The sequence below is a fragment of the Diplocloster hominis genome, assembly GCF_032380655.1.
Lineage (GTDB): Bacteria > Bacillota > Clostridia > Lachnospirales > Lachnospiraceae > Diplocloster > Diplocloster hominis.
Map to the genome: position 1 here is coordinate 1 of NZ_JAWDIY010000024.1, position 57,671 is coordinate 57,671.

The following is a 57,671-nucleotide window of genomic DNA, read 5'->3' on the forward strand; positions in this document are numbered from 1 at the left end:
GATGAATTTGAAGAAGGATTTTATATTGACCTCTTCTAACCACCGTCTGTTTACTTTGCTCGCATTTTGCGGGCTTTTTTAATCAATAGTTAGCTATTTGGCGAACTTTCTTATTATATAAAAAGAGCGTCCCATTTCTGAGACGCCCATCTGCCGGTAATGTGTTTTATTTGTTAGTCTGTCCGTATTGCCGATACGCTCGGTGTTTTGTGATATAGTCCATTTGCTCGCCACTAATTTAACTATCTTTCAGCATTACAACATCACTAAAGTTAAATGTCAGCTTTTTAGTTAAAGCATTGAGTTCAAAACTCGCTCGGCGGTTTTGCGGAGCTGTACAGCGTTCTGCGTTTTGAGGGTATGGACGATGTGTGCGGCCGCTCCTCAGACACTGCGCGTGACAAAGTCGTCTCGGTCTGGAGAAAAGGCGCTGCCGCGCGCGGGGGTGTGTAGTCAAGAATGCTGACGGGAGTCAATTCCTTGGCCAGCGGGTGGTCAGCATAATCAAATTTTTTCAGTTTCAGGACATTGTGTCCTCGGATGACCACCAGCAGTTCCTCGTTGGGGATGCGCAGCACCTCGTCCGGAGTCAGCAGCCGTCTGCGCCCCTGGCCCTCTGTCTGACGGTATTGGGGGATGACCTGCGCTACGGCAATGGTCTTGCGCACGGTCATGGTGGAGTTGATCTCCACCGACATATCACCGCTCCGCGCGGAGAAGTACTCGGCGCTGACCTCATCGGTACAGCCCAGCATGAGCTGCACGTCCAGGTTACCGACGATCTCCGCCCAGAGATTGTTGGGATACCGGTTCTGGAGCTGACCGAGGCTCTGCACGGCCAGCATCACATAGATCGCACGGCTGCGGATAACGCTGAGCGTACGGGCAAAATCCGAACCGTCCGCTGCGCCGCCGAGCTTGCCCACATTGTTGAACTCATCGAAGATGAGGTTGACCGGGACTTTGCAGCGCAGCTCCGGCGTGCTGTCGGCATAGCGCACCAACTTGATGAATAGAAACGAAAAGAACAGCGAGGACAGAAACGCCATCGTTGCGTCCTGGTCGCTGAGTATGACGAAGTAGGCGCATTTGCGCTTGCCCGGCGCCGTGAGATCGATATCGCTGCGGCTGATGATGTCCCGCACGGCCTCGTTCTGTAAGACCTGTAACCGGGTGCCGAGTCCAAGGACGATGCCGGAACGCACCGTGTCGCTGGCCTGCGAGAAAAGATTGAACGGCGCACGGGCGGGGTGATCCAGCGGCAGCTTTTCAAAAAGCGCCGTCAGCTGCCGTTCGCTGTTTTGGGTCAGGAGCTGGTAGGCGGCCGCCAGGTTCTTCGTCTCCGGGCTGCGGCTCCTGTCCAGATCGATATAGAGCACCAGCGCTTTGAGCAAATTGGCCTCGCCGTTGTCCCAGAAATGGTCGCCCTTGCCCTCACTGGTGTTGGAGATGATGACATTGGTCAACACCTGCGCCAGCAGAGTATCGCCGTTCAGGTCTGACATGCAGTTCCATGAGTCGCCGTGCCGGGGGTCTACCAGGTTGAATACTTTTACCTCATACCCGTTCTTGCGGAACAACTCGGCGGTATCGTTATAGAGCTCCGCCTTCGGATCCGTAATGACTGCCGACTCTCCGCGCTTGAGTATGGTGAACAGTGCCGGACGGATCACGCCACGGGATTTCCGGGTACCTGATGCACCGAATACGGCGATGTGGCGGTTCAGTCTGGTGTCTTTAGGTAAGCAGACGACGCTGCCGTTTTTTTCGCCCAGGATGATGCCATCGGCCTGCGACGGAGGCTTGATCTCCAGAATCTCTTTCAGTTCCTTGTCCTTCATCCATGAAGCGGTGCCGTAGGTTCCGTACTTGCTGCGGGTAAATCCGCGCTCATCGTAGTCCTTGGAGCTGAATTTATCGTGGAAACGCACATAGGCCGTGATACCGACCCCGGTCAGCAGCAGTATACCGATGCTTTTTAGCCCCGGGATGCTGAAGGCGCTGCCCAGACACACGATCGGATTCCAGTCTACGGCGCCGATGGTCGTTTGCCCTGTAAGACCGCCGGAATTCATCCAAAGCTCGTAGTTTATCAGCAATTGGCCAAGCACTCCGCCCAGGTAAAGCAGGGTGATAAGTCCCGGTATGGAGACGGCGATGATGGCTGCTGCTCGCTTTTTATCCAGAATGCATTCCTCCTTTATAGTCCCAGTTCTGCTTCTACTGTGGCAGCGTCGATGGTTTTGAGTGTGATATACGGGCCAAGGTACTCTCTTAGAAAGGGCGCTTGATCATCGAAGCAGAGTACCTCGAAGCTCCCTGCACCGGTCTGCATTGCCTCACGAAAACGGATCAGGCGTGCGATGTCGCCGTCAAGATGCGAGAAAACACAGGTGCCGCCGATACTGGCGTCGTATTCCATGAATCCCCGGTTATATGACCGGACGTCTGGGTCGAACAGCAGCTCAAGCAGTTTTTCTTTCCAGTCTGGGACGGTGAGCAATCTGAGCTGCCGGATACCGCCGGCATTCATGGGCACAAAATAGATGTGTCGATAGATTCCATCAAACCGAAGTTCCAGTCGCCGGTTTTTATCCGACTCCAGCAGTGTGGTCAGCGCCGTATCATAGGACTCGCCCAGCAGGATTGCGGAGTCGATGCTCTGAACCCCGGCATTCATGCGGGCAAGCTCTGTCAGGCTGTGGAGTGCTTTGAACTCTCCCATGCCGTTCCATTTCATCGCGGCGTTCCGCGTGTTGTAAACGGCGTAACAGCTGCCGGAATAGAAGATTGCGCCGACGATGCGTGTGAACATGGTTTTGTTCTGTTCCGCAGGGGTGATCCTCTTGAAGTCCCGCGCCAGGTAGAAGGCAGGCGCGTCCGGTGTTATCCGAAGGATGGCACGGTTTTGCAAGGCGGGGAGCAGATAGGCCTTTGTCTCGACACCGGCTATCAGGTGCATCCCAATCGTCTCGGCAACCCGAAGGTTACGGTCCCGATGCGCCATACCGCCGGGAAATCTATGATTGTAAAACGCGGCCATATAATAGCCGTATGCGTCCGGATGTATCCATTCCAGTATGGGGAGAGCGCCCTTACAGAAACGAATCGCTTTGGCATTCCCGATACCGGTCATCTGCAGCAGCTTTACCCTCATCCGCTCATCGGTATCCGGGTTACGAAGCTCCTGTGTTGTGGAAAGTTTACCCACCAGCGCTCTGAGAGTACGCTCGTTTCCCAGCACGCCAAGCGAACGGACAGGGTATTCGCCGGCGAGCCCAAGCACTGTGATAAGCCGATGCACATGACTTCCCGGCCGAACGGTAATCATTGTTTCAAGCCCCGGAATGCAGGAACTTTCCGACAACATGACTGCTCTCTTTGTCGGAAACCGTCTGCGCAAAAAGCCTGAAAAATATCGGTTTCATCGGTGTTTTCCGGCTGTAAAAAGATATGTCATTTGGGAGGCAGGTTTTTGCCCTGTTTTTACACATGTTTTTGACGCTGCTCCGGCACATTTTCATGGAGCATCACCCCCTCATCCGGGATCAGGGGCTCAAGTACCAGCCACTGTGGAAAATCCCGTGCCGGGACCACATACACCTCCGTACGCTCCTGCGTGGAGGCCGCGCTGCAGTAGAAATGATCGCAGCACGGCGGCGCGTCATCCGTAAGCACATACATGGCGACGGTATCGGAGACCATATTGATCTCAATATTGTCATGATCCCGGTACCGACGCTCCGGCCTGCCTTTTTCATATACATGGCGGAATATCATGATGCTTTCGGGGTATCGAACCGGTGCTTTGCCCTGAAAGAAGTTCCTGAGCGCCGGGTACAGGATGCCCCGAATATAGGAGGCGGAGCCCCTCTCCTTTTTGGGGAGCAGCAGAGGCAGCCGGATGCAGAACCACCCTTCGATGGTAAAGCCCGCTTCTATTGGAACCGACTCTGCTGCAACCGCATCCACATCCCGCAGTGCCCGCGGATTTCCCGTGTAGGCGGGAAGCGCTCTGGTCAGCAGCGTCAATTTTTCGCTTTCCTCAGCCAGCTTCAGCGCCATGGCATACGCCAGCTCCATGCTTTTCCCTCCGGTCAGACAGCGGAGATTTTTTATGGTCATGCCGAGCCGTCGATCCTGCGTCTCTATTTTATCCAGCAGATGAATGAACGAGCTTATCGAGTCCATCGGTTGCAGCCTCCTCTGTGTAAAATGTAATGTCCGGTTCTTCCTGCCCGGCAAAGTTGACGGTTGCAAACAGGCAGGGCGCCTTGGGGCGCATCATCTGGGATGCCATGGCGATATTGGGCAGGACAAAGATATATTTCATCTCGTCATCCTGCGGCTGCAGCAGCTTGCTAAGGTGCTGCTCACCGTCATACAGCACGACGATCTCATAGCCGGTGTTTTCCTTCAGAAAAAAGATTTGGGACGGGTAGACCGCAGGATAATGCGCCATGGGATCCACATAGTCGATAAACCGCAGCAGCACCCATACGGCAAGGATCGTCCGCTGATCCGGCTTGCATAGTCCATCCAAAGCCAGATAGTAGCCACCGGCCACATCCGAGATTTGATGCTCCCTTTTCAGATTGCGAAGAATCTTCTCCGCCGTCTCCGGGGTTTTGTCCCGCAGCAGTCGGATCACCTGTGTTTTGGTCAGTGCGCCGTACTGCGACAGCCATTTGATCACATGGCGCTCATCATCAAGCAGCATGTTGTTCACCTCCTTCTGCGTGTGCGTATTCTTTGCAAAATGCGTATTCTACGCTGAATGCGTTTTCTCCCTCTGCCGTTCTTTGAGGATTGCCTCCAGCTCGGCGCGATCCGTGGTGATCATTTCCTTTTCCAGCTTGGAGGCCTTCACCACCACAGGCACTTTGTTGTTGTTGGAGCTGATGAGCGCCTCGCCGCGCTCGAAGCGGGTGATGGCGCGGATCTCCGTGCGGGTGAGCTTCAGCGTTTCCTGTACATACCGGGCCTCGTCCGGCTCCAGGTTCAGAATGATCTTGTTCTTGGAGTTGTTGATGATCGCCCTGCCGTACTTGCCGTCCTCCAGACCGAAGAAATCCGACAGGTCCTGCGTTGCGGAAATGGCCGCTCCGCCGAAGCCGCGGATAACCTTGAATATCTCAAGACAAAACTCTGCGGCCATGCGGTTGGAGCTGGCGCCGATCAGCTGCCAGATCTCGTCGATAAAGATGGCTTTGCGTTTGGTGCGGTCAGACTTTATCTGATCCCACACATAATCCAGTGCGATGAACATACCCACCGGAAGCAGCTTGCCCTTCAGCTCCGACAGGTCAAGGACGATGTACTTATTAGAGAGGTCTACATTGGTCTGTCTGTTGAAGCTTTGGGCGCTGCCGGTGACAAAACGGCTGATGATGGCCGCCAGCCGCTGGGTCATGGGATTCTCCTGCAAGTGCTTATGCAGGTCGCCCAGGATGGGCATCTGCTTCATTTTGGGCGGAGCGGAGGACATGTCCGTATAGATGGAGTCGTTATCATGGGTGATGCCGAAATCCGCATAGGTTCGGATCAACGCTTCATCCAGCATCTGCTCCTCCTCGTTGCTCATATCGGGGATCAGCAGGCCGAAGAAGGTCATGAGCTGCTGAATTTTTCGAGCCAGCATGGAGCCCATCTCCACATAATCGATCTCGTCAATCAGCTCCATCTCCGGCGACATGGTATGCCGTATCTCCATTACATTGATGCAGTGGGGGGAACCCGGTGCGATCTTGATAAACTCGCCGCCGATCTTATTGCAGGCTCTACGGAATTCGTGTCCCTTGATGGGCGCCAGAATGTAGCACTGAATGCCGCGCATCCGCATCCGAAGCGCCAGCAGCTGCATGGTAAAGGTCTTGCCTGCGCCCGATGTGCCCAGCAGGTTCAGGTTGGCATTTTTATTGATCTTTGTGTTGAACAGATCCACGATGCACAGGGAGTTGTTGTATCGGTTGATACCCAGCAGCACGCCGTTGTCGTCCGACAGCTCAAAGCTGGTGAAGATATAGCTGGATGCGGCGCCGCTGGTCAGCACATTGCGCTGCGCCTTTTTCTCCAGCTTGGGCGAGATTTTCAGGAACGGCATCACCGACTGCAGTGCGGCCTCCTGCTGAAAGCTGCACTCGCTGGTGTACATATCCATGGATTTGAGCATATCCACCATCTGCTGCTTGCGCCAAAGCAATTCCTCGTAGGTTTTGGCCGATACGGTGATGAAAACGCTCATGTAAAAGAGGTCCTCGTTGTAGTTGGCGATTCCATTCTTGATAAAATAGCCCGCCTGTATGGAATTGGTCAGCTCCTCATAATCGGTGCTGGTATCCTGCATGCTCTTGAGCTTGGTGCGGTTGAGCCTGATCCGCTGGGCGACCTTATCTATGGTGCGGCTGCGGTTCTCCCGGCGGAGGTGGACGTCGATGTCCACTCCTTCTCCGGCGTTGATGAGCGAGGACATCCAGCCGGCCCGGACGCGGCTTGGATACCCGCCTGCCTTGATGTAGAGGAAGGAATAGTACAGCCCGTCCATAACGACATAGTTATAATGGCTCAGGTCGATGCCGCGGGGCGCCAGAAAGTTGGCCATGCGGATAGGCGGCACCGGGTCCATGCCGATGATTTTCTTCTTTGCCGCCATGGTGTCCACCACGATGCGATCTACACGGGAGGAAAACGGCTCGTCCGTGCAGGAGCGCCGGTTGTAAAACATGTATAGGATTTCGGCAGTCGCTTCATCCGGGTCTTTGGACTGCACGATGCTGTTGCCGCATTGCATGAAATACGCCCGCGCTGTCTGCTCGGCGGTCTGGAGCATGCCGTAGATCTTTGCATAGTCGTCGCTTTCGTTGCGGCCTACCGCCTCGTACTGGAAAATCAGAAAGAAGCGCCTCGTCAGCGCTTCCCGATTTCCCACATCCTTGATGAGCCCGATATAATCTTCGCCAAGTTCCTTACATTGCGGATTCTCCTCGTGTTCCAATTCCTCGCAGATCATGGATATGTGCTTATCCGAGTCCGCGCGGCGCGTAATGGACTTGAACTGCAGCCGCATGGGGGATATCTTCAGCCAGCTGGCAAAGCTGGAGATGATGTTGAACTGCTCCTCATCGGATCGCAGCGTGAAGTTGATCGGCTCGATCTCAAGGATTTTTATGTAGCGGTTGTCCGTCGTTTCAATGATCCCGTTTTTCAGGTCGCGGATGGGCAAATAATCCTGTACAAACTCAAGCTTTTCTTTTCTGCGGTTTCTTTTTCCTTTTGCTTTGGCCATAGCGGTATCCGATCCTCCTGAAGTGTAATTTCCTGCGGTGTGTCCAGAAATGGATGATATGGCCGATGTACTGAAACAGCGACCCGCCATCCACGCCCATTGCAGACACCACCGCCAGCGGCAGCAGCGTGACCGTCATGACCACGATGCGGATGGTGCCGGGCATGGGGATCAGAATCAGCTCCGGATAGCCCAAAGCCAGCACCAGAATCACCGTTTCGATTGCGTTCCGGGTATCGATCATCCCTCCCAGCAGTTTGCCGCTGTCCGTATAGTTTGCGGGGATTGCGTACACGTTGTTGTATTCTCTTTCGTCCAAGTTTTTCACCTGCCTAATCTGTAAATTGTTGCGGTTGTGGTATACCGTCCCATCCGCAGCGCCTGCTGATGGTCCGGCACATAGATATCCACGCGATGGATATTGTTCTCTATGCCCGAGCCGCCCCGATCTTCCACGGTGTACATGGTACCGTTTATCATGATTTGCGTGCCGAAGGGATAATGGCTGGACATAGCGACCATACCGACCGCTGCCTGTTTGCCGCTGGCGGTAAGCCCCTGCGCATTGCTGCCGCAGCACTTTGCACAGGCGCAGTAATGCGTCACCTCTACCTCCAGCGTATAAAGCGCCTCACCGGTCGGGGCGTTTACCACCGGCGCATCGTAATCCACGATGCTGAGGCGGCGATAGGAAAGCCTTCCTTCATAGCTTGGCGTATTCAGGATAACGCCGATGCCGCCGGAGGAATGCACCCACATACGAGTCCCTTCCGCATCATATCCGGCAAAAACAAGCACATGGCCCCAGCCATCGTCATCCGCAAGGAATCCCAGATCACCCGGCAGCAGCTCCGCTGCGGAGATGCCGTAGGTATTCGGGTACTGTCCGTTGCAGCCGGCGCCGATCTCAACGCCTACTGCCGTATTGAATACCCATGTGGTGAATCCGCTGCAATCAAGACCAAAGGGCCGAATCGTGCCGGTCGTCGGAGAACCGGCTGACGTCACCAGCCGCGGCGTGTTCCAAGCATCGTTCCAACCGGGCGCCGACTTGCCGCCCCAGAAATATGGGACCTTGCCCACCAGCGACAATGCCGTTGTGAGGATATGCTTCCGCATGGGGCTGCAGTTCTGCGCGTTGACAAAGGCGATCAGCTCCGCATCGGTCAAGGGAACCATCTGCCCATTGCCTAATGTCCCATACAGCGTCATTTTCAAGGCGTTGGCCATCTTCTGAATGGCCTCGCCATAGGTTATTTTGAATTGGTCATAGGTGGCGGAGGGATCGATCCCGAAGGCTCGGATGATGACGCTGTTATCAAAGGGCTGTATGGTGCATTCCACATACTTTACGACCTCCGTTTCCGGAGTGAGCGTCTCGTTGCCGCCCTGCTCATAATAGATTTCGCTTCGTGTGCCGGTGATTCTGCCTCCGCTGTATATGGGAACGGAAACTGCCACAGGCGTATAGGCTGCCACATTGACCGGCTCCGATGTTGTTATCGTTTCGTCCGGCTCATAGTAGGTGCGACGGGCTGTGGTATAACGGTACTGCGGAACGCCATTGATGGTTCCCGTCTGTGTCTTGGATGTGACGACCGTCACGGTAACGGGTCTGTATGTAGCATAGGTAAAGGGGACGATTTGCTCCGATTCCTTCTCCACGAAAGATACCGGAAACATACTGTCGGCAACGCTGCGAAGCTTTGCCAGCATATCCTCCTTGCCGGTATTGCGTTGTTGAAGCGATGCGGAGTAGGCCGCAAGGATATAGCTTACATCGTACCCGGCGGAACCCTGTGCATAATTGATAAGTGCATCCATTGACAGATCGTAGTCGTATCCGCCGTCCTCAATGATCTGCTCGACTTTTGCGAGGGCTGCGTCATACCCTTCCTCCACAACTGCGGAAATATCTGTGGCAAGGTCGTTATAGGATTCCAGCAGCGTTGTGGGGTTTTCCATGTCCACCATCGACCCATCCAGCCCAAACACGCTGTTTGTGACAACGCTGGGCAGTGAAACGATCAGGACGATAATGACAAGGAAAAACAGGCAGATGCAGACAAGTATCTTAAACAGCGTGTGACGCATGGCCCATGCCGCCGATAAAATCGCACCCCACGGTCCGCCCGCAGCGGTTCCTGCGGCTATCTCGGCAACCGCCTTGCCGCCCTCCACACCTGCCTGCACCGTCGCGGCTGCTGCATTGGCGCCGGCTTCAGCGCCTTTCACGGCGGCTTGCTTTGCCGTCTCTTTTCCTGCTTCCTTTGCGGCTTTGGCCATCTGCTTGGCAGCTTCGCCGTAATTATCGCTGCCGTCGCCTATCTGCCGTTTATCCGGCTCACCCATTTTCTTTTACACCTCCCCGGTGAGTATCCGAAGCCGCGCGTGGCGGCTGGTTTCTTCATTCGCAGGCAGGCAAAACAGCCGGAGGGATGTCATCCGCTCCGGCTGTTGCCCGCTGCATTTATTTCCTGCGCTTCGGCGCCTTTATGCCGCTGTCCGGACGCTTTTCCGGCTCCTTAAAGCGGCTGGGCATGTTCTTGTATCGAACCGACTCCACGGACACCGTGCGGACGTTTTCACCGTCGTAGACGGGCTTTCCGTCCTCGAACACCGGCTTGCGTTCCACGGCGGGGTCTCCATGGATGGCGATCCACTGCTGCCCTCTGACGTCCTCATACACCTGATAATCCCCGCGCGGTGCGGCGAATCTGGCGGTGTCGTAAAAAGCCGTCCCGGAGCCATCGGCATGGCGGACCTCGAAGTGCCCGTCCTCCCGATGCGTGCCGTCCACATGTGCCACCTGCTGCTCAAAGCCGGGCATAAAGTTGCGGAAGGCCGCCTGGTTATATGCGTCTGCGGCCTCTCCCTGTTCAAAGGCAGGCGCTTCCGCGTGCTGCTGCATAGCGTACCAGTCTACGCCGTTTGCCGCCTGCATGACAGTGTGCGGTGCGTCGGGCTCATTGTAATACGCGCTGTTGTACCACAGGCTGTTTCCGCTCTCGCTGCCGGCTTCCATGATGCCGTCGCCCGTGTTGCGAAGGACTGTACCTTCAGCAGCGCCGGGGAAGGCTGCCGCAACCTGTTCGGATTCGGCGGGGCTGCCGGTAAACCCGGGCGCATCGTAGAAGGCGTTTCGGCCCTCGCCGCTGGCCATCTGATACCAGGTGCTGCCGTCAGAGGCAGTTACAACGGAGTGCGGAGCGGCGGGTTTTTCAAACTGCGCCGTATTGAACATCTCCACACTGCTGACCTTGCCGTCTGTGCCGGTCGCCGTCGTGCTGATGTGTCCGCCGCTGATCTGGGTTCCCTTGAGTGTATGGCCCGCAAGCTGAGGCATGTAGTTGCCAAGGCTGCGGTCGGCGATATCGCCGGCAATAGTGCCGGCTGCTTCTGCGGGACGCGCTGCTACGGAGGAGATGGATTCTCCCGTAAGCATCGCACCGTTTCTGGCAGCTACACCGCCGAAAATGCGCCCGACAAAGCCGACGCCGCCGCCCATGCCCATGCGCGTGCCGCCATCAACGACGGCGTCACGGACATAGCTGTTCCCCTTGAATCTGCTGGCAAAGCCGGATGCAAAGCCGCTGGCCGCGGCGCCGGTTCCGGTTGCAGTCGAACCGCCCCTGCCGAACACGCTGCCTGCGCTCTTTGCGCTGTGTCCCACGCCGCTGATCACCCTTGCAGCCATCAGCAGTTCCATGCCCATGCTGGAACCGGTCTGCGCCACATTAAGCCCCATGGCGGCCATATAGCTGTCGAATTTCTGTGCGGTCTTTAGGAATGCCAGGGCGCAGAACAGCCATAGAAAGATAGATCCCTGCCCTGTACTCAGCGCGCCGCCATTTCCGATATACTGGCCTACCGAGGAGTTAAATCCCCGGATAAACCACACGTTCATGACCAGCAGGAGAAGCTGCGAGCCTACCATCCTGCACCAGCTTTTAAAGACCTGATTGGTCGCCTTGGAGCCGCCCATGCAGAATGCCAGCGGGGAGGTATAGCACAGCACACCGACCACGATATACCGTTCGACCGCCTCCAGCAGCAGCTTGAAGTAATTCCATCCGAGCGCGATCAGCAGGATCAGAACCAGTATGGGCCCGACAACCGTCACGGTTGAAACGATTGTCAGCAGTCCGTTGCTCAGCACCTGCTCCACACCGGCAAAGGTGAATTCCTCCGCCGTCATGCTTACATCCATCAGTGCCGTATACGGCGCTCTGGCAATGTCGAGCGCCAGCATGAAAATTGGTTTTGCGTATCCGATCAGCAGCGCGAAAATCGCGCTACGCACAACTAATTGCCATGGGTTTTCGGCTTCGGTAATGGGTCCTCCGAACGCACGGAACAGCTGCCAGACCACAATGAGAAAAAGGACTGCCCAGGCTGTGTACTGCATGACGTCAAAGGCCTTGGTGATGAAGGGGAAATACTCCTCCATTGTCACCATGTCTGTTCCCAACGCATTGAGAAAGAGGCCTGAAACCGCGTCCATGATCTGCGAGGCAATACTGGAGATCCATGTCACGATCCCTTCAAAAATCCAGTCTAAGATAGTCGTTCACCTCCTGTCTGATCCCGAACTGTTGTACATCACCCAGTATACTGCCCGCCGGCGATCAACGGCTGCAGGTATGCTACGATAAAGCCGAGTGTGTTAAGAATAATCCAGGTCACAACGACTCGTTTGAGCCAGCTGGTAGCCTCGTCCACCGCACGCTGGTTCCGGCTGACCATCCGCACCAACAACGCAATGGCCGCCACGGTTACGGCGACAATGGTACTGATCCCGACCAGCTGTCCGTAGATATCCCGCATGATCGTGGAAAAGCGATCCCAGATCGTTTCAGCCATTACGGGCTGGACGGAGAGGATCATTGCCGACGCGGCGCCCACTAACGACCAGTAGGTATTTCTGAGCCGATGCTTACCTGATACAAGTTGCTTTGACATGCTTTTACCTCCTGTTTTTCAATTCGGCACATAAAAAGGCACCGCTCTCTGAGGCTGAACTGCCTCGCAGAAACGGTGCCTTTATGATGTGCTCCTACTATCGGACGCTAACAGTATAGCATGTTTGCATTTACATGTCATCGGCGCGAACCGTGCCATTTTCTCCGCCTTTTTCTGTGCCATCGATTCTGCCGCACTCAAGATTGCTCACCAGTTCTCCAGAATACTCAGAACCTCCAGCCAGGAATCCACCTCGCCGGCAGGGGCAGACCATAGACGCAGGGCGATGATATTGATTGCCTGCGTGCGGAGCCGGTAATAGTGCCGGGCAGAGATGTCCAGACGGTACAGAAGCTCCTCGTGCATCAGCTTGTCCGGCCCGAGAAAGGTCATGTAGATGATGTCGTACATCTTGTTCCCGTTGACCGGTTTGGATTTCAATATGCTGACCGCATCGTTGAGCCGGTCAACCAGCAGGCGGGAGCGGCGTACACTCTCCATCCGGCCTTCCAGCTTTCGATTGTTCATCCCAAGTTCCAGGTCGATCCGATCCAGCAGCGTATCCAGATCCTTCAGCGGGCGATCCAGCTCCTCTGCTACGCTGGACGGGAAGCATTCCAGCGTCCAGAGAATGGTTCGGTAGTGCTGCAGCAGGAGAAGCGTGTTATGATACATGCTTTTCTTTTTCTCCTTTTTGGCTTGGCGGACTCTGTCATCATCGATAGACGAATCTCCCAGAATGCCGCGCTTTGTTAGAAGCTCAATAAATGCGGCAGATTGCTGCGACAGCTTGGTTTCCTGCTGTTCATAAAGCGCCTTTCCGGCACTGCTTTCGATTTTGCTCATGTCGATTCTCCTTTTCGGTTTCGTGAGTGCAAGAAAAAATCCGCGTAAGCACATGGCCCGCGGATGTGGTTCGCATCTATGCGGCGTAGTCTACTACTTACACCTCTGCAGTCATAGATACAGTTCTGACAATTCCAACACAGAGAAATATACGCGCGTATTATAGGGGACAAAAGTGCAACGCGATTTTTTGATACCTGTTCGGCATAATCAGTGGTTCTCATGATAATGATCCTGCGGCTATACCAAAGGATCATCTTGTTCAGGCGTGCATTGTCCGAGCCTCCAATATGCGCATTTCCGGCGCAAATACGCATTTTCTCAATAATGCGTTCAATTTCTGCGCCGGTGGGCAGCGAAGCCTCTGTATCCAGCGGATACAGTCTATTGAAAATGAGGCAGCCGTAGGATCCCGGCAGACGGTGCAGAGCGAAGGCATCCCCATTCTTCTGAAAAAATCTCCACACCTTTGTCTTTTCCCAGCCCCAGCGTCGTCCCAAGGCTTCCAATGTCAAAGCGGCGCCAAGTCTCCCGAATTGAACGGCAGGCGCCAGATAAGAAAACGCATTGCCGGTCTCCTGCCAAACCGTGTGGCACCAGAGGTCCAGCCATGCATCTGATTCGCCGAATGTATAATGCCGATCCGCAAGGCGCTGCGTGATGTTGCGGGGGAGGCAGAGAAAGCCATAGCCGTCTGTTGCGTAGACTGCTCCACTCATGCATTCGGCGCCGGAGCATTTTACAACCCAATCGGTGACGACATATTCCAGTTTCTTTGTTTTCTCGTCAAGCGTGTAACGGATATACCCGAACCGGCTGAGTGTATTCATGATTTCCAGAGCCTCCGTGCGGCTTTTGACGCCCAGAATGCTCTTTAAGCCGACCACGCCACCGGACCACATTCCCGGCATTACATCGTTTGTGTATCCGCAGTATTTAGCCTGACCCTTGCGAAATGCCGCCCGCGAGGCCAGCTTCGCCCAATAACCCATGATTCCCTTGCCGACCGGCAAATGAGTCCTGGGCAGCTTAACCCATTGGTATCTGAACAGGCATTTCGGCATGACGGGTTCCTCCTTTCTGCGACTGGATATAAAAACAAGGCAGCCCCTTTAATCAAGAGACTGCCCTTGCAGTATGTGGTTACTATATTCTTACTTGAAGTCCGGGTAACGATTCCTTCTGCACACCTACGAGATACCAGTCGTTTCCGTACTCAATGCGAGTGGGTATCCATTCGTCATTTATCAAGACCTCCATTGTAGTTCCGCAGTGCAGGCCGCCATAGATTTCCTTGTTCTCAAAATGGATATCCATACGTTCTGTTTGCCCCTCAAAGTATAATACTCCCTGTTGCATGGTACTTCCTCCCGTGTTATAAAAGTATCGGAAAATAAAATGAGCCAGACGGATCAGCTACATCCATCTGGCTCTGTGGCAGGCTGAAATCATGCGGGATAATAGCCGCTTCAAGTACCTCCTTCCCAGCATATTTTGTCGGATTCAGTCCTGATACTCACCGATTGCGGTTTTCTCTGACTATCCCAATTATACAGCGAACTTCCTTTTTAAACTCAATGGCCGGCGCCGCTACGGAATTAGCGAACCCGGTAATGGGTACCAGCGCGCCTGCTCCGCCGAATTTGGCGATTGTCGGATAGATGTTCAAGCCGGTCAGGATGATGCTGACCAAAATCAGAATCAGTGAGGTCCAGGCTCCGCTGATCTCTTTCTCAAGCCCCCGTCCCTCACAGAAATTCAGAATAAACTGGCCGATCACACAGATAATCCCGCCGACGATAAATGCTTTCAGCATGTTTAACGGAAGACTGTGGGTCGGTGTTACCTGCTTTACGTATTCGCCGTACTGTTGTTGTTTCTTTTCGTCCATAAATGCATTCTCCTTTTTACAAATGTAGCTGTATTACTTACTGTATTTTCCTTATTCGCCGCATGGAATATCCGGCTACCATCCCTGAAAAAAGTACAGAATGGCCCCCAGAGACCTTCCGACCGCCATACTGATAATCATGGCGGTCAGGCCTTCCCTCAATTTGATTCTCCGCTCAAAGATGGGGATCGTGTTCACGATCTCCGCCAATGCCATGGCCCAGGCGCCCACAAACATTCCGCCAAAGAGGCCGTACAATCCGAGGCCGATTTTCCCCAGATGTACCGGCAGCTGATAGATGTACATCAGATTACCCAAAGCGCCGCCTACCAGCACACAGTCTTCATACCAGAGGATCCGATGCGCAGTGTGTGTTCTGCCGGCAAACCGGGGAATGATTCCCAATCCTACGATAAACGCAAAGATACCGCCGGCAACTGTAAATCCGCTGCTCAATCCGATTATGGCCATCAGAATCTGTCTAATTAACATCCACGTTCTTTCCCTTCCTACTGCTGTCCTCGATGACTGTCGTATTGACATCATCCTCGTACAGCCTCATTTCCACTTCGATGGGAGTCGGGTCTACGGACAGTTTCCTGCCCCCGAAATGATTAAAGAAAATGACCACTCCCACTGTCAGGCCGATGGAGTAAGACAGCTCCAGTATTGTGTAACCATTGGAAGTTTCACCTGTCATCAGCATATAAATCTGGCTGAACAGTTTCGTCAGCTGTACGTCATTGTTAAACGACATAATGGAAAAAGCCGCTCCGAAAAAGGTCGTCAGGCAGACCAGAAGCGTCTTCAGGAAATCCATGACTTTGTGTTGGTGCGGTTCCTTTTCATATGCGACCACAAAATCCGTTTCGCCTACATTATTGATTTCCAGCTGGGGATAAATGGAATGGATCTGCTCGATTACCTTCAGCACGGAAACTGCATTCCGGCTGTAGCGTTTGGCATCTGAAAGGGTCAGGATCTTCATGGCCTTCAGCCGGTTCACTACATCTTTATTACTGCACTCCAGCTTTGCCACGTCCCCTAAGCGAACCTCTGTGGTATGCACTTCCGTGTTCCGCTCTATTTTTAAATACAAGGTATCCTTCAAAGACATAGGTTCCGACACCCTTCTGTTATATTTTCAACAAATGTCCCTTCCGTAATAATGCTCTCTTTCTGGACTACATAGGAATAATAGAAGATTCCCACCACGATTGCGATTAATACAAGAGAAAGAAGAAATACTCTGAATTTCGTCCGGTTTATCATTTTATCCACTTCCTTTTCCATTCATTTGTTTTTTTCGATATTCTAAATGTAGTATGGCAGGATTTTATAAAAATATGTAATGTGTTAAAAAATCAAAAATAAGCCTGGCCACATGCTAATGCTGTGGCCAGGCTTATTCGAATGGTCTCCTATTACGGATGAAAGTTCTTATTCATGAAACGGTTTATATTTTTTATACATGACAGCAAATAAAATCAGTCCCAGTATTGGGAATACAGCAGTGGAACCGAATGCCATACGGTATCCGAAATGCTCTGTCAAAAATGCCGGTATCATGCTTCCAACGATCGCGCACAAGTCGGTGAAAAGGTAGAGCGTCGCAACCGCGGCCCCGGCTTCATCCTCCCTCACCGCTTTCATGGACGCGGACTGCAGCGCCGGAAGAGAACCGTTCTGTGCCAGAGTATAGAGTACGGAGGCAATGGCGATAGGCGCCACTGTCGCAGCCCCGCCCAGTATAAAACTAGCGCCAGCACAGCATAGCAAGCAGAAAGGCAGAACAGCTTTGAGTCCCTTCCTGTCATAGAAGAAACCGACCAAAAGGGTGGCCACCACCTGAAATGCACTATTGATGGAGAACCAGATCTCCGCACCTTTCAACCCTATGGAATCTGCGTAAAGTATTAGGATCAGGTTGACCGTATTCATCAGGATGGTCAGGAAAAATTTCATTACGCAGATGGGAATAATCGATAAGGCGACATATTTGCGAAGCTGGAATTTTTTCTTTGGCTCTTGATCTTGAACGATCTGTACCTTCTCCTCCTTTGCCTCTTTCCTGCTCCATTTAACGAAATACAGCGGAACAGCCGCCAAGGCCGCCAGTCCTCCGGCAAAGAACAGTGAGTAAGAGCCGCCGAATGTCTCATAAATATGCAAAGATACCTGGGGAACGAAAGCTACAACAAGGCCGGGAACCGCATTCAGGAGGCTCAGCCCTAAACCAGTAGTCTTTTTATTAAGAATAACGCCTCCCATCGCAGGAGTTGACGTGGTAATAAAACAAAAACCGATCCGTTCCAGAATTCTGGCCGCAAAGAACCAATATACGCCATGAGATAAGCCGATCAGTATAAACGCCGCCGCTTCGAACAGGTTTATAAATACCAGCCACGTTCTTTTATTTAACTTATCAAATCCTCTTCCGCTAAGTGGTCGGGCCAGAATCATGACTACTGTGGCCGCCGACGTGATCGTCGCCAGCATTGTCACCGATGCGCCCACATCATTCCCAAATTTGGATATGACAGTTCCCAATGCCAGGGTACCGGCGCTTCGCAGGCAGGCGTGTACCAGAACCAGAATAAAATTCATATTACATAATAGCTTCAGTGTTTCTATTGTACCCAGCTTTTTTTCCGCCTGTTTTTCACTCATACCGTCCCCCCTTCCTGCCCGTCTGTACCACCATTAGCCAGGCTTTCAAACTTATCGTAGTTAAGTTCCGTGACCAGTGTTACATTGGCCATGGCTTTATCGTTCAGGAGCAGATGTCCCTCTCCCTGGTTGAAATCCAGACACACATCCGCCCTCTCCTTTTGGGATCTTTTGATGACGTCCGGTTCCAAAAGATAAGCTGCGGTAAGAACACTGTAGCTTTGATACTGCCGGCACAATTCCAGTGGAAACATTGTAACAGGAACACCGGCGTTCAGTAAGATCTGCATGGCCTCCGGGTCACACCACATATTATATTCCGCATACGGAGTCACATCCCCCTCGTTTAATGCGCCGGCCCGTAACACAACTTCACAGATATGTCCGGCGATTTCAGGACGGATGCGGATGGCGCAGGCCAGGTTCGTGACCGGCCCCCAGGCCGCGACAGTGACCGGTTCCCTGCTTTGCAGGAGATTTTGAATCAGATAGGTAACCGCATGTATATCCGCTGTTTTTCCTGAGACAGTATCCAACTGTTCGTCAGGCCTGAGATCCATAGTCCCGGCATCGGCACAGGCCGCCTTTTCCGCCCCCAGATACCGTCCATATGACAGTGTTTTGGCCAGAGGTTCCCGGCATCCTTCATAGACCGTCACCTGTGGTTTCATTGTCCCACATACTGATAGCGCCCTGATTACCGCTTCGGATACCGGATTCTGGTATCCGGCCTCTGTTAAAACCGCACGAATACGGATCCCTTCTTTGCCCAATAATCTCAGTGCCTTATCATCATCCAGGCGCATGGCTGCATCAATTACCAGATTTTTTTGTTTTAACATGGTTGATATTCACCTACTTCCTCCGGTTTTACCGCTGCAAAATATTCATACATCATTTCAAACAATTTCTCATCATCTCCGCCAAAGGCAAAGTAACAGTTCTTTTCCTCCGTATAATATCTCTGGTCAATAATTGTCTGTCCGTTTGCAGGACCATCTGACAGGCTCACATCACACCTGCTTTTTCGGACATCCTTCAATACGCTTTTATCGATCACCGCGCATACCGCCAGTACGTCACATAAACATGAGATATCAGGTATCCTGCCCGGATGGACCTGGTTCTTCACTAACATCCTGTGCTCTACCAGATCCGCGGCAAATTTGGCCACAGGATTCTTCAGATTGCGGAAAGCCTCGAGATGCCGTCTGTTGACGGCGGCCTCCTCGATGGCATCCATTGGCACTAACAGTACCTCCGCCCCGCAGTTAATCACTTTTTCCGCCGCTTCCGGGTCATGCCATACATTGGCCTCCGCAGCACTGGATATATTTGTCTCGCGGCAGCCTCCGCCCATATAGACAATCTGCTCGATATTCTCTGCGATAGACGGATCCAGCGTCAGCGCAATTCCCAGATTCGTGGCCGGTCCTGTTGGAATAATCGTTATTTTTTCCTTCGCGTGTTTTAAATACTCCAGATAAAAAGTAACCGCATCCATTTGCTGTGGTTTTGACACTGCGGGCGCGATCGGAAGCTCATCGGGATGGTACCCGGTTTTTTTACCGTCGATATAGGCAAATCTTTTATGTACCGGCCTATCCCGGCTCGGGAAAAGACCTTTCACCATGTAATCTGCGCATCCCTGGTATACAGGAATATCGCGTTTGAGAAAATCCACCACCCGAAGGGTATTTTCGGTGGTCTGCCCAATATCTTTGTTGCCGAGGATCGTACAGATCGCCACCACGTCCAGTTTCTCCGATAGCACTGCCGTCATTATGGCCAGAGCATCATCCGATCCTGTATCTACGTCCAGGATCACCTTCTTTTTTTCTTGTTCCATCTAAAAACCTCCTTATTTATATATATTTTTTTCCGCGCTTTTCTTTTTAACAAAAGCTTAAACGCGGAAACCGCGGTCATACTTACTATAGTAAACAGATAGGGAATCATCAGAACGAATTCTGCCGTCAAACCCAACATCTGAAGAATATTCGCTAAGGAATCCGCTCCTGCGAACACCATCGCAACCACGGCCGCCATTACCGGCGAGGCTTCTGTAATGTTCATAGCCGCCATTCCGATAAATCCGCGTCCAGCGATCATATCTCTCGAAAACCAAGAGACATAGCCAAGCGACATATATGCCCCGGCAAAAGAAGCCATCATCCCCGATAGAAGAAAGGAAACCGCTTTTATTCTTTTCACATTAATCCCCACTGATTCGGCAGCGCCCGGTTTCTGCCCTACCGCCTTTATGCGTAATCCAAGCCTTGTTTTCTGCAGCAGGAACCAGACAAATAATACGCTCAAAAACGCAAAGTAGGTCAATATGTGATGTCCTGACAGCACCTCTCCCAGAAATGGGATGCGCTCCAGTACCGGGATGTGAACAGACGGCAGATCGATACTTCTCAGCTGCGTTGCCGTCGTGGACTTATTTCCAAAAAATTCATACAGCATAAATACAGTGCCGCCGGAGGAAAGCATATTGACGGAAATGCAAGTCAGATAAAGATCCGTCTGCAAGGACAGGACCGCATAGCTCACAAGGCCTCCCATGAGGGTCCCCCCAGCCAATGCTCCCAGCAATCCCAGAAATGCATTTCCGGTAAAACCGCTGGCCACCACTCCGGTAAACGCTGACATGAGCATCATGCTCTCCAGGGCCAGATTCAGAAATCCCGCTTTTTTGGAAATTACCGCAGCCATAGCCGCATAAATTAGCGGAGTCGATAACCGCAACACGGAAAATAAAAACATTTCCAGTCCATTCATCTGCCCTCACCCCCGCCCGGTAATTTTCCAGCCAGAGTTAATTTGGCCTGGCACAGCTTACTTTTATTTCTGGCTCTGTCCATAAAATGCTTTGCTGCTACTAAAAGAATGAGCATTGCCTGAATTATGATTGCAAATTCATAAGAGACATCCGAGGTGCGGCCCACAATATCCGCACCTGTGCGGAAATAGGCCAAAAATAGTGCAGCCAGCGGAACATACACCGGATTTTTACCGGCCAGAACCGCAATCAAAATACCGTCAAATCCATATTGGGTAAATTCTTCCCACTGGAATCTTTCGTACATTCCCAGGACTTCAACCGTCCCGCCCATCCCCGCCACCATACCGCCCAGTACCTGGGCTGCCAATGGCAGCATAAAGACGTTCATTCCGCAGTAGCGGGCGAATGCCGGTGATTTTCCGATCATACGGATCCGGTATCCGGCGGAGGTTTTTAAAAGAAACCAGGCGCCGGCCGCCAACACTGCGGCTGCAATCAGCAAGCCGGTGTGAATCCGGGTCTGAGGGATCAGATTTTGGAGCAGCGCTTTATGCGGTATTTCATAGGAAGCGTTATAAGACAGGGAGTGATCCTTCATCTTCATGCGCAGTATATAGCGAACCCCATAAAGGAGTATGTAATTTATCATAATTGATACGACTACTTCATTAATCTGAAATTTTTCCCGCAAAAATGCCGGAACAAATGCAATCAAACCTCCCAGAGCAGTTCCTCCACCGATCACCAGCACCAAAGAGCCTATATGCCCTACCGGAAGACGCTCAATGCCGAATGCGATCAGAACCCCGAAGCAACCGGATGCCAGGAATATCCCTTCCGCGCTCATATTAAAGCGGTCTACCGTATACATAAAGCACATGCCAAGACCCGCGAATACATACGGGATAGCCAGCTCAATGATATTTGCCATCCGTGTAAAGTTCTGAAACGGTCCTAAAAAGAAGCTGGCAACAGCACGGCCCGGCGTTTTGCTGATAAAGATCAGGATCACAAAGGCAGCGGCAAAAGCGATCAATATCGCCATAGCGGTCCGAAATAGTTCAAACAGAATATCCTGATATTTAAACTTCATAGTATCCCCCCGCCTACATCCTGATTATCAGGCATTTCATCATTACATTGTGTCATCTTCTCTTCACATTCAAATATCTCTTTTTCCGACATTTGCCTGATACCGAGCATATATTCACCCAGCAGCGTTTCACTTACCGGCTTACTTCCATCCAGGCATGCACAGATCCGTCCTTTATGCATGACCAGAATCCGGTCGCTCAGTTCCATAATCTCACTCAAGTCCGAGGACACTAACAGTATGGTGTACTGTTCCCGCCGGGCCAGATCATTTAAAGCCTCCCGGATAAACTGTGCCGCATGAACGTCCACTCCTCTTGTCGGCTGATCCGCCAGCATTATCCGACTTCCTGCCTGTGAGCATTCCCTGGCTATAATGACCTTCTGTATATTTCCTCCTGAAAGCATCCACAGCGGTTGTTCCGCATCCACACACTGTATCTGGTATCTGCTGATCAAATTCTGTACATATTGGTCTATCTTCTTTTTTTTCATCAGGAACCCGACGGCCGGCCCTTTTAAGAATGCCGTATTTGCCATAAGATTTTCTTTCACAGAAGAATAGACCGACGCGCCTTCGTTCATCCTGTCCTCAGGGATATGAGCGATTCCCATACGGCGAAGCTCAAGCACGTTTTTTCCTGTAACATCCCGGCCATGCATATGTATACTGCCCTCATATGCGGTATCCATACCGCTTAATAATTCTAGGATCTCGTGCTGACCATTCCCTTCGATTCCGGTAATTCCCACGATCTCTCCCTGACGGGCCCGCAGACTTATGTTCTGAAGCAGGGTCCTGCCCTTCTGACGGTATGTTAAGCCGCGGACCTCCAGCGTCAATGGGCCTGGTTTGCTTTTGCAATAATCTATTTTTTTAAAAGGTTCTCCGCCAATCATCCATTCAGATATTTTCCGTTCGCTCAGATTACCGATCCGATCCGCAGCCACTACTTCGCCATGTCTCATAATCGTGGCACGGTCGCAGATTTCCATAACCTCCTTAAGCTTGTGTGTAATGAATATAATCGCATAGCCCTGCTCTTTCAGGCCCCGCAGCTGGCAAAACAGCTCCTTGGTTTCCTGTGGAGTTAATACTGCGGTGGGTTCATCGAATATCAGTATCTTCACCCCTCGGATTAGCGCCTTTAGTATTTCTACCTTCTGCTGACTCGCTATGTTTAAGCTGCCGGTCTTTTCGTGAATATCTACCTTCAGCCCGTAACGGTTCATCGCACCGGCAACAAGCTGTTCCCCTCTTTTCATGTCCAGAATTCCATGCTTCATCGGTTCCATGCCCAACAGTATGTTTTGGCATACACTCAGTCCGGATGCCAGTTCAAAATTCTGCTGAATCATTCCAATTCCATAGCGCAGCGCATCATGCGGACTTTTCATCATCACCTGCCTGCCGTTTATATAGATCTCCCCTTCCTGACAGGTCTCAAGTCCAAAAAGCACTTTCATCAACGTTGTCTTACCAGCTCCGTTTTCGCCCAGCAGTGCATGGATCTCCCCCGCGTACACGCTGAAATCTACCTTTCGGTTTGCGGTAAAACCATTTTCATAGATTTTCACGATTTGCTTCATCGCGAGAACTTCTTCCATTCATAGCCCTCCCGCCTTATTCATTAGCCGCGTCCTGTTTATACTGCTGATATTCTTCCTCGGTCATTTGAAAATAAGTTTTTACTATAATTTCATTTTTCATTACCCGTTCCGCAAATTCGTCAATCTGCTTTCTGTTGGCTTCGTCCACCAGATTCATATAATGCTCATTTTCCGCTATACCGACACCGTTCTCCTTCAGGCCATATGCTTTCAAACTTCCCCAGGCAATATCCCCATCCCGGATCGAGCCAAACGTACCAATCACGGCGTCTTTTACATTCTTCAACATGGAGGTTATTATTACATCCGCAAGTTCCGGCTGATTATCCTTCAGCATCTCATACTGGTCTGTATCGACACCGATCGCATAGATTCCCTTTTCGGCCGCCGCCGAATAGACGCCGATGCCGCAGCCGGCCGCGATCTGAAATATGCAGTCCACCCCGGACTCGATCTGCATGAGCGACAGTTCTTTCGCCTTTGCCGTATCATTGAGACTGCCCACGACCGATATCGTGACGGTTGCATCTTCCCGGAAGGTTTTTACACCGTCGATAAATCCCACTGTAAAATCATTTTTTACGGGATATTCCTGACTGTTCACCAGACCGATCCGGCCCGTGCGGGACACCGCGGCAGCAACACAGCCGGCCAGAAACGCCCCTTCATTTTGTTTAAAGGTTATGCAATACAGATTCTCAAGCTCAACGTTTTCCAGCGGATTCACATCTACCATGATAAACCGGATACGAGGATTTCTTTCAGCACATTTCAATACATTTTCATAAAAGCCCGTATTACTGGTACTTACGATATAGTTCGTACCCATTGCAGCTATATCGTTAAAAAAGGATTCATATTTTGTCTGATCGGTTCCGCATTCAACTACGGAAGTGTCATATCCATATAATTCCCCCGCCTCCTGTACACCGGCCCATGTGTTGTCGGAAATCGACATATCACCCAGATTATTGGTGATAAATACAATTTTTTCTTTCTGACTTGTATCTGTGCTGCCGGCGCATCCAGTGAATGTCCATAACGTTAACATTATTGTACCCAACATCAAAGGCACTGCTCTCTTCGTCCTTTTTCGCATAACTGTCCCCCATTCTTATCTGCATGTTCCTTCTTTTTTGGTAAATTTTTTACTTTTATTTGATAAAATTTTTATCATTTTTTCCATTATTGCACAGGATTTATTTTTTGTCAATAACTTGTATTTTAAAATTTTCCCAACTTTTTCTTTCTCTCCCATTCACTTGAAGCGGATTACAGCAACCACATTAAGCTTATATGATTCCATGTTTTCACGATATATGAATCCATTTTGTGCGGCAGACACATTACGCTTATTCTTGACAAAGATAAAAAAAAATATTAAACTGTCTCTAGTGATTAAATTTTTATCATTTTACCGTTATGGCAAAATTATTCCATTCCATTATTTGATAAAGTGATAAAAACAAAAATTATTAAATGAGGTGTTCATTATGGGAGTTTCCTTAAAAGATATAGCAGAACGCGCTGACATGTCCATATCTGCGGTATCACTGGTTTTAGGCAACAGGCCAAACCGCATTTCAAAAGAAAAGCAAGAATTAATCAGAAAAATTGCTGAGGAACTGAATTATACCCCTCCACGCTCCGGCGGGCTGATGCCAAGACAAACCGACAAAACAATTGGCGTCATTCTGCCGGACTTAAAGGATCTGTTTTATGGCTCGATCGCTATGGCCATCACCAATATCTGCCGAACAAACGATTATAACATTATGATCAGCAGCACGGATGACTCCAAGGAATTTGATCTTTCCGACATCAAAGTTTTCCGTTCCCGCGGAGTGGATGGTCTTATCTTTTGTCCTTCTTCCAATTTAATCCCCTCAGACTATGAGGAATATTCAGCGGCTCTTCATACTTTGGCAAAGCCCGTGGTTTTTGTTGACCGCTATATACCCAATATCGGTTTCAGCGCCGTCACCATCAATCAAAGCCGCGGCGCTTACTATGCGATCAAACATTTACTGGAACTGGGCCATAGAAATATCGGTGTGATCGGCGGTTCAACACAGAGTTTTTCTGAGCGTTACTGCGGTATCGTAGCCGCCTGTGCAGAATACCTTCTCGATATGTCGCAGATCAATTTTTTCCCCTGTGACCTGACCCCGGTAGGCGCTTATGACATAGCCGAGACAGTCTTGTCTAAAGGATGTACCGCCGTCTTTTGCTATAACGACCTGATGGCTTACGGCCTCTACAAAAAGTATCATGAGCTGGGTATCCGCATCCCAAAGGATATTTCCATTATCGGATTTAACGACCTGTATTATTCCAGATGCTTTGAAGTCCCGCTGACAAGCGTCAATGTTCAGGGAGACCGGCTGGGATTTTCAGCATCCGAAAGAATTTTTTCCGAATTAGAGAATCCGAATCAGGATAAGCAAGTAATTCTACTGGAACCGGAAATCAGCCTGCGCAAGAGTACCAAGGCGCTTTCCGGACAGGTTTAAAAATAATCCTAACTGATTTGGGACATGTCCGATTTAATATGGACATGTCCCAAACTGAAATGGACATGTCCCAAATCAGTTTGGACATGTCCCCTTTTGACTTTTTTAAAGCTTGTCCCGCAGCTTTTGCAGGATCTTCTTCTCCAGCCGGGATACCTGGACCTGGGAGATTCCGATCTTCTCCGCCACCTGGGTCTGGGTCTTGTCCTCATAGTAGCGCATGAGGATGATTTCCCGTTCCTTTTCCGTCAGGGAATCCAGTAACTGTTCCAGCACCAGCTGATTCAATACCGCATCGTTCTGGCTGGTCTCCTCCTCCAGCTTATCGATCAGATAGATGTCACTGCCGTCCCCCTGATAGATGGTTTTGTAGAGGGACTCCACCTCCACGCCGGAATCCAGCGCCATGACGATTTCTTCCTGGCTGGCGCCGATCTCCGCGGAGATCTCTTCCAGGGTCGGCTCCCGGCCGATCTTATGGTTGAGCATTTCCCGGCATCTTCGCGCTTTGTTGGCAGTTTCCTTTAAGGATCTGCTCACTTTGATCATTCCGTCGTCTCTTAAGAATCTTTTGATTTCTCCGGTAATCATCGGAACCGCATAGGTTGAAAACTTTACATCGTAACTGATATCGAATTTGTCGATCGCCTTGATCAGCCCGATACTGCCGATCTGGAACAGGTCCTCCATCTCATGGCCCCGTCCCTGGAATCTGCGGACAATACTCCACACCAATCCAATGTTTTCTTCCACAAGCCTATCTCTCGCTTCTTTATCCCCTTCGTGTGATTTGACAATTAAAGCGATCGTATGCTCCATGAATTCATCCCTTTACTCTTCCTCATATTCGCTGTCCTTGCGTCCGATTTTCTTTTTCATGGAAACCTTGGTTCCCTTTCCCACTTCGGACTCTACCTTCAGTTCATCCATAAAAGCCTCCATAAATGAAAATCCCATGCCGGAACGCTCCTGCTCCGGAGCGGTGGTAAATAACGGCTCCATGGCTTTTTCCACATCCGGGATACCTCTGCCCTGATCGATGACCTCCAGATAGAGTTCGTCCTCACAGGTCGTACAGTTTATGGTGATTTTATGTATCTCATTGCCGTATCCATGGATGATCGCATTGGTAACGGCTTCCGATACCGCTGTCTTTACATCCGCCACCTCCTCCAGAGTGGGATTCAGCTGGGTTAAAAACGCCGCGACCGCGACCCTGGCGAATCCTTCGTTTGACGACCTGCTGTCGAATTCTAATTTCATTTCATTACTCTCCTTCATGGTGCTCCCCCTTTATAATGTTTTGGTTTCCTGTGGAAAGTCGTCATAGATATCGATAATCTTGTGTATGCCGGACAAGGTAAGAATCCGCCGGATTCTGGGGCTCACCGATACGGCCAGAACCTTTCCTCCGGTAAAATTCAGATTCTTGTAGCGTCCCATAATGACGCCGATCCCGGAGCTGTCCATAAAGTTCGTGTTGGAAAAATCAAATACGATACTCCTGATATTACGCTTTTCCATCATATTATCCGCACCCTTTCGAATCTCTTCCGCATTATGATGATCCAGTTCTGTCGGAACATGGATAATCAGGCTGGTATTATCCAGTTGAAACAATGGTGACATCTGTATTCCCTCCTGTCTTAAATTGCCGCTTTCGGTATCAACCGTCCTTCAAACCTTGAAAAAATGCACAAAAAGAGCGTGGCAACCCACGCCCTTTCTCATTCCTGTGTATTATCCGGCGGCTCCTCCCCTGTGTCCTGTGGAGGCTGCTGATCCGTGTTATCATTCGTCTGATTGTCTCCCGCCGCATTCCCGGCTGCGTTTTCGCCGCCGGCATTCGCCCCTTCCACCGGCGGCGTGCTCATATAACTTGCGGACTGCCGCGCCTTATTGGTGTTCGGGTACTTGTCATATACCTGCTGGTAGAACTTATCCGCATTGGCCTGATCCCCGGAACGGTCATAAGACCGCGCCAGATAGAACAAAGCATCCCCGTTGTGGACATCCGCGTTCAATTCAACGGCCTGCCCCAGATCCTGAATAGCCGCAGCGAAATCACCTTTTTTGTATGCGCTATAGCCGGTGGTATACAGCTCCTCGGCCGCCTTGGTGTTCACATCTGTCTGGATGGCGTCGTAGAGTGTTTTGGCATCCCCGGACAGCGAGGCGGCATCTACTTTCTGAAGCGCATCCGCTGCCGTCACGGTATCTTGTGCGCTGTACGCTGCATACGCGGCCAGCAGCTGTTCATAGCTGGTCACTTTTACATCCTGAGCCTGCGCCTGCTGCTTCGCCTCTTCTTCATTGGACTTTGCCGTGGCCAGATCGGTTTCCAGCTGTTTGATGTTGGCATTCTTGGTGGACAGCTGTTCGTTAAATTCGATCTCCGACTGATTGCTGTTGCCCTTCTCCGCCTGCATGCGGGCCGGAAGAACCAGGAACCACATAAGCGCCGCCCCCACCAGCAATCCGATTATGATATTAATCACCGTCGACATGCCGGAATTATCCTTGAACGTCTTCGGCTGTATAATCGTCTCATTTCCACTGCGGTAGGCTACCGAATCCTCATTCTTCGGCTCCTCCGGTTTTGGGTTCACCCCTTTGAATGCGTTCAGCTCTTTGACCAGATGTAACGTCAATGTATTGGCACGGTCTATTTTACCGGCTCTTCGCAGCATCCCCTCCGCTTTGCCGTAATCTTCATTCTTCATGTAACACAGAGCCAGCAGCTGATATGCTTTGACCAGCTTTGGATTCATGGACAGCACTTTTTTCAGCTGGATAACCGCCAGGTCGTCACTGCTCTGCTCACAGTACAAAAGCGCCTGGTTGAACTTCTTAATGGTGGTGTTCATGGTTTCCAGACGTCCCTGATTCTCCTGCAGATCGTTCAGAAAATAATCCGCCGGATTCTTCTTGGACTGAATATTCTTGCTGATGACCCACTGGCTTAAGGCCGCCACAGCCTCACCCATCTCATAGTAGATCAACCCCAGCAGATTCCTGGCCTGAACATGATTTTTATTATATTTTAACGCCAGATTCAGACTGGTCACAGCACCGGACAGATCCCGCACCTTCGCCTTTTCCAGTCCGTCGTTGTATAACGCATTGGACAATCGTATTATCTTTTTATATACTGATACATCAGCCCCGCAGTTCGTGCAGTAATCCACATCGGACAGGGTGCTGCCGCAATATAAGCATCTCATACTGTTTCACCTACTCTTCCGCGCTGCGTGCATGTCATATTTCCACATATTGAAAAGTCGCCGTTCAAATGTCTGAAAATCATTCTGCACTATCGTTCTTTACTTCTCGATTCCTTAAGCATTTCCTTCAAGATATCGGTCATATCCGTCAAATCCTGATTGCGGATCGCCTCTTCCGCTTCCTCAACCTCCAGACTCGGATGAAATTTCTTCAATTCTTCTTCAAAGTTCAGCATCGTACCGCCTCCTTATCACGTCTTTCAATTCACCAATCAGATACAAGGACCCGGCGCAAAACAGCATGCCATCGCCTTTTCGCACTATAGCTTCCTGAAACGCCCGCTCCGTATCCGGCACAGCCGTCACCTTCTTTGATGTCCGTTCCTCAAAGATACGTTTTAACTCATCGGATGGCACACCACGGCCGCTGTTAAGCTGGGTTATCACATAACTATCAAATAAATCTGCTTCAATAATGGTCTGGATCATTTGCGGATATTGCTTTTCTTTTACCGCAGAAAACAACAGAACTTTTGGCCCGCGCTCCTGGAATACCCTTACGGTTTCTGCAAATCCGCAGATACCTTCCACGTTATGTGCACCGTCCAGATACACATCCGGAAGGACCTCCTCCATACGCCCCGGCCATCTCATATTGGAAATTCCCTGCTGCATGGCTTCCCGGCTGATCTCATGCCCGGAATCTAACACTTCCAGAGCCTGTAATGCCAAAACTGCATTTCGGACCTGATAGGCCGCCGCATTATGCACGGTCATTCCAATACATCCATAATAACGACTGCAATAAGAAAAATCAACGGTTTTGTCAGTATTTAATAATTTTGTTATATTTTCATCATGTACCGGCCGGGTCGGCGCTCCCATCTTCACGGCCTGCCGTTCCACCACGCGGGTCACCGCATCCTTCGACGCGTCATAGACCACGGGAACTCCTGCTTTGATGATTCCGGCCTTTTCCGCCGCGATCTCTTCAATCGTGCTGCCCAGCCACTCCATATGGTCCAGGCTGATGGAGGTGATCACCGTCACTACCGGGTCTTTGATGGCATTGGTTGCGTCCAGTCTGCCGCCCAGCCCGGTCTCCAGCACCCCATACTCCACATGGTTCTCTTCAAACATTACCATAGCCATGGCAAATAAATACTCAAAAAAAGTCGGATGCGGCATTCCCTCCCGCTGCATAGCCGACACCGCCCGGCCCACTCTCTCAAACGCGTGAACCAGCTGTTCATTTTCCACATTCTTACCGTTTATCTGGAACCGCTCATTTACACATTCCAGATGGGGGGACGTAAACATTCCCACGGAATATCCTGCCGTGCGCAATACAGAATTAAGATAGGCGCAGACTGATCCCTTTCCATTCGTCCCCGCCACATGTATCACCTTCATCTGATCCCCGGGATTGCCCAGATTCTGAAGGAGTTTCCTCGTATGGTTTAAGTCATTTTTCTTCGTAAATTTCGGTATATCTAAAAGATAAGACACTGTCTCTTCATATGTCACTGATACTCATCCACCTTTTTTATCCACACCCATTATACCTGAATCTCCTTTTATTTCCAACCTAAAGTTTTTAACATCTTTAGACAATTCTCGCAGGATGGCGTTTTTCATTTCATAGGAACACCTTTCTATGAGATAAATAAAGTCCGGCGCTTAAACAAAGGCGCCGGACTTTTGGATGTATTCCCGGAGGATTGGAAACTTATCTACTGTAATGTGGAGCGTACCGAATCGATAAAAGCGGATGGGTCTATGAAGAGGTTACCGGCCGCATTTTCGTATGCGGTCTCCCTCATGAGTGTTATCATCCGGGTTCCTGTAAGCAAAGGATTGATCTGCCATCCCAGTGCTAATATTCCTGTTCCATAGGGGATAGCCCAGCTGTGGCCTCCTATCGCATCATAGCTATAAGAATATTCCCCCTCTTGATAGGCTTCCGCGGTGGTACGGTAACCTACAGGTGTCCCCAGTGCCTGGGGCGGACTCTCCTGGAAATCACCATCGGGTGTCCCGATTTTGCTTAGCGTAATGTCATCTCTATGTTCCGGGTCAAAAAAGCTGGGCCAAAAAACGCAAGTATCAGAATCTTTCCTGCAATCCAGTACTAAAATACCCGCGTCCTGTGCCCGCTTTACCGCCTCATCATAATCACCATGGTTATCGAAGTTATCCGAATTTGTAAGATCGGCAGATATGCTGACGGCACGTATTTTATCGGAATCCGGTAATTCTTTGTTTTGCCCGATCAGCCAGTCCAGTGCCTGGGCTGTCATGGACGGGGCTGTTCTGTCCCAAAATTTTAACGCCACATAGTATAGTTTGACACCGGGAGCGGTTCCAATGGTATTTCCAGCCAGTAAACTTGCTACTGCAGGTCCATGCATGGAGCCTTTGCTGTCGTTTTCGGTTAATCCCACCGTATGATATTTCACAATCTTACCGGTGTATTCGGGATGGTCTGGTAGTAAAGGCTGGTCGATAATTGCTACCGTCACGTTTTTACCTGTAATCCCCTGTGCGTGGAGCTTCGATACATTGAGTCCGGGAGCTTTTCCGTTTTCCAGAATATTTGCCGCCAGCTCTTCGCTTCCCTCGAAGTTTGTGTTTTGATTAAACCAGTAAGTATTGATATCTTTTGTATTATATTCTCCTGGTTTTAAAGTTATGGTTTCTCCGATACCGCGCACATCAGCATATGGTTCCAGTAATTTACTGTCATCCGCCGTTTTCCCCTGCGATGTTATGTCAGGGGTATTTGTATCTTTCTCTATATCCTTCTGGTTGTCATCGGTGTTACATGAGCATAATAATAATGAGAATAAAAAAATGAACGGTAATGCCAATACTTTTTTCATTTTTGCCCTTCTTTCTGTTCTGGATCGTATTTCTGAAAAGGAGGAGAACGATACGCCGCTCTCCTCCCTGCTCCAGAATTATATTTCAACTAACGGACCTGCGGAAATTCCACAGTAACCACGAACAGGTCTGCGATGGTCTCCACCGTCATCCTGCCCCCGCAGGCCTCCGTAAAGCTCTTCGCGATCGACAGGCCCAGTCCGCTGCCGCCGTCCGTCCGGCTTGAGTCGCCCCTTGTAAAACGTTCCGTAAAATTTACGTCGGCAGGGATCTCCGAAGCGGACGTATTTTTCACACTTGCCACCGCAACCGAACCGTCTGTTTTCAGATTGACGTATATGCGGGAACCGTCCAGGGAATACAGCAGGGCATTCTGCAGCAGGTTCTGGAATACCCGGTACAGCCGCTGCCCATCCGCCATGATCATGATCTCTTCTTCCGGGATATCGGTCTTTATCTGGACCTTACTGCCCGCGATCCGTTCGGACATGTCGGCCAGGGTCTGGCGGAGCAGTTTGCCCAGATCCAGTTCCTCGATCTCGACCGGCAGCTGCCCGGAGGCTGCTTTGCTCACTTCAAAGACATCCTGCACCATTTCTTTTAATTTCTGAGATTTGCTGTCCAGGATCTGTACATAATCTCTGATGTAATCCGGCAGCCCTTCTTCCTGTTTCAAAAGCTCCACATAGCTGATGATAGAGGTCAGCGGGGTTTTGATGTCGTGGGATACATTGGACACCAGTTCGACTTTCATGCGTTCGCTCTTGATCTGTTCTTTTACCGCAGTATCCATACCTTTGCGGATATCATTCAGATCCTGCACAGCCCCGGCTAAGTCGCTGTCCGGATGAACCTGCAGTTCCCTGGTGATCGCTCCGTCACGCACAGTCTTGATCTGATCGATGAGCGTTCCCGTATCCTGCATCAGTTTTTCATTTTTCTTCATGTAATTTATCTGCATACAGATCATCAGGACCGCGCCCAAAACCACCAGAATCATCAGAATCAGAAGCGGTACGATCTCATATCCGCCGGCCAGGCAAAAGATCAACAGGCTGGCAGCCGATAGTAAAATAAGCACGGCCGCTGCTACGATCAACGGGATACACCGGTGCACAACCCGCCTCTGAAACGGAAGTTTTAAGTCCGCTGCATGGAACGCGCCCACAATATGTCCTGTGATACTCTGTTTCCATACCTTTTGATTGTATCTGTTATCATTTACAAACAGATAGATCATCCAGAACAGCCCGACAAGCCCGGCTGGCCACGCAAACATTTCCTGGAATAATTCCCGAAACATGCCTGTATAGAATTCTCCATACCGGATTCTCATGAAGATCTCACTCCACCAATAGCCTGAACGAAACAGTACGAACCCCAGGGCCAAAAGCAGCAGGATCAGCTTACCCTCATACCAGATTTTTCCTGTTATTTTGGCTATCCGCTGATCCGCCCGCTTCTTATCTTTGCGCAGGATAAGATAGACAGCGATAAGGATGACTCCCACCGCCAGTGAGGCAGCTAATGCGATGTACCGGCCCTTTTCCTGCCGCTGGTTATATTCGATCCAGTACAGCCGGTTGTAGAGCTGCCTGGAGGAGTCTTTTGCATATTCCCCTTTGATATAGAGCTTTGGCGACTTGGCCGCTGCTATGGTAACAGTAGCTTTCTGGGATTCCTCATCCACGGTAAAGTTCTTATATCCGGGCACATACCAGTCACTGTCCTCCCGGTAGTAGCCATCCTTGTACACATCGATATCTTTGCCGTCTTTTCGCATCTTCACCGTATTGCCGTCAAAGTACATCAGGAAATTGTAGTCTTTGGGCGCGGCCATACCGGCGCCGTCCAGTTCCATGCCCTCGGCATTCGTGTAGACGGTTCCGTCGTTATAGGTAATCCGATACAAGATATTTTTGTCATCTTTGATCGCATTATGATACTGATCGGCTCTCTTCTTGTTCTCCTCTTTGGAGCTGTAATCACCGTCTCCATATGCACCGTACTCGTAGCCATCGTAGTAATCACTGCTGTAATCTCCGACCGCTTCGGTAACTTCATTCGGATATTCCTCACCCAGGTTCCAGCTCCAATCACCGGTTCCGCTCTCGACCGCATATGCCCTCGCGACGTCCTCATAATAAGTGTCAACGCCGGAGTAATAGTTATACTCACGATAACCGTTTCCCCAGAGAGGCCCGCCGGTGGCCATGGCCAGAAATTTCTCCAGGTAATCCGCCATCTGCCAGCGGAACTCCCCTGTATTCTGATAATCTTCCTCAAAGGCTTCCGTGATCTGCGCCTTCCATGAGGATCTGGAGGATAATAAATAGACCGAATCTATGATACCCGACAGCAACAGGGTGATCCCCAGAAAAAATGCGGTAAAACTAATGATGCTTTTCCATTTTGTAGCCAATTCCCCACACCACCTTTATATATTCTGGTTCTTTCGGATTGAGTTCGATTTTTTCCCGGATGCGTCGGATATGGACCATAACCGTATTTTCCGGTGCGAAGGCCTCTTCTTCCCACACTCTCCGGTAGATCTCTTCAGCCGGAAATACTCTGCCCAGATTCCGCATCAGCAGATCGACGATCTTCGTCTCCGTGGCCGTCAGCTTGACCGGCTCCTGATCCGCATATAATACCCGCTCATCGGTCCGGTAGCTGAGCCTTCCATTGAAGATCTCACTGGATGCCGCTGAGGCATTGATATCTCCAAGGCTTGTATACCTCCTCAGATGACTGCGTACCCGCGCCATCAGTTCCTGCGGATCATACGGTTTGGTCACATAATCATCGGCCCCCATGGAAAGGCCCAGAACTTTATCCGTATTCTCACTCTTGGCGCTTAAGACGATGATCGGCAGATTCTTTCTTTCCCGTATCTTCATCACTGCGGACAGGCCGTCTAACCTCGGCATCATCACATCGATCAATATCAGCTGTACCGGATATTCCGCGATCTTCTGTAATGCTTCCAGGCCGTCATAGGCTTTCTGAACCGTGTAGCCTTCCTTTTCCAGCAGGATCGATATGGCTTTTACTATCTCTTTGTCGTCGTCTACGACCAGTACACATCCGTTCATCTGATCTCCTCCTTAAGAACAATCCTATCATAATATGGATATCTTACAAACACGCAGGTATATTTCTTACGAAAATCTTACAATCAATTCTTCTCTTAGTTATCAAATTGTTATTCGGTTACAGCGATGTTTTCCGGTTACGGCAAAGTTTTCCGGGCACTGCTGTTTTTTATTATAACATGGCGCTGTTGAAAAAGCATTCAGGAAAGTCTGCCCTCCCATCATTATCATCATTGAGATTCGCAGCCAAAGATTATATGCGGTACAAATGAAACAACTTGACAGATTCTGTATTAAAATTTAGAGTATAAGGAACAAGAAGATTCCGCTTAGGCGGATAAGACGCACTCCACAAATCAAAAATAGTTGAGGTATCGTTTTGAATATAGAAATTAAAGACATACGAAAAAAAGATTATAAAAAAGCCATTCAATTTGCTGTTAAGGGAATGCACTTTGACTGGTATTTGAACAACAAATTTCTGCTTAATGCTTACGGCCGATATTTTTGGTATCTTGAAATCAATCGTGCAACACAAATTTTGGCGGCATATGCGGACGGTGAATTTGTGGGTGTTTTATTGGCAGAAATGAAAGGCGAAGAAAAGAAACAGCAGAGCTTACTGCAAAAAATCTACGTCAAATTTGTTGATGTGATACTAAAGTCTTTCTTTAAGGGCGGCGCAGGTCTCTATGAAGAGACCACAAAAGAACAGTTAGCACACTATTTGAAATCTAATACGCCTGATGGTGAAATTATATTTCTCGCCGCAGACCCCGATTGCAAAATAAAGGGCATCGGTACAGCTTTGCTTAATGCCCTGGAAAAAAAAGAAAAAGGAAAAACACTTTTTCTTTATACTGATGATGCATGTACATATCAGTTTTATGAGCATAGAGGATTTAAAAGAATGGAAGAAAAAGAAGTCGTATTGGTAATGCCGAAAGGCAAAGTTTCACTAACATGTTTCGTTTACAGTAAGGCAATAGAACTGATGTAACAGCCCTATCCGTTCCCATTGATCGGAAAGTTAAGCAGAACGGCTTATCAAAAGTTGCAGGAGCTAAAAATATATGATGATACATGAAAGAAATGATAAAATATGGGAACATATGAAGTCGGATTGTTCAAAATGTTCAGGATTGTGTTGTACCGCTCTGTATTTTTCAAAAATTGATGGCTTTCCAAAAGATAAAGATTCAGGGCAGCCTTGTACCAATTTGTTAAAAGACTACCGATGTAAAATACATTCGCAGCTTGAAAAGCAGAAAATGAAGGGTTGTATCGGTTATGACTGTTTCGGTGCCGGACAACAGGTAACACAAGTTATTTATCAAGGTAAGACTTGGAATGACATCCCAAACCAATCAACAGAAATTTTTGATGTTTTTATAATTGTATTTCAGCTTTATCAAATCAGATATTATTTGATAGAAGCAATGTCGCTTATTTCTGCAAAACCGTTAGTAAAATCCATTCAGTGTTTGATTGAGGAAAATATAAAAATGTGCCATTACCGCCCCAATAGTATCTTATCTGTAGATTTGGAGCAATACAGACTCAGGGCGAATCATTTTTTAAAACAAGTGTGTAAGCTGCTTTTGCAAAGTATTCATAGTGAAAAGAAAAAAGTCCCGGCTAATTTTCTTGGAGGCAATTTCAAGGGACAGGACATGAGCGGTGCAGACCTTAGCACAAAGCTTTTAATAGCAGCAAATTTTGAAAAGAGCCTTTTTAATGGAACAATTTTTTTAGGAGCTGACACAAGGGATGCTAACTTTAGTAATGCAGATTTAAGCGAAGCTGTATTTTTGACGCAAGGACAAGTGAATTCCGCAAAAGGAAATCGTAATACAAAATTACCCTATCATTTGGATTATCCATCTACCTGGAAGACCGATATGCCCACTCCCCGGAAGAATACAGTATAGTGTTCTTCGAACTGACCTGCTGCACCTGCACCAGATCACCAGACTTTGGCTTTGCATCCAACAGTCTCAATACCCCCGAGTTAATGAACAGTGTCTCCACCTGCTCTCCATTAATCACGATCCTGCTGTTCTCGGTAAAATTCTCACCCCGGACATAAACTTTCCCATTATGTCCCACAAACACCTGATCAATCATCACGGGCTTCACACCCATCTGCAGATCCGTGGGCTCATAAGGACTCTCCTGCCCGTACACATACTGCTTCCCATACAGCATATCATACTGCAGTTCCTGCAGGTCCACCAGGTAATGTTTGGTTTTTCTCCGGGTCTGATGATAGGTAAATATAGTCCCTTTTTGAATCCCGATCTGCTTTAACACCTCTGCCCCCGCCTGATAGGCCGTAAGCGTCTGGTCTTTTTTCTCAAGTCCTATATTATCCCAGATTACATATTCCGTTTCGAACAAGTACCTGCTTTTGACCTCATTTACCTTAAGACCCATGGTAGGCAGATGATCCCCATACAGAAACAGTACGGTGTCCTCTGCGTATGCTTCCAGCGCTTCCACCAGATGGCCGATAAAGGCATCCACCTCATAGATCTGATTCACATAGTATTCCCATGCGTTTCTCTGGCCTTCCGTGTCCGGTCCGCTGACTTTGATCTTCGGATTCTCAAGCAGCGGCTCCTCCGGATAGTCTCCGTGAGACTGGACGGTTATGGTAAATACATAATCCGGCTCCGGAGTTGACTTCAGCGCATCCAGAATACAATCCACCAGGATCTCGTCCTTGGGCCAGCCATTGGGCGTCAACTCTTTGATGTCCATCATTTCCCTGGAGGTAAATGTATCAAACCCCAGCTTGGAAAATACATCCCGCCTGTCATAGAAACTGGCCGTGTTGTTATGAATGGCATGCGTGCCGTAACCCAGCTCTTTCAGAACATAAGCCATGCTTTCACAGGTAGTTTCCTGCAGGATGGTCTTATAAGGATACTCTCCCGGTCCGAAATCTCTCAGATTCATACCGGTAATCGTCTCGAACTCCGTGTTCGCAGTCCCTGCCCCAACGGATGGCACCTTGTAGTAGCCGGAAGAATATTTCTGCATCAAATCGCGGAAATTCGGTATCGGATCTTCTGACATTTCCAGGAACTCCACTTCCTTCGGATCAAAAAAAGACTCCAGCTGTACAAATATAATATTCGGGAAATCCATATCACCCGGCATGGTTTCTTTTACATCACCCTCGCTGGCCAGAATTTTACGGATGGATTTGTCCGAATAATCGTGGGGCGCATCCATCCCGGTTCCAAACAGGGTGCTGGTAAAACAGTAAGGAAACCCATAATCCTCATAGGCGAACGCTATATTTCCAAAGTAGGACGACAGAATCCGGTTGTTCAGCGCCAAATGGGTAGCCAGTCCAAAAAGGACGCAGACCGAAGCCACCATCCCGACATTTCGCAAATAATGCATTTTCCCCTGAAACTTCGGCGCTTTCCGGTATAGGATCACCAGTCCCACCACTACAGCCGCCAAACCAACTGCCGCTCCGATTACTTTCAGCGGACTCATATAGGCTCCCAGAACCTCTGCCGCGTCGAAGATCAGCTTGAAATCGGGCCCCGTCAGCGGTGTCACCCGGTTAGCCAGGACGATACCGTTGACGATCCCCAGAATCAGCCAGAGCCCGGCAATCAAAGCCCGCACAAAAGTTCTCCTTCGGAACAGATATACGAACATCAGCGTCATAAAAACCATAAACGCATTATATAGAAATACCAGCGGACTCTTCGTCATGAACACCCAGGCAGCCGCCGCGGAATGCCTGGAAGCTGCCTCAATGATAAAATAGACCAGAAGTGATAAAATTGCCTGGAACAGTAACGACAGCCGGTTCATAACGGTTACGATCGATTCTTTTTTCATACTTTTGACTCCATCTTTATTTCCAGAACGCCAAACGCTCCACAACCTGCTCCATCATCTGCGCGTATTTATTGAGCTTTTCTTTTTCTTCGTTTATCTTATGCTCAGGCGCTTTGTTCAGGAAATTCGCGTTGCTCAACATCCCCTTCACTCTCGACAGCTCTTTTTCCAGCCGTTCTTTTTCTTTCGTAAGACGGGCCTTCTCCTTCTCCATATCCACCAGTTCTTCTAACGGCATGTAAATGGTCGCCTTCGGAGTCACTACGGATACCGCGTCTTCGCCGATTCCTCTTTTATCCGTCTGGACACGTATCTTGCTGGCGCCTACCAGAATCTTAAAGGAGCTCTTCACCGCTTCAAACATCTCGCAGGTGTTACGGTTATCGGAAACGATAAATACGCGTACCTTTTTCTTCATCGGAACATTCATATCTGCGCGCACATTCCGGATACCTCTGACCACGTCCTTCACCGCATCCATCATATCTTCGGCCACCGCATAGTTCCATCCTTCCTGATATACCGGCCAGTCGGAGATCATGATCGATTCCTGATCCGGATGCAGTGTACAGAAGATTTCCTCCGTAATGAACGGCATAAACGGATGCAGTAATTTTAATGCCTGCGTCAATACTGTCTTTAAGGTCCACAGCGCGTAATCCGCGGAGTCCTCGTCGTATTCCCTGCTGTACATCCGGTACTTGGCGATCTCGATATACCAGTCACAGAATTCATCCCAGATAAAATCATATACCTTCTGAACAGCGATTCCCAGTTCATACCGGTCCATGTTATCGGTGACTTCTTTTGCCAGAGTATTTACTTTCGATAAGATCCAGCGGTCCGCCAGTTTCAGATGGAAATCTTCCGGCGTCTCGATTACCCGGTCCTCCAGGTTCATCATGATAAATCTGGCTGCGTTCCACAATTTGTTGGCAAAATTCCTGCTGGATTCCACACGCTCCCAGTAAAATCTCATATCGTTACCCGGCGCATTTCCGGTCACAAGAGTAAGCCTTAAGGCGTCCGCTCCGAATTTGTCTATCACTTCCAGCGGGTCAATACCGTTTCCGAGGGACTTACTCATCTTACGGCCTTTCGAATCCCTCACCAACCCATGGATCAGCACCGTGTGGAACGGGGATTTCCCGGTATGTGCATAGCCTGAAAATACCATGCGGACTACCCAGAAGAAGATGATATCATATCCGGTCACCAGTACATCCGTCGGATAGAAGTAGTCCAAATCTTCTGTATTCTCCGGCCATCCCAGTGTGGAGAAGGGCCACAGCGCTGAACTGAACCAGGTGTCCAGAGTATCCGGATCCTGTGTGAAATGCGTACTGCCGCATTTCGGGCAGACCCCGGGCGCTTCTTTTGCCACTACCATCTCCCCGCACTGGCCGCAGTAATAGGCCGGTATCCGGTGTCCCCACCACAGCTGTCTGGAGATACACCAGTCACGGATATTTTCCAGCCAATGAAGGTAGATCTTGTCAAACCGGTCGGGTACAAACTGAAGCTCTCCCGTTTTCAACGCTTCGATGGCCGGCTTCGCCAGCTCCTCCATTTTTACGAACCACTGCTGTTTTACCATGGGTTCTACGGTGGTCCCGCAGCGGTCATGAGTTCCTACATTATGAACATGCTCTTCCACTTTCGCCAGAAGGCCCTGTTCCTCTAACTCCCTGACGATCAGCTTCCGGGCTTCATAGCGTTCCATCCCGGCATATCTGCCTCCATTTTCATTGATGGTGGCATCGTCGTTTAACACATTGATCACCGGCAGGTCATGGCGTTTTCCGACTTCAAAGTCATTCGGGTCGTGGGCCGGCGTAATCTTTACCACTCCGGTACCGAATTCCTTGTCCACGTAGCTGTCCGCCACGACAGGGATCTCTCTGTTCATCAGCGGCAGAATTACGGTCCTGCCGATCAGATGGCTGTAGCGTTCATCATCCGGATGAACCGCCAGGGCGGTGTCCCCCAGCATGGTTTCCGGCCTGGTTGTAGCTACCGTTACGAAGTCATCGCTTCCCACGATGGGATATTTGATGTGCCAGAAGTGACCGGTCTGTTCCTCATGTTCCACCTCCGCATCGGATATGGTCGTCTGGCAGACCGGGCACCAGTTGACGATCCGGTTCCCTTTATAGATAAATCCCTCGTCATAGAATTTCAGGAATACTTCTTCCACCGCTTTGGAACAGCCCTCGTCCATAGTAAAGCGCTCTCTGTCCCAGTCCGCAGAAGAACCCATCTTCTTTAACTGGCTGACGATCCGTCCGCCGTATTCCTCTTTCCACTGCCAGGCTCTTTCCAGAAATTTCTCCCGGCCCAGATCTTCCTTGTCAATTCCCTCTTTTTTCAGCTGCTCCGTGATCTTGACCTCGGTGGCGATACTGGCGTGATCGCAGCCGGGCTGCCACAGCGCATTATAACCCTGCATTCTCTTATAGCGGATCAGAATATCCTGCAGGGTATTATCCAACGCATGTCCCATATGCAGCTGGCCGGTAATGTTGGGCGGAGGCATCACGATGGTAAATGGCTTTTTGGTCCTGTCCACCTCTGCGTGAAAATACTTGCGGGTCTCCCATTTGTCGTATAATCTGGGCTCAATATCCCTCGGATCATAGGTCTTGCTTAATTCTTTACTCATTGGTTTCTCCCTTCTCTTATTACGTAACGTAACCGTTCATTTTTTTCGCTATGAGCACTTTCCAACGAAATATAATAGAGTTTCGCAAGCGAAACTCTCCGCCTACGGCGGGCCGCGTAAGCGGCATCTTCCTTTCCGCCGTAGTGCGATCCCCGCGGAGCGTTTTTATTTCATAGGAGCACTTTGGTAATGAAATAAAAAAACGCCCCTGCACAAAGCAAAGGGCGAATGTCTCGCGGTACCACCTTATCTTATATGCCGCGGCACGGCATATATCTCAGTCTGTCTGTTAACGCGGACAAGACGGGTAAGACTTACTGCATCAGCGCGGTTCAGCCTTCCGGTTCCAAAGCTACCTTCCGTATCCCGTTTCCCGGACAGCCTTCCAGCCTATGGACCGTCCTCTCTGACAGGCGTGTAATACGTACTCCTCTTTTTCACTACCGTTCATTCTATATGATATTGCGTCTCTGCCAGCTTCTGTCTGACTGCTGCCGTCAACAGAGTTTCAAATAAGATACGCCTATCATAATCGGATTTTATGTTTTTGTCAAGTTCCAGCACTTTTAACTTTTTTTCATTTCAATCGGACGTTACTTTAATTATACTCCGGCTTTGACACAGATATCCGCCAGACAGCATTTTTCACAATGGGGCTTTGTCCGGGCCGTGCAGATATCTCTTCCATGATAAACCAGCCTGTGGCAAAAATCACTGCCCTCTTCAGCGGGGATCAGTTTCCAAAGGGCCATCTCCACTTTCTTCGGTTCCTTTATCTGGTCCACGAGGCCCATCCGGTTGACCAGGCGGATACAATGCGTATCGGTCACAATCGCCGGCTTGCCAAACACATCCCCCATAATCAGGTTCGCACTTTTTCTCCCAACTCCCGGAAGCTTTAACAGCGCATCGAAATCATCGGGCACCTTACCGCCATACAGATCCCTCAGTTCCCTCATACAGGCGTTTATATCCCTGGCCTTACTATGGCCCAGGCCGCAGGGTTTCACGATTTTCTCGATCTGATCCACCCGGGCATTCGCCAAAGCTTCCACGTCAGGGAATTCTTTATACAGATCCTGAACCACCACGTTCACTCTAGCATCCGTACACTGTGCCGCCAAGCGGACACTTACCAGAAGCTTCCACGCTTGATCCGGAGCATACTCAAGCGTACATCCTGCATCCGGGTATTCCTTTTTTAAACGTTCTACGATTTCCAGTGCCAATTCTTCTTTTGTCATGTTAGAATCCTTATAGGCTCCTTTCCTCCCTCACCTATTCCGTATGCGTTACTGTATGGGGAGTTAGTTTATAATACGTGTATACCTTATCCTAGTTATTATAAATTGCTTTCTGATTGATTTCAATGGTTCTGCTGGAAAATAATCGGTAAAATAATCTGCATTTCTATCAGAAACATAAGCCAAATGAAACATAAGCCACAAATGAAGCATAAACCACAAATGAAACAGTTATCTCAAAATTGAAACAGCTAACTCAAAAATGATACAGCTACCTCAAAAATGATACAGATATCGCACAAATGAAAAGGAACAAATCGAAATGGACATGTCCCATTTCGTTCGATTGTTAAAACTTTATCAATATTCACAAAACATTAATAAAAACTTTCTTGACCTGAACCTGGCTCCAAAGTATATGATAACTGTAAACAAGCATGCTATAATCTTATTAACGAATGACTATTGATCTCCGGATCAATGCTGTAAGAATAGACAAAGGAAGCCGTAACACAACAGGCAACTAACCAGAAAGGATGAACCGATATGCCAGTTACCAGCAGTACCGCTGTTCAGATTATGGATGAAGTGAAAAAAGCCGTCATCGGCAAGGACGACTGTATCCGCAAAGTATTGTCCGCCATCCTGGCCGGAGGACACATATTAATAGAAGATATCCCGGGTGTCGGCAAGACCACCATGGCCGTAGCTTTTTCCAGAAGCATGGGTATGCTCCAGCACCGGGTTCAGTTTACGCCGGATGTCCTGCCAGCGGACATCACAGGTTTTACGATGTTTCAGAAGGAAACCGGCCTGTTCGAGTACCAGCCGGGAGCCATCATGTGTAATCTGTTTCTGGCCGATGAGATCAACCGGGCCTCTCCCAAAACCCAATCCGCATTGCTGGAGGTCATGGAGGAAGGCAGGGTCACGGTAGACCGGGTGACCCATCCGGTCCCTGATCCGTTTGTGGTCATTGCCACGGAGAATCCATTTGGCTCCGCGGGCACCCAGATGCTGCCGGAGTCCCAGCTGGACCGTTTCTTTATCTGTATCACCATGGGTTATCCTGACATCAAGGATGAAATTGAGATCGTCAAAGGAACCTTTGACAAAAAAGCTTATGAGAAAATACAACCGGTAATCAGCCCGGACATGCTGATCCAAATGCAGGGTGAAGTGCAGGCCGTATTTGTACATGACGTACTGTACAATTATATTGGAAGGCTGATCACCGCCACCAGAACCCATCCGCTGATTCAGACAGGCCTAAGCCCCAGAGGTACCATAGCGTTGGCTAAAATGGCAAAAGCCACCGCCTATCTGGACGGAAGGGATTTCTGCATACCTGCGGATGTGGCCTATGTATTTCCGGATGTGGCATGTCACCGTATCCATCTAAACGCCAAAGCACGCGCGGGTCACACACGGACAGAAGATGTTATTCAGGATATCCTAAAAAACACCCCCTCGCCGACTCCCAAAAAGACCGGGCGTAAAGAGACCGCTGAAAAAGAGGTATCTGCATGAGTATCCTGATCTATTTACTGCTGCTTGCAGGGACTTTTTATCTGCAGATCATGTTCCGGTGGCCCGGGGGTATCCCCCTTCTGGCCTGTGAACTGGTTCTGCCTGTTTTCTGCCTGCTGTTGTCCTGGTATCTGCACCGCTGTATCCGGGCCGAGTGCCGTACGCCTGTTGTCATGGCAGAACGCGGTGAGGAAATTCCAGTGGAACTGCGCATCCAAAACCGCTCTCTCCTTCCGGTGTCGTATATTCGGATCTGCCTGGAGTGCAGATACTGTAATTCCGATCAGGTGCAGCGTTTGAAAATAGAAGCCAGTATCGACGGAAGATCTGACAGAACGGTTACCTATAGAATCATCCCTTCTACCTGCGGTCGGCTGGATATCCGGATTCAATCCTTCCGGATCTATGATTACCTGAAGTTTCTCTTTTTCCGCATACGCGCAGAACAGCCAGCCCAGGTTTACATCCTTCCCGCCGCTTATCCCGTCCTTATTCATGCCGGAAATAAGATTCAGAATTTTCTGATGGACAGTGATGAATACGCCAGGGACCGGGCCGGGGATGATCCTTCTGAAATATTTGATATCAGGGAATACCGGCCGGGAGACCGGCCGGAACGAATACACTGGAAGTTAAGTGCCCGCGAGGACGAGCTGTATGTCAAAGAGTTCAGTCAGCCTGTGGGGGCCGCTGTCCTTTTGCTTCTGGAGGGAAAGGCCAGGCCGGCCACACCGGAACAGTGGAACGGTATGTTGGAAACGGCCGTTTCCTTTTCCACATCACTGCTCTCACTCTCCTGCAGCCACTATATCGCCTGGCCGGATCGGGTGGAGAGAGAAATCGTCAGATGTCTGGTAAAAGATGAGGAAACCTTTTACGAAATGATACGCAGGCTTCTGTCCTCTGATATTTCTTCCTTTGGCCAGAATGCCCTGTTCGAATATGAAGACGCCTATCCGAATATGAGGTTTGCCAGCATACTGGTTCTGAATACGGATTTGGAACTGATGACAAACGGCGATATAATTGCCGAATTTTCTCCGGCTGATCTAAAAACCCAGCTGGAATCGTTGGAGTTTTATCTTTAATAATGCCTATGAAAAAATATAGAATTAAAAACAAAAAAGCCTGGAACGGTCTCGTAATCCATACCTCTTATACCGGACTTGAAGAAAGTCCCCGCCGCCGTTCCTTTATAAATTATTTCTTTTTATCCGTCATCCTGTGTCTGGGTATTCTGGGGATGCTGTTTACAGCCGCCTCTTGTTTTTCCATCCCCATTTACGTACCGCTCACCGTATATGTGCTGGTCCTGGCATCGCTCTATGGCTGTCTGACCTTTTATTTTAATACGGCATGGCGTCTTTGGCTGCCTGCCGGCGTACTGCTCTATTTACTATTCTTCTGGCTGTTTGAAGAGTCCGTACGGGAAGGACTCTTCTGGATCGCAGGTTCCATACTGACCCAGATAAATGAATACTTTGGCAGTTCTTATACACTGCCTCCCCTATACAACGAGATCCAGTCTTTTTCCGGGACGGCAGGGTTGTTAGCCGTATGTCTCCCGCTATGTCCGCTGCTCTCCTGGTGCCTTATTCGGGCGAAGCGCAGTTATGCATATCTTCTGATTCTGGGCTTTGGTTTCCTCTGGCCGTTCTGTCTGGGGACATCCGCGGATACCGCATCCGGTATTCTGGTTTTCTTATCTGCCCTTCTCTCTGTCGCAGTCAGAAGCGGCGGCAGAAAACGGGACCGCGCAACGGAAACCCATATTCAAAAGAAAACCGGCCCGGTTGCCCTGCTTATGATCGCCTTAAGTCTTTCCATCGGACTGGCCTTCCTGACACCGCTGATCGAAAAGAGCCTGGGAAACCGTCTGGAAGTAAAGCGGACCATCAATAGTTACCTGACCGCGATCGATCCCTTCCAACCCGGCAGTTCTTATACGGAGCGCGGGGTAGGTTCCGGAAACCTGGCCCAGATATCCAATCTGGCAGGGCCGGTGAGCAATCACCTGAGGCTGACTCTGACAGACGAACCTCCTGTATTTAACATCTATCTGGAAGGCTATATCGGCGCGGAATATACAAATCTGGGATGGGCCCCGGCTGATCCTGACAGATTCCAGGAATACTTCTCTTCTGTCCCGGCTGAAAATCCGGGAGCCTTTATAAGGAACATATCCTATCCTCCGTATTATATGAATATGGAGGCTGTGAATCACTCCTACCGGTATCAGACTATGGATGTAGAACTGATCAACGCCGATCCTTCCTATTATTATACGCCCTATGCCAGTTATTACGGGGACGACATGGTCCTGTGCGCGGATTCCTATATCTACGGTAATCAGAACTCCAGTTATACTGTAGATTACAATCCTCTTTTTATAGTGAATGATATCCCTCCCGGCGCAAAAGCTGAAGGAACAGCAGATTCTGATATGAAACGGCTGTATAACGACTATGCTGACAAGACTTATCTGCAGGTACCCGATCACGTACGGGAACGCTTCCAGGATGATATCGCCCGTACGGCTTCGGCAGACCCTTTTACTACGGTACGAAATGTGCTCTCACTTCTGAGGGAACAGACCACTTATGATACATCCCCCGGACGTGTGCCGGTAGGCAGAGATTTTGCCGAATATTTCTTTTACCGGAATAAAAAAGGCTTCTGCGTACACTACGCAACCACTGCTGTTCTGATGCTGCGTATGAACGGCATTCCTGCGCGGTTTGTCTCCGGATACCGGGTTTCTCCCAGTGAATTCCGCGAGAAGGATAACAGAACTTATCAGGCAGTTGTCACATCAGAAGACGCCCATGCCTGGGTGGAAGTTTACATCGATCACGTCGGATGGCTCGTGGCCGAAGCTACCCCTGGATTTGAACAGATCAATCTTGGTGATGGATCACAAGACCCCGCGAATCCTGAAAATCAGGACACAGCGGAACCCACACCAACTCCGACTCCCTCGGCGACACCATCTCCCATCACCGCTTCCGATGCCTCTGAGGATGGCACGGATGGCGGTTCTGATCTGGCGGGCAGAACTTCCCGTTTATGGAAAGCAGTAGTCCCATACATTGGCTGGATCATTTTGTGTGTCTTATTGCTTCCCGCCATAAGTTTGGGAATCTTAAAATCCTTACGGGCATACGCCCGGTTCGGTACTCGTAAAAGTGATGTCAATGACCGGATTCGAAAAACGTATCTGAGCATCAGCCGGCTGCTTGTACTGGATGGTCTGACAGAGAAACCGGAGTATCCGAATGAGGAATGGGTACTCATTCTCTCCGGCAAGTATCCGGATCTGCCCCCCGGCATATTTGGGGAAATATTGGAAGATACACGGAAAGCCTGTTATGGAGAGAAACAGCTTCCGGAATTTTCACTGGAATTCATGATACAGAAATATGGGATGCTGCGCGGCAGCGTGTATGCCAAGCGTTCCTGGTTTGGGAAGCTGTGGCTGTGGATCAGGGAGTAGCCGGGACACCCTGTCTCACGTAAACCGGGGGCTCGTCCCGCAGCTGATCTGATCAATTTGCCTGATCTCCTCTTCCGTAAATGTATGATTCACAATGCCGGCCGCATTTTCCTTAATCTGTTCGGGAGAGGAAGCCCCAATCAATGCGCTGCAGATTCTGCCGTCCTTCACCGTCCAGGCTAATGCCATCTGTGCCAGCGATTGTCCGCGCTCTTTGGCGATCTCATTAAGAGCCTCGATTTGACTTAACCGTTCCTTCGTCAGGCTGTCTGCTTTTAAAAACCGGGGATCTCTGGCTATTCTGCTGTCCGACGGGATTCCGTGCAGATATTTGTCCGTCAGCAGCCCTTGGGCCAGAGGGCTGAATACGATCACGCCGATCCCGTTTTCATACGCGTAATCTTTTACTCCGTCCTCTTCGATGGTACGGTCAAATATGGAATACCTTCTCTGGTTGATGATAAACGGACATTTTAGCTCCCTTAACATTTTGATAGCTTTCCCGGTGTATTCCTGATCATAGTTGGATACTCCGATATACAACGCTTTACCGCTCTTAACGATACCGTTCAGGGCTTCCATCGTCTCCTCCAGAGGTGTCTCCCTGTCCATCCGGTGATGATAAAAAATATCCACATAATCGCATCCCATACGCAGCAGGCTTTGATCCAAACCGGCGACCAGATGCTTTTTGCTCCCCCAGTTACCGTAAGGGCCGTCCCACATTTCATAGCCCGCCTTTGTACTGATGATCAGTTCATCCCGGTATGGCTTCAGATCCTTTGCCAGTATACGGCCGAAATTCTCTTCCGCGCTTCCCGGATACGGCCCGTAGTTGTCGGCCAGATCAAAATGGGTAATCCCCTCATCAAACGCCGTAAAACACATCCTTCTCATATTGTCAAAATCGTTGTGCACTCCAAAATTATGCCAGAAGCCCAGGGAAATAATCGGCAGCTTAATTCCGCTATTCCCGCACCGGTTATATTCCATTTTCCCATATCGGTTCTCATCCGCAGTATAGATTTGTGTCATGAACGTACTCTCCTTATCGTTTCTTTCTCATCTTCAGCCGGAGTTTCTTTCCGGTAATGATATATCTTTACCGCTATTATACATGTTCCCGGGATTTTTAAACAATATTTATTTAATAAAATTTCCTTCCCTAAATTTCCTTCACGGAAACTTCCTTTTATCCATCCAGGAATACCGGACTGCTTAAAATACCCAGAGGCTTCAGCCGGTACTCATAGCACCACTCTTCCTTCTCCGTCCGATAGGAATCCGGCCCATACCACTCATACTCCGGGTTCGCGTTATGTACCGCGCCAAACCCATTTCCCCTGTGTCCGAACAGAGTTACCGCTATCTCATTTTCCCCTGTCTTCATTTGTGGAAGTTCCAGAATATATGGCGCAAACAGCAACGGCATGGCTTTCCCTCCATTACACGAAACTTTCATCAAACTTCCGCGGTAATGTGGTACCTGAATCTTCGTGACATTCCCTCTCCTTTGACATCTTAGATGATAGGTAATATTTCCGGTGTAGAAAGGGAAGCCCTGAGTGGTAAGATCAGAGAAACCGACTTTTTCAGGCATGGGACAAACCACGGCACGCCTTCCATTCAGCCGGACACCAAAATTGCCCAACAGATAGCACCATTCCAGATTCACATGAGGCGCATAGGGATACCTCAGTTCCAGAACGTTATTCCCCTGCTTTAGTTCCGGCATCCGGAAAAGACGGTACACCGGATCCACATACCAGCCCGCATCCGTTCCGGTCTCTATCCGCTCTCCATTCCAGAAGATATTAAGCCCATCTATATATTCCACCGCGAGACTTATCTCCTTCACCCTGATTTCACTGCGGATCAGGAAACGTAGTCCGGCGGTGTGCTCCGCTGCCTTCTTCTTCAGTACATATGGCTGAGCGGCCGCGTCCATACGAAGAGGCCAGCCCAGTTCCCGCCGCAGTACATTATCCAGCCGCAGGATCTCCTCCCTGGTCCGATACGGTTCCCCATCCAGGGAAAATTCCGCCTGATCCAACAGCAACGCATTGGGTTCCGACAGAGTATAAGGCACCACTTCATCCTCCAGGATAGTGCGGGTACTCTCCCGTGCATTTTCCTGTGTTTGCTCCGGTACTATCTCCCGTGTTATCCCCGGTACTAACTCCTGTGTTATTTCCGGTACTGTCTCCTGTGCTTGCTCCGGTACTGTCTCCTGTGCTTGCTCCGGTACTATCTCCTGTACTTGCTCCCGCATCTGTGCTGCTGTTCTCCGTCCGCCGGAATCTAGTTCCAATCTGAATAACAGGCTGTCATGATTATAAAATTCTTCTTCCAGGACCGTATCCTTTCCTTCTAATCTTGTCCTGACCGGCTGGATTACTCCTGTCCAGGCATCGTACCTGCTCGCCTTACAGTGCCGGCCGCAGATTCTGACCGTCAGCATCCGCCTCACCGGGATATCCGGATTTTTCCCCGGTTTCCCGTGGGCGATAAACAGCCACTGTGTCCCCCCTTCGGTCCTTAGCTGGCAGAGCAGATCATCAGCCGCCGATCCATCCTGGTCGGTAATCCGAATTTCGCGGTAATCCTCCAGCTCCTGATACAATCGGTCTCTTCGAAACGGGATCTGCCGGAATGCCGACAGGTATTCCGGCAGCAGCGCATTTTCTTCTCCGTCCATCCTGGCCGGAATATTTCCTACAAACAGTACCTGTTTCCCCGCAGCCTTATATTTAATAAGGAAATCAACCGTAGTCCTCCGTATGGTCTCCATATTAGGCAAAAGGATCACATCGTATTCCATGGCCCCGATCCGGCCCGGCTTCTGCTCATCTATAAGCTCCGGCAGCAGTGACTCCGCGATATAATCAAAATCCAGCTGTCCGAACAGCAGCCATTTAGTGAAGGTTTCGAATTCTTCATCCATCTCAAGCCGCAGATCTTCCGTCTGATCCTTCGGGCCCCAGTGCAGCCAGCAGCTCTCGATGGGATGTACAACGCCAATATGTACTTGCGGTACTCCCTGAGACATCGCCAGATTCACTCTGGAAAAGTAAGTTTCAATAAGCGTGTATTCTTCATACCAGGGGGACTGGTAGAAAATAGAAGCCGGATAATCCCGTTTCGCCTCACCGTTCATTGACATCCAGGACAGGTGGGGTACACGTACCGTCACGCCCAAAGCAGCCTGCCAGTCTCCCTGCAGCTTATGCCCCCGAAAATCAAAATCCCAGTTGGTTACTCCATAAAGCTCTGACATCATCGCCGTACGTCCGTACTGGTGCGCGGCGGACTGCGCCTGTTTGGCCGTGGTATATTCGTACCGGTTGCAGAGCATATCGATTCCTGGTATGTCAAACGATCGGTAGGATCTCATCGCCTCCCCCAAAGCCGCTGTCTGGCTGTTCAGAGTAGGCTCTTCCATCATATGTCCCATAAGAAGCAGCCCATGCTGCCGGCACCAGGCGTGATAGGTGTCCGCGTAAGCATGAGCAAACCGCTCGGCCACATGGTCATGGTACTCGTATCGGATCTTAGATATCCTGCCCCCGGGAAGCTCCCAGAACAACTCCGGAAGCCGGTCCATAATACTGCTGTTATAAGTCTCCTGAAAAGTCTGTTCCAGGTCGTCCGCCCAGGGAAGAAACAGATCATTTAAATCCATTGCGTGTTCCAATCGTGTCTTATGCGCGAATTGAGGTTCATCGGTAAAAACAGCCGGGATCTGGCTGCCGAAATCTCCTCCTACCACAGCAGCATATTTCTCATGGGTCACTTCCAGGAACCGCTGAACCGCCAGGGGATCGAGGGTATTCACGTACGCCTGGTTGTTGAACCATGGACTGTCTTTCGCTGTCTCCAGATAAGCGTACCATTTGGTCCCGGCCGCTGGTTCTTCCCGGTCTATCTGATGATACTCTTTCAGACGGGCGCGCTCATCCAGTTCGATATCGAAGCAGGCCAGAAGTCTGCCCTGTCCGGTCCGCTCCGCCCCCGCTGTCGATGCAGCCATAATCGTTGTTTGGCCTGTTTTCCCGCTCTCGTATGAAAATGGAGTGAACAGAAGAAATCTACTTCGGTACCTGGCATCCTTGGTCACCTTGCCTCCACCATATCCTGACGGCCAGCGGTCCTCGTCGTACAGCCAGGATTTTAATCCCAGCTCTTTTGCCTGTTCCACACAAAAGCGGATACCGTCCATGAATTCCTTCCCCATATACTCCGTCGCCAGCCCGACCCGGGTGTGCATGAGAAAACCGCCGAAGCCCATCCGCGCAAAGCACCGCATCTGTTCTTCCATCGTCTCCTGATTCAGTTCCGTATTCCAGGCCCACATGGGCGCTCCCCGATATTCCCCCGGGGGATTCTGGAAACTTTCGCTGGTTACTTTACATCCTCTCTGAAACATGTACTTCTCCTTTTACACCTTTATTTATGACTCATCCTTGACATTCCCTAATTTTTGATAATACTTTATCCTTGATTCACTTAATCTTTGATATTACTTAATCTTTAATACCTGAGTTATATTATTTCACTCTCCGGCACCGGAACTATATAAAATTCATGGGCACCGCTCTTCAGCTTCCTGCATATCTTCCCGTTCCTATGTTCACAGCCGGAAGAATTTATACTGTCCGTTCCTGCTATCTGATATTGTACCGGTAATATAAGCATTCCTTTGGCTCCAGCCGGTATCGACACACACAGTTTAATTTTCTCCGGAGTCCGTTTCCATGATATCTCCACTTTCCCCTTCGGATAACGGTGCCATGCCCGGACCCAGGTCAGCTGAGGGGCAAAATACGGCTCTATCCGTATCATATCCTCCGGTTTCCCGAAATCCATCCGGTCATGTATGGATTTAAGTCCGGCCAGGCCGCTGTAAAACCATTCTTCGGCGGCTCCAAGCATAAAATGATTCTGCGAACTGCTGGGATGATCCGGATCGTTGCCGTTCCACTCCTCACAGAGCGTTGTCGCCCCATGTATCACCTGGTATCCATAGCTGGGCGCATCTGTCTGATTCAGCATGTTTGCCATGATATCCTGCCGGCCATACTTGTCCAGAGCTCTTACCAGGAACGGATAACCCACATCCCCTCCGGTGCTGTGGTATCCCCGTCTCCTGATATCCTCCACCAGATTCGTAAGGACTTCGGGTACATCCGCCTCGTCTGCCAGGCCGGTAAACAGCGCCATGGCATTCGCCGTCTGGCTTCCTGTGGCATAGCGCATTCCCTGGTCATCAAAAAATTCCCTCCGAAATGCGGCTTTCACCTGTTCTCCCAGTGTCCCGTAGCAGCTGGCATCCTCCATCCGGCCCAGCACCGAGGCGATCTGACGCATAATAATGATATCATAATAATAGATCGCGGTAGCCGTCACCGGAATCGGTGTGTTCTGGGCAAACGGCGGATTCAGTCCAAAATCACACCAGTCTCCCAATCCGTGATGCAGTATGTGATATTGGCTTTTTGAAGTGAGATATTCCAGATAGCGCCTCATCATCCCGTAGTTTTCTTCCAGAATACCGGTATCCCCATAAGTACAGTACAGATACCAGGGCACGATAATCCCGGCGCTTCCCCATTCGGGAGAGTCTCGAAATCCGGTATGAATCCCTTCCGTATCAAAGTTAATATATTCCGGAGCTGTGTCAGGGATCAGACCGTTCTCAAGCTGTGCTTCCCGCATATCCGCCAGGACCTTCCGAAACAGTCCGTAGATCTCATAATTATATATGATTCCCGGGCCGATCAGATGAAGCTGTTCCAGCCACCCGAGTTTTTCCCGGTGGGGACAGTCCGTAAATACAGATTTGGTGTTGCACAGAATCGCTCTTGTGATAATCTCATGGATCTGGTTCCACATGGGGGCCGAACAGGAAAAATCCCCGATTTTTTCCAAACACGGATAGATCATACGTCCTTTTAGCTCCAGAATCTCAATTTGCTTCTGAAAATTCCCTGCGGGGTCCGGATCCGCCGCTTCGATTTTTAAATATCGGAAACCATAATAAGTAAACCGCGGTTCCCAGATCTCTTCCGAGTCTCCTGATAAGGTGTACTGGTAATAATGAGGAGTACCTGTAAACTGTTGGGATAGGCTGCCGTCTTTGTCCCGCATTTCAAAAGGGGTCACCCTGATTCTGAAGCCTTCCGGCCCTCTCAGCCGGAGCCTAAACCAACCGGATAGATTTCTGCCGGTATCATAGACCAGCGCTTTGTCTTCCCATCCGATCCGCCTGGCCTCCAAATCTTCCCTGATTTTTAGCGGTGGATATTTCCTGGATACAATCCTTCCCTTCGGTCCACTGATCGGGACTGCCGGAATCCATTCCTCATTTTCCTCAAAATCCGGACAGTCCCAGCCTTCATGCTCCAAGGTGGAATCATAGTCCTCCCCTCCATATACGCATGAAAAAGTAATCGGTCCCAAAGCCGCGCGAAACTTCCCATCACTGACCAGCGCTTCGCAGCTTCCATCCGTATACTGAACTTCCAATCTCAAAAGGAATCCAACCGGGCCGAAGCTGTTCTGAAACTTCGTATACCGGCCTCCCGGAACATGATACATCCCATTCCCCAGCAGAATACCCAGCACATTTTCTCCGGTTATTACATAGTCTTCCAGTTCATAGACCGCGTAGCATACACTCTTGTCGTAATTCGTCCAGGCCGGTTCCAGGACATCATCCCCGACCTTTTTTCCATTGCACCGCAACTCATAGTGTCCGACTCCGCTTATGTAGGCTCTGGCTCTGCTGATCTTCTTTTGGAGTACGAAACTGCGTCTGAAAATAGGCATGTGCTGTGTCTCCGGAAAAGGGGAGCCTATCCAGCCGCATTTCCAGGAATCCTCACAAATCCCCGTCTCAAACCAGGACGAACAGTCGGACTCCGCTACCAATCGATCCAGCCAATAGAGACTCACCTGCCAGGTATACCGTGTTTTTTCTTTTAGCGAAGCGGGGGTATAGTGTGCCCGCACCGGGCAATCCCCATGCAGTAATCCGCTGTCCCAGATCTCTTTTTCTACCACATAGATTCTGATCCGGCAGGCATCCCAGGTAAAATCCGGAATGTCGGTTCTTACATTCCAGGAAAAATAAATCTCACAGTTGTCTATTCCTACAGGATGAATCAGGTCATTTACCCTGCAGTGTGTAATCGCGGCTGTTGCATTTTCCTTTTCTGTCATTTCCTACTTCCTCTCTTAGTATAATATTTCCGTATGTCTCAGCCTTTCACTGCGCCGGAGGTCATCCCGGCCACAATATATTTTTGTGCGAAGAGATATACGATCAGGATCGGCACCGCCGTAATAATACAATCGGCAAACACATAGTTCCAGCTGCTGTAATATTGCCCGTAGAAATTATAGACGGTCAGCGGCAGCGTCCACTTCTTCGGCGTGTTAAGAAGATACAGCGGCAGTTGAAAATCATTCCATACGCTCATGGCCAGTATCACCACGCTGGTAGCCGTTACCGGTTTCAGCAGTGGCAGGATGATCCCGAAAAACAGTCTTCCCTGACCGCATCCGTCCACAAAAGCCGCTTCATCCAGTTCTCTGGGGATTCCTTTTATAAAGCTGCAGAAAAGGAAAATGTTAAACGGCAGATTGATAGCCACGTAGACCATAATCAGACCCGGAAATGTCCCGTTTAAATGAAGAAACTTCAGTACCGCGTAAGTCGTGATGATCTGAAGCGGCGCAATCATCCCTAAAAGGAAATAATTATACATTCGCAGGCTCCCCTTACTATCCTTTCGGGCGATAACAAAAGCAGCCATAGCGGAGAATATCACACCAAACAGGGTTGCCCCGCCGGTTAAAATCAGACTGTTGATGAAAGAGCGCAGCACGCCTCCCTTTTCAAAAACAAAGGCAAAGTTTTCCAAATGCCACGCGTCTGGAAGTGCCAGATCGAATCTGGCTGCGGCCACCTGATCTTTGAAGGCACCCAGCACCATAATAAGCAGAGGACACATCATCAGTGCGGTAATCAGAATCATGATTACTTCCGGAATCAGATACTTTTTCTTCCACATTACGCCTCCACCTCTCTTTTCTTAAGCTGCCGGTTCAGCAGCAACGTAATTGCGCAGACGATCACGGTCAGTACCAGGCTCATGGCGCTTGATTTTCCCAGGAACCCGGCCGAGAAGGATTTGTATACGTAGGTTCCCAGCACTTGTGTAGCGTAACCCGGGCCGCCGTTGGTCAACACATACACTTTGTCAAAGACTTTCAGTCCGCCGATCAGATTCGTGATAATCGTAATCGTAAAGGAGGGGGCCAGCAGCGGAACTGTTATTTTCCAGAATCTCTGTATCGGGGACGCGCCGTCAATCTGGGCCGCTTCATAATAGTCAGTGGGTATTCCCTGCAGGCCCGCGATGAACAGCATCATTGAGAATCCGGACCACTGCCAGATCTCTGTGGCTATGACACACCAGATAGCCGTGTGCTCATTTCCCAGCCAGATCAGCTTTCCCGCATAGCCGAACAGTCCCAGGAACTTATCCCACATGCCGCCCATCTCGAAAAACGCGGTAAATACCAGTCCGATAACCACGGTGCTCAGCACGGCCGGCATGTAGAATAAACTCCGAAGTACGTTTCTGGACTTCAAAGGTTTCGTAAGAACCATCGCCAATGAGAGCCCGAACAGTACTTTAAATATCGTGGTGACGACAGCGAAGATCAAAGTGTTCTTAATCGCCAGCAAAAAATACTGATCGCCGAATATTTTCTTAAAATTATCAATTCCCAGAAAGGAAAATGAGGTCAGATTCCGCACATTCCAATCCGTAAACGCGGTGACAAAGCACAGAATCATGGGAATGATAAACATGATCGAATATACAATCAGGGCAGGCATTGCCATCGCATAACTATAATTGCTTTTCTTTCTTTTTTTCATGGATTCCTCCTGTTAAAAAAACCGGCACAGGCCGCGGGGCCGCGCCGGTTCCTATTCCGAAGTCTAGCTTTTTTTCAGGAATTTCTCTGTTTTCAGAAATTACTCTTTTCTATGAATCAGAAGCCTTCCAATCCCAGATTCTTACCATACTCCTGCATACCTTCATCGATCTGTTTGATCAATCCATCCACATCTTCGCCCAAAGCCAGCTGTGCGTATGCCGGGAATATTATGTCGTCGTTTAATGATCCGAAGTTGGAAAGGATGTCTCCGACCTGTACTACGTATTCCCCTTTGTTCAGATAGTTATCATACATTTCCTGGAGAATCGGGTTCACATTATCACTGGTTACGTCAGAGAAGGGGGAGTTTACGGCGTTGGCATTCAGGTACAGGGACAGGAATTCAGGCTGGGACAATTTATTGATAAAGTCCAGAGAATTGTCCACATTTTCCGCCTCCTGTGGCACCGCCAGAGCGTAGACGTATTTTGCTGTCATTACTTTGTCTACATCGTTATAGGGCAGCGGGAACATGCCAATCTCGGCGTCCGGCCAGTTAGCCACGATATCGTTGACCGCGTATTCTCCCTGGATAATCATAGCGGCTTTGCCGGTAGCAACCTCTTCTTTAGAAGTATCATAGGTTCCAACGATATAGTCTTCATTTACATAACCTTCTGTAAATAATTTTTGAAAATCGCTTAAAGCCTGTTTGTATTCCGGAATATCGGTAAATTTCATCTGATTTGAATTTAATTTAGCGTAGATATCTTCACCCGTTTCGTTAAGCGCGTTAGCGAAATAGATCATCGGCCCGATCTGGGTGGTCCAGGTGTCTTTGAAGGAAAGATACAACGGAGTAATATCTTTTCCAGAATTCTTGACGGTGTCCAGAGCTTTCAGGAACTCATCATAGGTTTTCGGGATTTCGATTCCCAGCTCTTTGAATACTGTCTTGTTATAGACCACTGCCATAACCCCTGAAAATCCGGTGATCGGCATTCCGTAGAGTTTTCCATCCGTATCTTTTAAGGGATCCACATCCATACCCAGCCGGTCCATC

The 57,671-nt window shown here is 49.8% G+C and carries 47 protein-coding genes, 1 pseudogene and 1 other annotated feature (1 of these 49 running past the window's edge); of the genes and pseudogenes, 7 read left to right on the plus strand and 41 right to left on the minus strand.

Annotation, left to right across the window (positions count from 1 at the left end):
- Window positions 1–305 precede the first annotated feature (305 nt).
- The 23 genes from ABC831_RS18930 to ABC831_RS19040 form a co-directional block, all read right to left on the minus strand.
- Window positions 306–2,099 carry a VirD4-like conjugal transfer protein, CD1115 family gene (locus ABC831_RS18930; RefSeq protein WP_343249639.1) on the minus strand — a complete coding sequence of 598 codons (1,794 nt, stop codon included), beginning with the start codon at window positions 2,097–2,099 and terminating at the stop codon, window positions 306–308.
- A gap of 101 nt (window positions 2,100–2,200) precedes the next feature.
- Window positions 2,201–3,370 (minus strand): hypothetical protein, encoded by a 1,170-nt coding sequence (locus ABC831_RS18935; RefSeq protein ID WP_343249640.1) that lies wholly within the window; start codon window positions 3,368–3,370, stop codon window positions 2,201–2,203.
- A 116-nt stretch (window positions 3,371–3,486) separates the two neighbouring features.
- Complete coding sequence (locus ABC831_RS18940) at window positions 3,487–4,191, minus strand: DUF6100 family protein (RefSeq protein WP_343249641.1); 705 nt, start codon at window positions 4,189–4,191, stop codon at window positions 3,487–3,489.
- Window positions 4,154–4,720: a DUF5697 family protein gene (locus ABC831_RS18945; protein WP_069431238.1), complete on the minus strand. Its 567-nt coding sequence runs from the start codon at window positions 4,718–4,720 to the stop codon at window positions 4,154–4,156. Before ABC831_RS18945 ends, ABC831_RS18940 begins: the two co-directional genes overlap by 38 nt.
- A 48-nt stretch (window positions 4,721–4,768) precedes the next feature.
- Complete coding sequence (locus ABC831_RS18950) at window positions 4,769–7,285, minus strand: VirB4 family type IV secretion system protein (RefSeq protein WP_081338273.1); 2,517 nt, start codon at window positions 7,283–7,285, stop codon at window positions 4,769–4,771.
- On the minus strand, window positions 7,239–7,604 hold the full coding sequence (locus tag ABC831_RS18955; RefSeq protein ID WP_133304380.1) for a hypothetical protein: 366 nt from the start codon (window positions 7,602–7,604) through the stop codon (window positions 7,239–7,241). Before ABC831_RS18955 ends, ABC831_RS18950 begins: the two co-directional genes overlap by 47 nt.
- 5 nt (window positions 7,605–7,609) lie before the next feature.
- Window positions 7,610–9,637 carry a C40 family peptidase gene (locus ABC831_RS18960; protein WP_343249642.1) on the minus strand — a complete coding sequence of 676 codons (2,028 nt, stop codon included), beginning with the start codon at window positions 9,635–9,637 and terminating at the stop codon, window positions 7,610–7,612.
- 118 nt (window positions 9,638–9,755) lie between these two features.
- Window positions 9,756–11,789, minus strand: coding sequence for a hypothetical protein (locus ABC831_RS18965; protein ID WP_343249643.1), 2,034 nt, complete (start codon window positions 11,787–11,789; stop codon window positions 9,756–9,758).
- Window positions 11,790–11,887: 98 nt separating this feature from the next.
- Complete coding sequence (locus ABC831_RS18970; protein ID WP_134107528.1) at window positions 11,888–12,247, minus strand: hypothetical protein; 360 nt, start codon at window positions 12,245–12,247, stop codon at window positions 11,888–11,890.
- Window positions 12,248–12,454: 207 nt separating this feature from the next.
- On the minus strand, window positions 12,455–13,093 hold the full coding sequence (locus tag ABC831_RS18975; protein ID WP_134107534.1) for a hypothetical protein: 639 nt from the start codon (window positions 13,091–13,093) through the stop codon (window positions 12,455–12,457).
- Window positions 13,090–14,157, minus strand: a complete 1,068-nt coding sequence (locus ABC831_RS18980; RefSeq protein ID WP_343249644.1) for a hypothetical protein — start codon at window positions 14,155–14,157, stop codon at window positions 13,090–13,092. The genes ABC831_RS18975 and ABC831_RS18980 overlap by 4 nt, the downstream gene beginning before the upstream one ends.
- An 82-nt stretch (window positions 14,158–14,239) precedes the next feature.
- The gene (locus tag ABC831_RS18985; protein WP_343249645.1) at window positions 14,240–14,452 is read right to left on the minus strand and encodes a DUF5348 domain-containing protein; all 213 of its coding nucleotides are present in this window, start codon (window positions 14,450–14,452) and stop codon (window positions 14,240–14,242) included.
- Between the two features lie 157 nt (window positions 14,453–14,609).
- Window positions 14,610–14,984: a SpoVA/SpoVAEb family sporulation membrane protein gene (locus ABC831_RS18990; RefSeq protein WP_425524606.1), complete on the minus strand. Its 375-nt coding sequence runs from the start codon at window positions 14,982–14,984 to the stop codon at window positions 14,610–14,612.
- Window positions 14,985–15,059: 75 nt separating this feature from the next.
- Complete coding sequence (locus ABC831_RS18995) at window positions 15,060–15,476, minus strand: stage V sporulation protein AB (protein ID WP_343249646.1); 417 nt, start codon at window positions 15,474–15,476, stop codon at window positions 15,060–15,062.
- Window positions 15,466–16,101 carry a stage V sporulation protein AA gene (locus tag ABC831_RS19000; protein ID WP_343249647.1) on the minus strand — a complete coding sequence of 212 codons (636 nt, stop codon included), beginning with the start codon at window positions 16,099–16,101 and terminating at the stop codon, window positions 15,466–15,468. Before ABC831_RS19000 ends, ABC831_RS18995 begins: the two co-directional genes overlap by 11 nt.
- Before the next feature lie 323 nt (window positions 16,102–16,424).
- On the minus strand, window positions 16,425–17,654 hold the full coding sequence (locus ABC831_RS19005; protein ID WP_343249648.1) for an MFS transporter: 1,230 nt from the start codon (window positions 17,652–17,654) through the stop codon (window positions 16,425–16,427).
- Window positions 17,651–18,496 (minus strand): nucleoside hydrolase, encoded by an 846-nt coding sequence (locus tag ABC831_RS19010; RefSeq protein WP_343249649.1) that lies wholly within the window; start codon window positions 18,494–18,496, stop codon window positions 17,651–17,653. Before ABC831_RS19010 ends, ABC831_RS19005 begins: the two co-directional genes overlap by 4 nt.
- Window positions 18,490–19,503 carry a nucleoside hydrolase gene (locus ABC831_RS19015; RefSeq protein WP_343249650.1) on the minus strand — a complete coding sequence of 338 codons (1,014 nt, stop codon included), beginning with the start codon at window positions 19,501–19,503 and terminating at the stop codon, window positions 18,490–18,492. The genes ABC831_RS19010 and ABC831_RS19015 overlap by 7 nt, the downstream gene beginning before the upstream one ends.
- Window positions 19,479–20,438, minus strand: coding sequence for an ABC transporter permease (locus ABC831_RS19020; protein ID WP_343249651.1), 960 nt, complete (start codon window positions 20,436–20,438; stop codon window positions 19,479–19,481). The genes ABC831_RS19015 and ABC831_RS19020 overlap by 25 nt, the downstream gene beginning before the upstream one ends.
- The gene (locus tag ABC831_RS19025) at window positions 20,435–21,535 is read right to left on the minus strand and encodes an ABC transporter permease (protein WP_343249652.1); all 1,101 of its coding nucleotides are present in this window, start codon (window positions 21,533–21,535) and stop codon (window positions 20,435–20,437) included. The genes ABC831_RS19020 and ABC831_RS19025 overlap by 4 nt, the downstream gene beginning before the upstream one ends.
- Window positions 21,532–23,142 (minus strand): ABC transporter ATP-binding protein, encoded by a 1,611-nt coding sequence (locus ABC831_RS19030; RefSeq protein ID WP_343249653.1) that lies wholly within the window; start codon window positions 23,140–23,142, stop codon window positions 21,532–21,534. The genes ABC831_RS19025 and ABC831_RS19030 overlap by 4 nt, the downstream gene beginning before the upstream one ends.
- Window positions 23,143–23,158: 16 nt before the next feature.
- Window positions 23,159–24,196, minus strand: a complete 1,038-nt coding sequence (locus ABC831_RS19035) for a BMP family ABC transporter substrate-binding protein (RefSeq protein ID WP_343249654.1) — start codon at window positions 24,194–24,196, stop codon at window positions 23,159–23,161.
- A gap of 63 nt (window positions 24,197–24,259) precedes the next feature.
- Window positions 24,260–24,403 (minus strand): hypothetical protein, encoded by a 144-nt coding sequence (locus ABC831_RS19040; protein ID WP_343249655.1) that lies wholly within the window; start codon window positions 24,401–24,403, stop codon window positions 24,260–24,262.
- A 235-nt stretch (window positions 24,404–24,638) separates the two neighbouring features.
- On the opposite strand from ABC831_RS19040, the pseudogene ABC831_RS26555 reads away from it, so the two are divergent.
- Together ABC831_RS26555 and ABC831_RS19045 are read left to right on the plus strand one after the other, a co-directional pair.
- Window positions 24,639–24,773, plus strand: a pseudogene (locus tag ABC831_RS26555) (LacI family DNA-binding transcriptional regulator); the annotation flags it as partial.
- A 30-nt stretch (window positions 24,774–24,803) separates the two neighbouring features.
- Entirely contained in the window at window positions 24,804–25,658 is an 855-nt protein-coding gene (locus ABC831_RS19045; RefSeq protein WP_343249656.1) for a substrate-binding domain-containing protein, read from the plus strand.
- Window positions 25,659–25,763: 105 nt separating this feature from the next.
- Here ABC831_RS19045 and sigF read toward each other — a convergent pair whose 3' ends face one another.
- The 9 genes from sigF to ABC831_RS19090 form a co-directional block, all read right to left on the minus strand.
- Window positions 25,764–26,477 (minus strand): RNA polymerase sporulation sigma factor SigF, encoded by a 714-nt coding sequence (gene sigF, locus ABC831_RS19050; protein WP_158346443.1) that lies wholly within the window; start codon window positions 26,475–26,477, stop codon window positions 25,764–25,766.
- 12 nt (window positions 26,478–26,489) lie between these two features.
- Complete coding sequence (spoIIAB, locus tag ABC831_RS19055; protein WP_343249657.1) at window positions 26,490–26,939, minus strand: anti-sigma F factor; 450 nt, start codon at window positions 26,937–26,939, stop codon at window positions 26,490–26,492.
- A gap of 12 nt (window positions 26,940–26,951) precedes the next feature.
- Window positions 26,952–27,287 carry an anti-sigma F factor antagonist gene (spoIIAA, locus tag ABC831_RS19060; RefSeq protein WP_158350212.1) on the minus strand — a complete coding sequence of 112 codons (336 nt, stop codon included), beginning with the start codon at window positions 27,285–27,287 and terminating at the stop codon, window positions 26,952–26,954.
- A 98-nt stretch (window positions 27,288–27,385) separates the two neighbouring features.
- Window positions 27,386–28,882: a tetratricopeptide repeat protein gene (locus ABC831_RS19065; RefSeq protein ID WP_343249658.1), complete on the minus strand. Its 1,497-nt coding sequence runs from the start codon at window positions 28,880–28,882 to the stop codon at window positions 27,386–27,388.
- 89 nt (window positions 28,883–28,971) lie between these two features.
- Entirely contained in the window at window positions 28,972–29,118 is a 147-nt protein-coding gene (locus tag ABC831_RS19070) for a hypothetical protein (RefSeq protein WP_238722246.1), read from the minus strand.
- Window positions 29,105–30,409 (minus strand): bifunctional folylpolyglutamate synthase/dihydrofolate synthase, encoded by a 1,305-nt coding sequence (locus ABC831_RS19075; RefSeq protein ID WP_343249659.1) that lies wholly within the window; start codon window positions 30,407–30,409, stop codon window positions 29,105–29,107. Before ABC831_RS19075 ends, ABC831_RS19070 begins: the two co-directional genes overlap by 14 nt.
- A gap of 206 nt (window positions 30,410–30,615) precedes the next feature.
- Window positions 30,616–31,764 (minus strand): S8 family serine peptidase, encoded by a 1,149-nt coding sequence (locus tag ABC831_RS19080; protein WP_343249660.1) that lies wholly within the window; start codon window positions 31,762–31,764, stop codon window positions 30,616–30,618.
- 89 nt (window positions 31,765–31,853) lie between these two features.
- Window positions 31,854–34,187 carry a sensor histidine kinase gene (locus ABC831_RS19085; protein ID WP_343249661.1) on the minus strand — a complete coding sequence of 778 codons (2,334 nt, stop codon included), beginning with the start codon at window positions 34,185–34,187 and terminating at the stop codon, window positions 31,854–31,856.
- Window positions 34,159–34,860 carry a response regulator transcription factor gene (locus ABC831_RS19090; RefSeq protein WP_343249662.1) on the minus strand — a complete coding sequence of 234 codons (702 nt, stop codon included), beginning with the start codon at window positions 34,858–34,860 and terminating at the stop codon, window positions 34,159–34,161. The genes ABC831_RS19085 and ABC831_RS19090 overlap by 29 nt, the downstream gene beginning before the upstream one ends.
- A gap of 379 nt (window positions 34,861–35,239) precedes the next feature.
- Here ABC831_RS19090 and ABC831_RS19095 point away from each other — a divergent pair, with 379 nt between their 5' ends.
- Window positions 35,240–35,860 carry a GNAT family N-acetyltransferase gene (locus tag ABC831_RS19095; protein WP_343249663.1) on the plus strand — a complete coding sequence of 207 codons (621 nt, stop codon included), beginning with the start codon at window positions 35,240–35,242 and terminating at the stop codon, window positions 35,858–35,860.
- Window positions 35,861–35,933: 73 nt separating this feature from the next.
- Window positions 35,934–36,791: a pentapeptide repeat-containing protein gene (locus tag ABC831_RS19100; RefSeq protein ID WP_343249664.1), complete on the plus strand. Its 858-nt coding sequence runs from the start codon at window positions 35,934–35,936 to the stop codon at window positions 36,789–36,791.
- Here ABC831_RS19100 and ABC831_RS19105 read toward each other — a convergent pair.
- The 3 genes from ABC831_RS19105 to ABC831_RS19115 form a co-directional block, all read right to left on the minus strand.
- Entirely contained in the window at window positions 36,745–38,727 is a 1,983-nt protein-coding gene (locus ABC831_RS19105; RefSeq protein ID WP_343249665.1) for an LTA synthase family protein, read from the minus strand. The two genes, ABC831_RS19100 and ABC831_RS19105, sit on opposite strands and share 47 nt — an antisense overlap.
- Window positions 38,728–38,743: 16 nt before the next feature.
- Window positions 38,744–41,389, minus strand: coding sequence for a valine--tRNA ligase (locus ABC831_RS19110; RefSeq protein WP_343249666.1), 2,646 nt, complete (start codon window positions 41,387–41,389; stop codon window positions 38,744–38,746).
- Between the two features lie 217 nt (window positions 41,390–41,606).
- Window positions 41,607–41,839 (minus strand) — a binding site (T-box leader).
- Between the two features lie 152 nt (window positions 41,840–41,991).
- Complete coding sequence (locus ABC831_RS19115; protein ID WP_343249667.1) at window positions 41,992–42,633, minus strand: endonuclease III domain-containing protein; 642 nt, start codon at window positions 42,631–42,633, stop codon at window positions 41,992–41,994.
- Window positions 42,634–43,179: 546 nt separating this feature from the next.
- Between ABC831_RS19115 and ABC831_RS19120 the strand changes: the two genes are divergently transcribed.
- The 3 genes from ABC831_RS19120 to ABC831_RS19130 are packed head-to-tail and all read left to right on the plus strand — an operon-like array spanning window position 43,180 to window position 47,656.
- Entirely contained in the window at window positions 43,180–44,163 is a 984-nt protein-coding gene (locus ABC831_RS19120; protein WP_343249668.1) for an AAA family ATPase, read from the plus strand.
- On the plus strand, window positions 44,160–45,251 hold the full coding sequence (locus ABC831_RS19125; protein ID WP_343249669.1) for a DUF58 domain-containing protein: 1,092 nt from the start codon (window positions 44,160–44,162) through the stop codon (window positions 45,249–45,251). The genes ABC831_RS19120 and ABC831_RS19125 overlap by 4 nt, the downstream gene beginning before the upstream one ends.
- Before the next feature lie 8 nt (window positions 45,252–45,259).
- Window positions 45,260–47,656 carry a transglutaminase-like domain-containing protein gene (locus ABC831_RS19130; RefSeq protein WP_343249670.1) on the plus strand — a complete coding sequence of 799 codons (2,397 nt, stop codon included), beginning with the start codon at window positions 45,260–45,262 and terminating at the stop codon, window positions 47,654–47,656.
- 15 nt (window positions 47,657–47,671) lie between these two features.
- Here ABC831_RS19130 and ABC831_RS19135 read toward each other — a convergent pair whose 3' ends face one another.
- From ABC831_RS19135 to ABC831_RS19160, 6 genes are all read right to left on the minus strand, one after another.
- Window positions 47,672–48,691, minus strand: coding sequence for an aldo/keto reductase (locus ABC831_RS19135; protein ID WP_343249671.1), 1,020 nt, complete (start codon window positions 48,689–48,691; stop codon window positions 47,672–47,674).
- Window positions 48,692–48,848: 157 nt separating this feature from the next.
- On the minus strand, window positions 48,849–52,082 hold the full coding sequence (locus ABC831_RS19140; RefSeq protein ID WP_343249672.1) for a glycosyl hydrolase family 2 protein: 3,234 nt from the start codon (window positions 52,080–52,082) through the stop codon (window positions 48,849–48,851).
- A 116-nt stretch (window positions 52,083–52,198) separates the two neighbouring features.
- Window positions 52,199–54,877, minus strand: coding sequence for an alpha-L-rhamnosidase (locus ABC831_RS19145; RefSeq protein WP_343249673.1), 2,679 nt, complete (start codon window positions 54,875–54,877; stop codon window positions 52,199–52,201).
- A gap of 38 nt (window positions 54,878–54,915) precedes the next feature.
- Window positions 54,916–55,731: a carbohydrate ABC transporter permease gene (locus ABC831_RS19150; RefSeq protein WP_343249674.1), complete on the minus strand. Its 816-nt coding sequence runs from the start codon at window positions 55,729–55,731 to the stop codon at window positions 54,916–54,918.
- Window positions 55,731–56,606 carry a carbohydrate ABC transporter permease gene (locus ABC831_RS19155; protein WP_343249675.1) on the minus strand — a complete coding sequence of 292 codons (876 nt, stop codon included), beginning with the start codon at window positions 56,604–56,606 and terminating at the stop codon, window positions 55,731–55,733. Before ABC831_RS19155 ends, ABC831_RS19150 begins: the two co-directional genes overlap by 1 nt.
- A 116-nt stretch (window positions 56,607–56,722) precedes the next feature.
- Window positions 56,723–57,671: the 3' portion of an ABC transporter substrate-binding protein gene (locus ABC831_RS19160; RefSeq protein ID WP_343249676.1), read on the minus strand. Its footprint extends 452 nt past the window's final position; the window shows 949 of its 1,401 coding nt (coding positions 453–1,401); its start codon lies beyond the right edge, outside the window; its stop codon occupies window positions 56,723–56,725.

Excerpts from the sequence above, each read along its gene's own strand:
- ABC831_RS19110 (WP_343249666.1), bottom strand. The coding sequence starts at position 41,389 with ATGAGTAAAGAATTAAGCAAGACCTATGATCCGAGGGATATTGAGCCC.
- ABC831_RS19080 (WP_343249660.1), bottom strand. The coding sequence starts at position 31,764 with ATGAAAAAAGTATTGGCATTACCGTTCATTTTTTTATTCTCATTATTA.
- ABC831_RS19155 (WP_343249675.1), bottom strand. The coding sequence starts at position 56,606 with ATGAAAAAAAGAAAGAAAAGCAATTATAGTTATGCGATGGCAATGCCT.
- ABC831_RS18995 (WP_343249646.1), bottom strand. The coding sequence starts at position 15,476 with ATGTTAATTAGACAGATTCTGATGGCCATAATCGGATTGAGCAGCGGA.
- ABC831_RS18970 (WP_134107528.1), bottom strand. The coding sequence starts at position 12,247 with ATGTCAAAGCAACTTGTATCAGGTAAGCATCGGCTCAGAAATACCTAC.
- ABC831_RS19040 (WP_343249655.1), bottom strand. The coding sequence starts at position 24,403 with ATGGGAGAGAAAGAAAAAGTTGGGAAAATTTTAAAATACAAGTTATTG.
- ABC831_RS18935 (WP_343249640.1), bottom strand. The coding sequence starts at position 3,370 with ATGTTGTCGGAAAGTTCCTGCATTCCGGGGCTTGAAACAATGATTACC.
- ABC831_RS19145 (WP_343249673.1), bottom strand. The coding sequence starts at position 54,877 with ATGACAGAAAAGGAAAATGCAACAGCCGCGATTACACACTGCAGGGTA.
- ABC831_RS19120 (WP_343249668.1), top strand. The coding sequence starts at position 43,180 with ATGCCAGTTACCAGCAGTACCGCTGTTCAGATTATGGATGAAGTGAAA.
- spoIIAB (WP_343249657.1), bottom strand. The coding sequence starts at position 26,939 with ATGAAGGAGAGTAATGAAATGAAATTAGAATTCGACAGCAGGTCGTCA.
- ABC831_RS18945 (WP_069431238.1), bottom strand. The coding sequence starts at position 4,720 with ATGCTGCTTGATGATGAGCGCCATGTGATCAAATGGCTGTCGCAGTAC.
- ABC831_RS19115 (WP_343249667.1), bottom strand. The coding sequence starts at position 42,633 with ATGACAAAAGAAGAATTGGCACTGGAAATCGTAGAACGTTTAAAAAAG.
- ABC831_RS19030 (WP_343249653.1), bottom strand. The coding sequence starts at position 23,142 with ATGGAAGAAGTTCTCGCGATGAAGCAAATCGTGAAAATCTATGAAAAT.
- ABC831_RS19005 (WP_343249648.1), bottom strand. The coding sequence starts at position 17,654 with ATGAGTGAAAAACAGGCGGAAAAAAAGCTGGGTACAATAGAAACACTG.
- ABC831_RS19020 (WP_343249651.1), bottom strand. The coding sequence starts at position 20,438 with ATGAATGGACTGGAAATGTTTTTATTTTCCGTGTTGCGGTTATCGACT.
- ABC831_RS19070 (WP_238722246.1), bottom strand. The coding sequence starts at position 29,118 with ATGCTGAACTTTGAAGAAGAATTGAAGAAATTTCATCCGAGTCTGGAG.
- ABC831_RS19025 (WP_343249652.1), bottom strand. The coding sequence starts at position 21,535 with ATGAAGTTTAAATATCAGGATATTCTGTTTGAACTATTTCGGACCGCT.
- ABC831_RS19150 (WP_343249674.1), bottom strand. The coding sequence starts at position 55,731 with ATGTGGAAGAAAAAGTATCTGATTCCGGAAGTAATCATGATTCTGATT.
- spoIIAA (WP_158350212.1), bottom strand. The coding sequence starts at position 27,287 with ATGTCACCATTGTTTCAACTGGATAATACCAGCCTGATTATCCATGTT.
- ABC831_RS19000 (WP_343249647.1), bottom strand. The coding sequence starts at position 16,101 with ATGTCTTTGAAGGATACCTTGTATTTAAAAATAGAGCGGAACACGGAA.
- ABC831_RS19130 (WP_343249670.1), top strand. The coding sequence starts at position 45,260 with ATGAAAAAATATAGAATTAAAAACAAAAAAGCCTGGAACGGTCTCGTA.
- ABC831_RS19105 (WP_343249665.1), bottom strand. The coding sequence starts at position 38,727 with ATGAAAAAAGAATCGATCGTAACCGTTATGAACCGGCTGTCGTTACTG.
- ABC831_RS19010 (WP_343249649.1), bottom strand. The coding sequence starts at position 18,496 with ATGTTAAAACAAAAAAATCTGGTAATTGATGCAGCCATGCGCCTGGAT.
- ABC831_RS19090 (WP_343249662.1), bottom strand. The coding sequence starts at position 34,860 with ATGAACGGATGTGTACTGGTCGTAGACGACGACAAAGAGATAGTAAAA.
- ABC831_RS18940 (WP_343249641.1), bottom strand. The coding sequence starts at position 4,191 with ATGGACTCGATAAGCTCGTTCATTCATCTGCTGGATAAAATAGAGACG.
- sigF (WP_158346443.1), bottom strand. The coding sequence starts at position 26,477 with ATGGAGCATACGATCGCTTTAATTGTCAAATCACACGAAGGGGATAAA.
- ABC831_RS19065 (WP_343249658.1), bottom strand. The coding sequence starts at position 28,882 with ATGAGATGCTTATATTGCGGCAGCACCCTGTCCGATGTGGATTACTGC.
- ABC831_RS19015 (WP_343249650.1), bottom strand. The coding sequence starts at position 19,503 with ATGGAACAAGAAAAAAAGAAGGTGATCCTGGACGTAGATACAGGATCG.
- ABC831_RS19140 (WP_343249672.1), bottom strand. The coding sequence starts at position 52,082 with ATGTTTCAGAGAGGATGTAAAGTAACCAGCGAAAGTTTCCAGAATCCC.
- ABC831_RS19100 (WP_343249664.1), top strand. The coding sequence starts at position 35,934 with ATGATGATACATGAAAGAAATGATAAAATATGGGAACATATGAAGTCG.
- ABC831_RS19135 (WP_343249671.1), bottom strand. The coding sequence starts at position 48,691 with ATGACACAAATCTATACTGCGGATGAGAACCGATATGGGAAAATGGAA.
- ABC831_RS19125 (WP_343249669.1), top strand. The coding sequence starts at position 44,160 with ATGAGTATCCTGATCTATTTACTGCTGCTTGCAGGGACTTTTTATCTG.
- ABC831_RS18990 (WP_425524606.1), bottom strand. The coding sequence starts at position 14,984 with ATGGACGAAAAGAAACAACAACAGTACGGCGAATACGTAAAGCAGGTA.
- ABC831_RS18960 (WP_343249642.1), bottom strand. The coding sequence starts at position 9,637 with ATGGGTGAGCCGGATAAACGGCAGATAGGCGACGGCAGCGATAATTAC.
- ABC831_RS18985 (WP_343249645.1), bottom strand. The coding sequence starts at position 14,452 with ATGCAACAGGGAGTATTATACTTTGAGGGGCAAACAGAACGTATGGAT.
- ABC831_RS18950 (WP_081338273.1), bottom strand. The coding sequence starts at position 7,285 with ATGGCCAAAGCAAAAGGAAAAAGAAACCGCAGAAAAGAAAAGCTTGAG.
- ABC831_RS18980 (WP_343249644.1), bottom strand. The coding sequence starts at position 14,157 with ATGCCGAAATGCCTGTTCAGATACCAATGGGTTAAGCTGCCCAGGACT.
- ABC831_RS19035 (WP_343249654.1), bottom strand. The coding sequence starts at position 24,196 with ATGTTAACGTTATGGACATTCACTGGATGCGCCGGCAGCACAGATACA.
- ABC831_RS18975 (WP_134107534.1), bottom strand. The coding sequence starts at position 13,093 with ATGAGCAAAATCGAAAGCAGTGCCGGAAAGGCGCTTTATGAACAGCAG.
- ABC831_RS19045 (WP_343249656.1), top strand. The coding sequence starts at position 24,804 with ATGCCAAGACAAACCGACAAAACAATTGGCGTCATTCTGCCGGACTTA.
- ABC831_RS18965 (WP_343249643.1), bottom strand. The coding sequence starts at position 11,789 with ATGGACGCGGTTTCAGGCCTCTTTCTCAATGCGTTGGGAACAGACATG.